Consider the following 57,063-nt stretch of genomic DNA (forward strand, 5'->3'; position numbering starts at 1 on the left):
TCGGAGATCGCCCGCACGAACGGAAAGATCCTTGAAGAGCACCTCGGAGAGATGGTCCGCTCCACAGTAGAAGAGGTCTTGAACGGACTGCTCGATGCTGAAGCGGATCACATCTGCGGCGCGGAGCACTACGAACGGAGCCCTGACAGGGTGGACAGCCGTTCCGGCCACTATCAACGAAAGCTGAAGACGAAAGCCGGAGAGGTGAAACTCAGGGTCCCCAAGCTTCGCAAGCTTTCGTTCGAATCGGCGATCATCGAACGCTACCGCCGCCGCGAGAGTTCCGTCGAGGAGTCTTTCGTCGAGATGTACCCGGCGGGCATCTCGGTGCGCCGCGTCGAAAGCATCACTGAGGCGTTGTGGGCTGAGCGCGTCAGTCCGGGGACGATCAGCAACTTGAACAAGAAGATCTACGGCCGGATTGAGGAGTCGTTCACTTCGAACGGAACGTGTTAAAAAAGGACGTTCCGAAGAACAAGGCGGAAGAAGTCGGTCGGATGCTTCGGGCGATTTACTCGCAGGAGTCCCGTGAAAGCGCTCTTGAGAAGGCGGCAAGCGTCGTGACCCGCCTCAAGGATATGAAGCTGCCGAAAGCCGTAAAAATGCTTGAACAGGGAATCGGAGAGACATTGAGCTACTACGACTTTCCTGCGGCCCACTGGAGAAAGATGCGGACTAACAACGCCTCGAGCGGTTGAACAGGGAGATCCGGAGGAGAACCAACGTGGTCGGAAGCTTTCCGGACAGCGAAGCGGCATTGATGCTTGCGGCGGCCCGACTTCGGTACGATCTCTCCCATCAATGGGGGACGAAGCGGTACATGAACATGGAGCCGTTGCTGGAAAGAGAGATTGAATCCGCTATATAGGACAAAACACATACTATGGGTAAGCTACAGCAGAACCGATTTTCAAGGTGCTATTGTCTGAATTCAACTTTTGCGAAAAACTCTTGACACTATCGAGAATCGGGTTGCTGGAGAGATGTTTCGGTACAAGGGGAAAAAGAAAACCCGTCACCCCAGAGAATATAACCCTGGAGAGACGGGTTTGTCTTTTCTAAATGGTGGAGCCGGGGGGAATCGAACCCCCGTCCGACAAGGGCCGGCCGTGGAAGCGCTACGGGCGTAGTTCCCGATTTAATGTCGGCTCAAAACTCCCGGGAACAGGATTTTCTCGCCCAAGCCCCCTTATCTTTTTTCCGGGACCGGAGACACTCCCCGAAAAGCATCCGCCATTTTGTGTCGCCTTACGCAGAAACGGCGGCTGCTGCCGCGTAAGACGTGGCTGCATTAAGCAGCCAGTGCGTAGTTATTGTTGTTGACGTTTGTTTTTGTGTCCGCGTTTAACGAGGTTCGGACAACCTCGGCCCGCTCTTCCAGACCCTCCGTCTTGCCGTCGAGACCAATCGGCCCCATTGATGGCAGCTTAATCATCTCTGTTTCTGTGCCGGACCGCCCGTTCCATGTCGCGCTTGGCGTCCCGTTCCGCTATGGAGTCACGCTTGTCGTGGAGCAGTTTCCCTTTGACGAGCGCCAGTTCCACCTTGGCCCGCTTCCCTTCCTTGAGGTACATGGAGAGGGGAACGAGGGTGAGACCTTTTTCCCGGACCTTCGAGAAGAGACGCAGGATTTCGTGCTTCTTCATAAGGAGTTTCCGGTCCCGGAGAGGTTCGTGGTTGTAGTAGCCGCCCTTTTCGTAGGGGGAGATGTGGACCCCCACGAGCCAGAGCTCGCCGTTCCGGATCAGCGCATACCCTTCCTTGAGGTTGACCTTGCCGTCCCGGACGGATTTAATCTCCGTGCCCGTGAGGACGATGCCGCATTCAAAGGTCTCAAGGATGAAGTAGTCATGCCGGGCTTTTCTATTTTGCGCTACTGTCCGGTCCGCCATCTTTATTCTCCGATGAAGATTTTAGCAAATTAGTCAGGATTAGTCAACAAGACATCTCCTGAGAAAAAGAGGCCCCGGCGTGTGCCGGAACCTCTCCTCAATTCCCAAATGGTCGGGGCGAGAGGATTTGAACCTCCGACCTCCTGGTCCCGAACCAGGCGCGCTTACCAGACTGCGCTACGCCCCGAAACACCGCACTTCCGAAGATGGTATTCCGACAACGGCGAAGATTGTAACACCCCCGGCCTACCTCGTCAAACGATCGTCCCTTTTTCTTTCGTCTTCTCCGGGCGCCGCTCCGCCCTTCCGGTTGTTCCATATTATCCTGTTGCCGGGCGTGCCGTCGGCGGCAAGGGGTATTTCCGTCCAGCCCCAGGGAGTGACCAGGAGGAACCGGAAGGCTATGCCCTGGGAGCCGAGGGCCCGGATGTGGGAGATGTACCGGTAGACGTCGCCGATGATGAAGGTGTCGCTGATCATCCAGACCCTGCGGCAGAGCTTCCTGTTGAAGAGGGATGCGTAGTCGATGGCCATGCGGAGGCTGTCCTCGAAATCAGTGGGCCCCACGTTGAGGACGACGGCATCCTCATGGCCTGATGGTTTCTTGAGGTTGGGAAGGAGATCAGCGTAGTCGTCCACCCACTCGAGCTGGGTGAAGAGTTTCTCCCCGTCCGCCTCGAGCACGCTGTCAAAGAGCGCAGAGAGGGGATCGCCGTCGTGTTCGGCAGCTTCGGAGGTGAGCGATTCCTCCATCCACTGTTGCAGCTGGGTCACTATTTTCTGGATGTACCGTGGGTGTTCCGTTCCCGCCATGGCTGAAAGAATCTCCCCTACCGTCCATTTTTCTTCATTTTCTCGTTCGAATGTCATGAAATCCTCCGGAACTTCTATTATGGGGGAAGCATAACATATACCGGTTCCCGCCACAACAAAAAAGGGGGGAAAAAAGGCTGTTTTCAGGCGGAAATTCTCTCGATTTTTCCCCGCCTCATGAGGACGCGTCTGCCGCAGACGCCGTCGAGCCACTGGATGTCGTGGGAGGCAATGAGGGAGATGGTGCCCCATTTCTCCCATGCTTCCCTGATCACCCGGGCCATGAGAAGGGCGTTTTCTTCGTCCACGTGGGCGGTGGGCTCGTCGAGGAGGAGCACTTTCGTCCGCAGGACGAGGCGGGATGCGAGGGCCACTCTCCGCGATTCTCCTCCCGAGAGCCTGAACCATTCTCTTTTGCCGAAGTCCGGGGACAGGCCGACCATTTCGAGGGCTTCGGCAACCCGGTCGGCGAGGCGATCCGTGTCTCCCCGGGCCCGAAGTCCGTAGGCCACGTTCTCGAAGACGGACCGCCGGAGGAGGTAAGGTTCCTGGAGGAGGAGGGTTACTTCCCGGCGGAGTTCCCTTTCCCGTTCTTCCGTTGAGTTTCCCAGGAAGCGGATGGTGCCGGCCGCCGGTTTCAGGAGGAAGGCGAGGGCCTTCAGGAGGGTGCTCTTGCCGCTGCCGTTGTGCCCGGCGAAGGCGGTGGGGCCGTCGGACGGGATGTCCAGCCGGTCGATGCGCAGCACGGGGTCTTCACCGTAGGAACACACGAGGTCTTGGATCTCGTAGAGAGGCAGCGTTCGGGATGTTTGGGCTTGCCTGGTCATGATGCCGTCCTCCTGCGGAGGGCCGCAAGAGACCAGTTGAGGACGAAGGAGAGGACAAGAAGCAGGACGCCGAGAGCGATGCCGGTGGAGAATTCTCCCTTGCCTGTTTCCAGTGTGATGGCGGTGGTGATGGTGCGGGTGTGCCACTTTATGTTGCCGCCGAGCATCATGGAGACGCCCACTTCGGCGGTGACCCTTCCGTAGGCGGTGACGGCGGCGAGGAGGATCTGGTGTCTGCTCTCCCAGAGGGTGGAGAGGGCGAGGCGCTTTCCTCGGGCCCCCAGAGTGAGGAGGGTAAGGCGAAGTCGGTCATCAACGCTTTCCACGGCGGATGCCGTAAGGGCGACCACGATCGGAAGGGCAAGGATGGTTTGGCCGATGGCCATGCCGGGGATGGTGAAGAGAAGCCCGTAGCCGCCGAGGGGCCCCCGGTTGGAAATGAAGGCATAGACGAAGAGTCCCACCACTACGGTGGGGAGGGAAAGGAGGGTGTCCACGGTGATCCGGAGGATTTTGCGCCCCGGGAAGGAGAAGTAGCCGAGGATGAAGCCCGAAGGAACCCCTATGGCCAAGGTAACGGCAATGGACAAACAGGAAAGCTTGAGGGTTGTGCTCACTGCCGTCCATACTTCCTCGTTCATGGTGAAGATGAGGCCGAGCCCCTGGATGAAGCCTTCCGAAAGGTAGTTCACGGAATTCCTCCTTTTCAATAAAAAAATGCCTCTCCCCATACCGCAGGAAAGGCACGCTTTGCGTCCTTCCCTCCTTGCCGTGCGGGAGGCGCTTCCGTTTCCGGGAGCACCCTGTCGGCCATGAATCCGTAGGCTGCCGCCTGTAGGTTTCATGGCTCGGAGGGACCGTCCGCGGGATATTGTACCCTGCCCCTTTCCTGAAGGCAACCGGAAGGAGCGGCCTAAATCCGCAGGCAGCGGGGAGTGTCACCAGTGCTCGCTTGGGCCGCCGGTGCAGATTGTCGTCCTTGACAACTGCACCTGAAACCGACATCCGTGTCGGTTTCTCTCCCCCGGGCGCTGTGCCCGGCGACACTCCTTCTGCCTGAAAAATTTGCGGATTTAGGGCGGTCATAGGGTACAATAACCGGAGAATACGTGCGGAGGTGGATACATGATTCCTTTCAGACTGAGGCGGGAGACCGCCTGCATGGTGATGGTGGACGTTCAGGAGCGGCTTCTTCCCGCCATTTCCGGAGCGGAGGAGATCCGCCGGAATACGGTGAAGCTGGCGACGGCAGCGAGAGTGCTTTCCGTTCCCTTCGTGTACACGGAACAGTACCCCAGGGGGCTCGGCCCCACCGATGGGGAGATCCTGGCGGCCTTGCCTGAGGGCGCCCCCCGCATGGAAAAGACGACGTTTTCCTGCTGCGACGAGGCCGCTTTTGAAGAGCTTCTTCAGGGAACGGGCCGCTCTGTGCCGGTGATATTCGGCATCGAGACCCACATCTGCATCCTTGCTACCGTTCTCGACCTCCTTGAGAAGGGCCGGAAGGTGGTGCTCGCCTCGGATGCCTGCGGGAGCAGGGACCCTCTGAAGGCCGAGCGGGCCCTCTCGGCCATGGTGTCGTCCGGTGCCCTGGCGGTACCCGTGGAGTCGGTGATCTACCACCTGATGGGCAGATCGGGAACGCCTGAGTTCAAGGAGCTTCTCCCCCTCTTCAAGGGATGATGTCCTGAAAAAAACGGAAATTCTGGAAGGAGGCAGCGCGGAACAGTGAACATCGACAGGGAAAAGGCCCTACTGCTGCACCGGAAGGCCCGGGGGAAGATCCGGATCTACCCCACGGTGAACATACGGAACGAGGAAGACCTCGGCATGGTCTACGTCCAGGGGGGCGCATACGCCGCCGCCGGGATCATGGAAGATCCGGAAGCCGTCTTCGAATATTCGGGGAAGGGAAACCGGCTCGCTCTCATCAGCGACGGTTCGGCGGTCCTGGGCATGGGCAACATCGGGCCCAGGGCGGCGCTGCCGGTGATGGAGGGCAAGTGCCTGCTCTTCAAGAACTTCGGCGACGTGAACGCCATTCCTCTCTGCATCGACGCCCGGAATGCCGACGATATCGTCGCCATGGCGAAGATGGTCGCCCCCACCTTCGGGGCGATCAACATCGAGGACGTGTCGAGCCCCAACTCCTTTACCGTGGTGGAGCGCCTCCAGTCTGAGCTGGACATCCCCGTTTTCTGCGACGACCAGCACGGCACGGCGGTGGTGGTTCTGGCCGCGCTGATGAACGCCCTGAAGCTGGTGGAAAAGGAGCTCCGGGATACTTCCACGGTCATCATGGGGGCGGGGGCTGCGGGCATCTCCGTGGCGCGGCTGCTGCTCCACGCGGGTGCGGGGCAGGTCACGGTACTGAACAAGTGCGGCATCATCGGGCCGGGCAACAGCTGCATGAATTTCGTCCAGGAAGAACTGGCGAAACGGCTCGGGGAAACCCGGGGAGGGGCCTCCCTGGATGAAGCCGTGAAGGGAGCGGATGTTTTCATCGGTCTTTCGTCGAGAGGGAAAATCAGTACATCTCACGTGCGCTCCATGAAACCGGGAAGCATTATCCTCGCCCTCTCCATGCCCGAGCCGGAGATCTCCGCGGAAGAGGCTTCCGCCGCCGGCGCCGCCGTTTTCGCCGAAGGGCTCACGGGAACGTCCAACGCCATGCCGAACCTCCACGCCTACCCGGGGATCGCACGGGGGCTTCTGGACGTCCGGGCCAAGGGGCTGAATGAAAACATCCTCATGGCGGCATCCCGGGCCGTTGCGGGAGCGGTGGACCGGAGGCGTCTTTCCCGGCGGTGCATCATCCCGGACCTGTTCTCCGATGAAGTGACCCCCAGGGTGGCCGAGGCCGTGGCCCAGACGGCCATCGCCGAGGGGCTCGCCTCCCTGCATGTTCCGCCGAAACAGGTGTACGAGGAAACCTGGCAGCGTCTCTTCGGCGGCATCATGGAAAGGGTGTAAGAAATCACAGGGGCTGCCCGGAGGAGAGCCCCTGTCGCTTTTTGCGAAGTCTACAGTGCCCGGAAGAGCAGCAATATCGTTCCGGCCAGGGTGACGAAGACCGAGTGACGTTCGCTCTTCCAGAGAACGGAAAGGTCGAAGGGGCCGTCCAGGTCTTCCTGGTTCCACCGCTTGGGGAAGTAGCGCCCGGTCCGTTCCATGTACCGCTCGTACTCCCGGCCGAACTTCCGGCGCAGGAAGGATTCCTCCCAGGGGATGATGAGCACTCCGTAGATCACGAAGAAGGCGACGACAAAGAGAAGCAGGGCCTTCCAGCCGGCGAGGAGCCCCCAGCCGGCGCCGATGAGGCCGTTGCCTATGTAGAGGGGGTTCCGGGCGAGGGCGTAGGGGCCCCAGGTGACAAGCCGCTCCGCCCCTACCTGTTCGCCCCGGTAGCGGGTGATGCACCCGGCGGCCCAAAAGCGGACTCCCTGCCCGAGGAAAACAAGAAGAAGCCCGGCGGTTACGGCGCCGGCGGAAACCGGTTCGGACAGGAAGAAAACTCCAAGAAAGAGGACGGTCCAGAGGCCGCCCCTCAGTTTGAACGCGGCCGCCCGTATATCATTCATGGTGATCACCATGATCATCGGAAAAATCGTTCTCCCCGGCTTCTTCCTCCACCGGGGGCTCATGGTCGTAGAGTTCCTCCGTGACGCCCCAGCCCAGCAGCTTCACCGCCACAACCACGCCCATGGCGATGGCGAGGTATTCGGTGAAAAACCGCCACGCGATGGCCATGACGCCCGCCATATTCCATGGCACCAGCAGCCCGAAGAGGGCGGCTCCTCCGCCTTCCGCCACGCCGCTCGCCCCAGGGGTGGGGACAAAGTACAGAAGGAACGTGAAAACGGCCTGGGCAAGCACCGCCTGAAGATAGTGGAAGGGCAGGTCGACCGACGCGATGAGGCAGGGAAGCACTGAAAAGATGAAAAGCAGGTGGAATACGGAAAGGACGATCGCCAGGAGAAAATATTTCAACCCGCAGGAAAAGAACATCTGGATGTTGAGGTTGTAGTTGTCCACCTCCAGGTTGATCCGCTTGACGATCTTGAGCACCCGTTCGGGCTTGACCACGCCGAAGTTCTTGAGCCACAGGGTGAAGACCCTGCCCCACCTCTTGATGCTCGCGGGCCTGGTAATGCTGAGAACCACGAGGACCCAGGAGATGATGATGAAGGCGAGGACGTAGGAGAACACTCCCTTGAGGAAGAGGCGACCCCTGAGGAGTTCCGGTTCGATGAAGACCGCCACGGGAACGACGATTCCCAGGATGAGGATTGTGAGCAGGGTCCGGGTGAGGGTGATGGCGATTCCCTTGCCGAGGGCGACCTTCCTCTTGTAGAGGACGTAGACCTGGAAGGGCCCCCCGCCGCTCTGCATGGGGGTGACGGCGCAGCCGAAATAGTGAAGCCACGTGAGCACCATTCCCAGCTTGAAGTCGATTTTTTCACCGGCGGCCCGGGCAAGGGCGCAGAATCGGGAGGCGTCACAGGCCCACGCCAAGAGGACAAATACAAGGGCAAGCAGCAGGAGCCGCTTATCGGCACCCAGAACGGTGGACCAGGTTTCGCCGTCCACGCTGGACAGGAGAACCACGGCGCTGACTCCGAAGGAGAGCAGCAGAAAAAGCACCAGGCCTTTACGAAGGGTCAATGAAGGGAAAGCCTCCTCTTTCGGCGGAAAAGCCGGACTACGCTTGTTCTATAATACCTGCTGCGACGCGGATGTCATCGGCTATGAATAACATTGTACCAATTGTACCAGATTTTACGTCCTCCCTGACTGCTGGGAAGGCTGAATTTTCTCTTTCTGTTTCCTTTCCGGGGCCGGTCGTGACAAGGATAAAACGACAGCCGCAGTCGGAAGTAATAGGCCGCGGGGGCGTCTCCTGTCATCCGGTTTTTTCGGAGATCAATGCCCATTTCTTCGGACGCACGGATTGCCATGCCGGGAGCAGACTTCCGGCACAGGCAGCCGGGGAAGCCTTCTTCTACGGGGCTGTAGGGGCATGATAGAAAGTGTCCATGAATGCTCCTTCCCGGGGGAGAAGCTCAGATATGCGGCACTGAATTCCCGAGAGAGCCGGTTCCTTGAACATTCCCCCGGCGGTGCCGCTCTGGTTTGCGGCCACCAGAGTCATGAACCCTATGGATCGAAGCAGCCGGAGAGCTTCCGCGCCGCCCGGCAGCAGTCTTGCCGACGGGGGGTTCGGAGAGGAAGGAAACATTTTCAATGAGGGTACTGCCGCGGTCGAGAAAAACCGCCCGGGCCATTACTGGACCGTGCTGTCGCCGATGTCCCTCAGGGCGCCGATGTATCCGCCGAGGCTCTCGATGCGGGGGAGGATTCCCAACCGGAGGGTGTAGGCCAGTTCGAGGGGTTTGCCCTCCTCCACCGAACGGGAAGCCTTCTCGAGCTCCGCGAGCAGTGCCGCCTTGACTTCACCAAGTCCGCCGCCGCCCACTTCGGAGTCGTTCACCCCGAGAAGAATCTCGCTGTGGTGGATCACCTGGAGGATCCACCCGATCCCTTCCGCCGCTTTCCCGACGAGTTCAAGCCCTTCCGTCGTCCTGTCGGCTTCGAGGTGGTCCGCGGCGCGGCCGAGCCCCGAAGCGAGACGCTGTTGGTATTCAGAAGCGTCGGTCAGCGTTGCGACAAGAAAATCGCGGACCGGCCGACTCCCGAACCGGGCTTCCGTTCCTCCGGACAGGGCAAGGAACGCTTCCTCGTCCAGTTCGGCCCCGTCAATCTCGATGGAGCGGATCAGCCTGCCCTTTTTCCCGAGGGTCTCCTTCACGATCGTAAGCACGTCCTCTTTCGACGGGGCTTCTCCCGGAAAGACGATCTCTTCACCGTCAAGATATATTTTCATGTGCAGCCCTCCCTGGGTGGAGTTTGCCTTGCAGTCCCGCTCCTCCGGAAATCCCGGATGGCGGGCATTCCCGAAAAGCCATTGTATCATGACCGGCACCTGAACAGGAAAGTTTAAGGCGACCCCCTCTTCAGCCGATAAGAAAGGGAAGCATTATACCCTTATTTTCAGGGAGATGGTTTCATGGGTGATTACCAGTCCACTTTTTCCATACCCGGCATTTCCTCCAGCATCGACTGGGGGAGCATGGCGGACAAGCTGCTCGAAAACGCCCGGAAGTCCCAGGAGCCCCTGATAGCCAAGCAGGACACCCTGGAACTGAAGATCGGGCTGTTCAACGAGTTTTCTGCCTCCATGAAAGGCGTCCGGAATACCCTGGCTCCTCTCAAGCTGGCATCCACCTTTAATGCCAAGACCGCCGAATTCTCGGTACTCTCCGGGGTGAACGCCCAGAGCGTGGTGACTGCCACCGTATCCGCCGATGCCGCCGTCAGCCGGCACGAGATCGAGGTTCTGCAGAAGGCTGTCGCCCAAAGCCGGTTCAGTGAGAAGATTGAGACTACTGTAGGGGACGCAGGGCTTGCCGCCTCGCAGAAATTTTACATCAACGTGGGCGGCCGCAGGGCGGAAATTCTGGTCAACACCACCGATTCTCTCACTACCATCGCGCAGAAAATCAACGACGCGAAGGACATCACCATCGACCCCACCACGGGAACGGCCTACGGAGAAAGCCTCGGCATCACCGCATCGGTGATCGACAACCGGCTTATCATCAAGAGCGCCAATACGGGTCTGGGAGAAACTACCGACAAGAGCACCCTCACCAGGGGCAGCGGTACCACCGACAAGCTCGGGTTCACCGTTGCCAAGGACGCGCCGTCGAACGGAACGCTCACCATCAAGACCGACTCCGTCACCTACGTGGAGGGAACCGATTTCACCGTGGACTCGGGAAGCGACGAGATCACCTGGATTGCGGGACACGGGCCCGCGACGGGAACATCCTACGAGGTATCCTACACGGTGAACTCCAACGTCTTCAGCATCGACGGCGACGCCGGGCTGCTTTCACTCCTGAAGCTGGACGATGACTCGGCGGACCACTACCTCGCAGCCCAGGATGCCGAGATCAAGATCGACGGGCTCACCGTCGCCAGGTCTTCCAACAAGATGAACGATCTCATCGAGGGCGTGGAGCTTACCGTCAACGGCCCCGGATCGGTTGTCATGGACATTACCCAGGACGCCGAACAGGCGGTGACCGGTATCCAGGACTACGTCACCTACTACAACGACCTCATGGACTGGATCAACATCCGCCTGAGCGAGTCATCTTCGGCTTCCAGTTCCGAAAAGGACGACCAGTACAAAAACGACGACTTTTACAAGAAGTTCGGCCTGCTCCACGGAAATTCCATGCTCTGGCAGACCAAGTCCCAGATAAGGCAGCTCATGACGGATCCCGTCACCGCAGCCTATACATCGAAGACGGGGCGGCCCGTGGTGGGAACCATGGCCGGTGAAGGCCTGACGGAAAACACCGCCTTCACGCTGACGGTGGGCGTCCGGACGGCCACTATCGAAGTGACCCCCGAGGACACGCTGCAGACCATCGCGAGCAAGATCAACAGCTCTTACGAAATGACCCACGACCCCCAGGGACGGACGTACCCCATCCCCATGGCCAGCGCCAAGGTAGTGAACAACCAGCTCGTTATCGAGGCATCGCCGAACCGGAAGTTCTCCCTGGCTGCATCGGACGGCGTTCTGGACACCCTGGGGCTCGGTACGCCCTTCACCCTTCTTTCCCAGATCGGCATCTCCACGGAGAGCACCGACTACGGCAAAAGCGGGAAGCTGGAATTCGACTCGGACAAGTTCATGGAAGCGCTGCGGAACGACCCCGAAGGCGTGGCGGCCATCATGAATACGGTCATGACCAAGATGGATGAATACATCGGCAACATGGTGGACACGACCCAGATCGAGGTCGGATACACCACGGCGCCCAAAGGCCGGATTGCCAGCCAGATCACCACCTGGCAGACCGAAATCGCCACCATCGACAAGAGAATCGCCGAATCGGAAGCCCGTCTCGAGATCCGGGCACGGGGGCTCTATGAACAGTTCGCCCAGGCCGAGGTGAACCTGGCGAAGCTGCAGCAGCAGGCTTCCTGGCTGGCCTCGGTGGTGAGCCAGCTTTCAGGAACGGGGTCAAGCTCCTCCTCCTGATTCCTGCGCACCAGCAAAAGGCCGGAGGACCTTTCAGGTCCTCCGGCCTTTTTTCTTTTTTCCCGCCGGAACTAATGCTCCGCGCTTTCCAGTATATGGGACAGGGTTTCCGGAGAAAGCTGGGCGAAGCCGATGCGCCAAGCCAGTATGGCCGCCTGGGTCCGGTCCCGGCGATCGAGCTTCTTGAGCACGTGGCTCACGTGGTTTTTCACCGTCTTCTCGGAGAGGACCATCCGGTCGGCCACTTCTGTGTTGCTCAGCCCCTGGGCGAGCCAGTAGAGTATTTCCTTCTCCCTGGGGGTGAGCTCGTAGAGTTGGTCGTTCTCCTCTTTTCTCCTGGAGAAGGAGGTGAGGAGTTTTCCCGCGACCCTGGGATCCACGTAGGGCTGTCCCCTCGCCGCCGACCGGATGGCGGAAAGCAGCTCCACCTTTCCGGAAGCCTTGAGGACGAACCCGAGAACCCCCGCCGCCGAGAGGGCTGAGAGACAGTCCTCGTCGTCGTAGGCGCTGATGGCCACATACCGTGTTTTGTGGGGAATGTTGTTCAGTTCCCTGACAAGCTGAATGCCGTCCATCCGGGGCATGTTGATGTCAAAAAGAAGGATGTCAGGCTCTTTTTCCCTGATGAGCGAGAAGGCTTCTTCGCCGTCACCCGCTTCACCGACGACGGCGATATCCGATTCCAGTTCCAGAAGCTTTTTTAGCCCGTCACGGAAAAGCTTGTGATCGTCCGCAATGAGCACCCTGATTAGTTCCATTTCCACACCCCCGTCACGCGGGCCGAAGACGGCCGCAACTCCTTTGATGATACGACTGTGCTATAGTGGACGCTGACCCTGAATGTACGGTAAAGGAATTTCCGCCGGCATCATAGGTCTTAAGAACTATTTTATCACAGATTCCCTGATTTTCAGAGGAGGAGCGCTCTTTGACCCGATCCGCCATACCCGCCCTTTCCCTGTCCCTCAGAAAAAAAGTCGGCCTCGCTGCGGGCCGATTCAAGATGATCTCCCCGGGAGACCGGATCATGATCGGCCTCTCCGGAGGAAAGGACAGCCTTGTCCTGACGCTGGCCCTCGCGGGACTCCGCAGAAGGAGCCCCGTCCCCTTTTCCCTCGCCGCATGCTTCGTTGACATTACCGGCGGAGAGACGGACGTCTCGTCCCTGCGGGAATTCTGCGATTCCCTGGACATTCCCTTTTTCGTCCGCCCCCATCCTATCGTGGGAATCATCGAGGCGCGGAATGAGCGGTCTCCATGCAGCCTGTGCGCCAATATCCGGCGCGGTATCCTGAACACGGCGGCAAAGGAGGAGGGGTGCAATCTCCTGGCCCTGGGGCACAACCTGGACGACGTGGTTGAGACGGCGCTGATGAACCTTTTCAACACGGGCAGGTTCAGGGCCTTCCAGCCGAAGTTCCGGCAGAGCAGGTCAGGCATGACGGTTATCCGTCCCCTGGTGTTCGCGGAAGAGAAGAAGATCCTGAAGGAAGCCCGCAGGCTCGGGATGCCCGTTCTGCCCTATGTCTGCCCCTTTTCCCTCGATACGGAACGGGTGAAGGCAAAAAGTATACTTGACAGACTGAGTGCCGGGAACCCGAAAATAAAGTACAATATACTACACGCACTTCAGTACCTGGACGAACGGGACAAATGGTCCCAGGGAGAAGCGGAGGCTACAGCCCCCACCATTCCGGGGACGAGCCTGAAGGAGAGATGACATGGGGAAAAACGACGGACTGTCTTTAGGGCCCACGCCCTCCGCAAACGGACGGACGTTTCCCGAGAACCCCGACTATCCCGGAGCAAACAGCACCGTAACTGAAAACTACTTCCGCTGGGATCCCCTTGACGATCCCGATTTTGCCCACCTCATCGTGGGAAAGGGCAGCATCGGCGGCAAGGGGCGTTCCCTGCTCTTTGCCATGGCAAAACTGCGGGACAGTAAGGAGGAGACGTTGAAACGGGTGATCTTTCCGCCGTCTCTTTTCATCGCCACCGACTCCTTTGATTACGTGCTCCGCCAGATTCCCGACCTGGAAGAACTGAAGAAGGAGGAACCGGAGGTGATCGAGTACGCCTTCCTCCGGACAAAACTCCCGACGGAAGTGAGCGAAAGAGTTCTGCGCTTCCTCGAGAAGATCACCGATCCCATCGTGGTCCGCAGCAGCAGCGTCCTCGAGGATTCGCTGAAATACTCCTTCGCGGGGAAATACCTTTCAACATTCGAGTTCAACGACGGAGAGACGTCCCTGGAGGAACGGGCCGCCCAGGTGGAGCGGGACATCAAGAAAATTTACGCCAGGACGTTCTTCCCATTAGCGGTGGCCTACCGGTCGAAACACGGCCTGGGGGACGACCGCATGGGGATCATTCTCATGAGAGTCGCCGGAAAGTGGCGGGGACGGTACTACTACCCCACCATCGCCGGCGTGGGGTTTTCACGCTATTACAGGAGGTGGACCACCCGGATCCGGTCCGAGGACGGGATCATCCGCCTGGTCTTCGGCATGGGCACCACGAGCACCAAGCGGGGGTACGCCCGAACCTTCGCCCTGACACTGCCGAGTCTCCGCCCCGAGGGTCAGAACCCCTTCAACATCATGCGCCATGCCCAGGAGCATTTCCAGGTAATCGACCGGGAGCAGAAATCCCTGGTGACGGTGGACGTGAAGCGCATCTGGAAGGACATTTTCCCCTACCACAGCTGTTTCCCCGACTATGCCCAGATTTACAGGCCCGACGACGACGGCGGGTATTTCACCCCCATGTCCCGCCACGGTTCCACCATCAGGGCCGGTGAAAAGGTCTGCTTCACTTTTGAGGAGTTCGCCTGCCGTTCGAAGCACTTCTTCGAGCGGATGAAAAAGCTCCTCGCCCTCCTCGACCGGGAGATGGGCGTGCCGGCGGACGTGGAGTTCGCCTACCACCCCAGCGAAGACCTGGTGGAGATCGTCCAGGCCCGTCCCCTGTGGCTCAGTGATCAGAGCCAACCAGTGTCCATCCCGGACCTGGAGAACCGGAGGGTGATACTGAAGGCGGACAGGATGGTGACCCACGGCGTAAAGGAGAACATCCCCTACCTCGTGTACGTGGACCATCGCATTTACGCTCAGGAGACCAGGTTCCACGACGTGGCCCGGGCGATAGGCACGGTGAACGAGGCACTGAAGGGCTCCCGGTTCATTCTCGTGGCTCCGGGCAGGGTGGGTTCCAGCAATCCCCTTCTCGGCGTACCGGTGCAGTACAACGAGATTACGAGGTGCTCCTGCATCGTGGAGGTGGGTTTTCCCAAGGAGGGGTACATGCCGGAACTTTCCTTCGGTACCCACTTCTTTACGGACCTGGAGATCGACGGAATCCTCTACATGCCCGTCTACGAAGGGGCGAAGAACAACATCTTCGACGAGAGCTTCTTCGACTCCGCTCCGTACGCCCTGGGGTCCCACGCGGGTGTCCGCATCTACTCAGGATCCTTCTCGGTGTACACCGATGGAGACAAAAATTTCGGCGTCGTGGTGGCGGACAGGGTGGACGAACCGGAGAACGGATGGGACTGAAACCCGACATCGTATAAAAACACGCCGGCCGCAGGAGATACAATCCTGCGGCCGGCGTGTTTTTCCCGCCTGTTCTAGACGGAGACTTCCCTGAGGAAGAGCTTTTCCGCCAGTTCGGTCACCTCGAGGGCCTGGGCGCTGTAATCGGGGCGCCCCATGAGACCGTAGGTATAGTTCTTTCCCTGCTCCACCCCCGGCTGGTCGAAGGGGTTCACGTCCAGGATGTACCCGGCCAGGGCCGTCACATACTCGTAGAACTGGATCATGGCTCCCATGCGGCGCTCGTCGAGCTTCGGGATCTCGATGGAGACCACCGGTTTTCCTGACTTCGCGATGGCTGCCGCCGTCGAGATGGCCTCATACCGCCGCAGAGAGTTCATGGATTGCCCGAAGAGGTAGGACAGGGACACCAGGGTCTTTTCCTCCGTCTCGGGAATGATGATTTCCTCCGTCGGGTCGGCCACCGTCATCACGGTAAAAAGCTTGTCGTCGGGGCCTTCGGTGTAGAGCTGGATCTGGGAGTGCTGGTCGATAGCGCCGAGGGCCCGCACGGGGGTCGATCCCGTTCCGTTCTTCCCCAGGCTTTCGCCCCAGAGCTGGGCAAACCATTCGCAGAACCTCTCCAGGGCGTCCTCGTAGGGCATGAGGACCGTCATGTTCCTCCCCTGTCTGTAATGGGCCACCGAGAGTGCGGCCAGAAGCCAGGCGGGGTTTTCGACGATGGTGTTCCTCGCCGCGAGCTTTCCGTCCATCTCGGCCGCTCCCTCGAGCAGCTTGTCGGCCTGTATACCCAGGGCGACGGCGGAGAGAAGCCCGACGGGGGAGAGCACGGAGAAGCGCCCGCCCACATCGGCGGGCAGAACGAGGCGCCGGCAGCCGATCTCGTCGGCGAAGGGCCGGAGAACCCCCTTCTCTTCATCGGTGATGACCACCACGTGCTCCGCCGCTTTTTTCGGGCCGAGATCCACCTTGAGCCGGTCCCAAAAGAAAAGGAAATTCGCCATGGTCTCGGCGGTGCTTCCCGATTTGCTGATGACGGTGAACACTGTCTGCCCGGGATCGATGAGGTTCCAGATCGCCCGGTTGTCGGCCGGGTCCACGTTGTCCGACATGTAGAACCTCGGACCCTGCCGTTTCGCACGGGGCAGCTCGTTCCAGTACGGAGGAAGCAACGCCCCATGGAGCATGAGATTGCCGAGGGCCGAGCCGCCGATGCCCACCTGGACCATGGCGTCGAAGCCGGAAATCCACTTCCCCGTCTTCTCCACATCGGCGATGTCCCGGGAAGGGAGGTTGATCCAGCCCACGCCGTCCTGACCTTCGGAAGCTGCCTCCCGAAGCCGGGCATCCCCTTTCCGGAGTATCTCCTCATACCCGGCGACGGTCTCCATGCCTACCGCGCCGTCTACAGCCATTCCATAGGACAGAGTGAGCAGTTCCGATACCGTTCCCGATCTTCGAAGCACGACGTCAACCCCTTCCTCTCAGGCTACTGTTCCTGGTTCGCCAGCTCCGCGTCAATAGCCTCCGGGTTGTACCCGACGATATACTTCTCGCCGATCTGCGTGACGGGTACTCCCATCTGGCCCGTCTTCCGGACCATTTCCATGGCAGCCTCCCGGTTCGCCTGAACATCCACGCTCTCGAAAGCGACACCCTTTCCGTCAAGATACTCCTTCACTTTGGCGCACCACGGGCACGTCTTCGTCGAATAAACTTTTATCATCAATCGGCACCTCCTTGAAATATATACCCATAAAGGGTATATAAGAAAATACCCTTTCAGTCAAGTTCATTATATACCGAATTTCACCGGGAGAGAAAAATTCGGTCATTGGGAGTATAATGCATACCATATCCGGGGTATTTCACCGAAAATATGCAAGGAGGAAATGGAATGACCATATCTGCGGCAACCCTCGCGCGTTCAGATCTGGAGACCCGTCTCCTCCCTCTCGCAGACCGCTACAGAGGGAAAAAGGGCATTACGATTCCCCTGCTGGCCGATATGCAGAGGGAAATGGGCTACATCGGCCCCGAAGCGGTGGATTTCATGGCGAAAGAGCTGGACATCCCCGCAGCGGAGATGTTCGGCGTCGCCACCTTCTATGCCATGTTCCGGCTCCAGCCGGAGGGCAGATACGTGGTTCGGCTCTGCCGGGGAACGGCCTGCCACGTCCAGGGCTCGGCCCGCATCGGAGAGCAGATCCAGCGTCATCTCGGGGTGCAGGAGGGAGAGACCACGAAAGACGGTCTGTTCACCCTGCAGTACGTGGCCTGCCTCGGCTGCTGCAGTCTCGCTCCCGTGATGATGGTGGGAGAAGAGGTTCACGGAAGACTGACGCCGGAAAAAGCCGTGGACGTGCTTGAAGCCGTCAGGGCTTCCCAGCGGGAATAGGGAGGTACGCACAATGCCCAAGACTATCGTGAAGGTCGGACTGGCGAGCTGCGGTGTGGCAGCGGGAGCGGTCCCCATTTATGAAACCCTCACGGGAATCCTTGCAGGTCGGGACGACGTGGAAATCAAGAAGGTCGGCTGCATCGGCCTCTGCTACATGGAGCCCATCGTGGAAGTGGAGCGGGACGGCAAATCCATCACCTACGGCAAGGTGGACACAGCCATGGCCAAAGAGATCGCCGAATCCCACGTGAACCGGGGGGAGATCGTCCTTCGGGGCGTCATCCTCGACCCGGAGAGCACGGCCTGCGAGAACGAGCGCATGGACAGCCAGGTCCGCATTGTCCTCCGGAACAGCGGCCTCATCGATCCTGAGAAAATTGAAGAGTACATTGCCCGCGACGGCTACAAGGCACTGGAAAAAGCCTTCTCCATGAGCCCCCTCCAGGTCATCGACGAAGTCCTCGCCAGCGGCCTCCGCGGCCGTGGCGGAGCAGGCTTTCCCACGGGGCTGAAATGGAAGTTCGCCAACGGGGCGAAGGGGGACAAGAAGTACTTCGTCTGCAACGCCGACGAGGGCGACCCCGGCGCCTTCATGGACCGCTCTGTCCTCGAGAGCGACCCCCACAGCATCATCGAGGGAATGGCCATCGGCGCCTACGCCATCGGGTCCGACGAGGGCATCATCTACTGCCGGGCGGAATACCCCCTGGCCATAAAGCACCTGAACGTGGCCCTGGACCAAGCCCGGGAGAAGGGTTTCCTCGGGAAGAATATCCTTGGGTCCGGCTTCTCCTTCGACATCCATATAAAGGAAGGGGCGGGCGCCTTCGTCTGCGGCGAGGAAACCGCCATGATCGCCTCCATCGAGGGACGGAGGGGCATGCCCCGGCCGCGGCCTCCCTTCCCGGCCAACAGCGGCGTCTTCGGCAAGCCCACGAACATCAACAACGTGGAGACCATCGCCAACATCCCCTGGATTCTGATGAACGGGGCGGCGAAGTTTGCCGAATACGGCATCGGCAAGAGCCGGGGCACCAAGGTCTTCGCCCTGGCGGGAAAGATCAAGAAAGGCGGTCTCGCCGAGGTCCCCATGGGAATGCCCCTGCGGGAGGTCATCTTCAAGGTGGCAGGCGGCATCGCCGAGAACAAGAAGTTCAAGGCGGTCCAGCTCGGCGGCCCCTCGGGAGGGTGCATCCCCGAATCGCTGCTGGACACACCGGTGGACTATGAATCCATCAACGCCACGGGGGCCATCATGGGCTCCGGCGGCATGGTAGTCATGGACGAGACCACCTGCATCGTGGACGTGGCCAAGTTCTTCCTGGCCTTCGTCCAAAAGGAGTCCTGCGGCAAATGCCCCTTCTGCCGCATCGGCACCAAGAGAATGCTCGAGATCCTGGAGCGGATCACCGAAGGCAAAGGGGCCATGGAGGACCTGGACACCCTGCTCTACCTGGCCCACCAGGTGAAGGAGGGTTCCCTCTGCGGCCTCGGCCAGACTGCGCCGAACCCGGTGATGACCACGCTGAAATATTTCCGGGAGGAGTACGAGGCCCATATCCGGGACAAAAAGTGCCCCGCCAAGGTATGCACCGGTCTCATTCATTACGTCGTCGACCCGGCCGTATGCATCGGCTGCACGAAATGCGCCCGGAACTGCCCCGTCTCCTGCATCGCTGGAGAAGTGAAGAAACCCCACGTCATCGACGACGAGAAGTGCATCCGCTGCGGACAGTGCAAGAAGGTCTGCCCCGTGGGCGCCATCTCGGTGGAATAACCTTTCGGGAGGATTTCGAGCTGCCATGAAGAAAAACATAAAGGTCACACTCAACGGAAAAACAGTCTACGGGTACGAGGGGCAGAGAATACTCGATCTCTGCGCCGACTGCGGCGTGGAAATACCCACCCTCTGCTACGACCGCCACCTGAGCCTCCACGGGGGCTGCTCCGTCTGCCTCGTGGAAGTGGAGGGTGCAAAAACCCTGCTCCGGGCGTGCGCCAACACCATCGTCCAGAACATGGTCATCAGGACCGAGACAGAGAAGGCCGTGAGCGCCCGCCGGACCGCCCTGGAACTGCTGCTCTCCGACCACGTGGGCGACTGCCGCCCCCCCTGCACCCTCACCTGTCCGGCCAACGGAAACGTCCAGGCTTACATCAATCTGGCCGCCCAGGGGAAATACCAGGAATCCCTCGACACGCTCCACCATCACGTCACCCTCCCTGCGTGCATCGGCCGGGTCTGCCCCGCCCCCTGCGAGAAGAAGTGCCGCAGGAATTTCGTGGACGACGCGCCCGTGTCAATTAAGGAGATCAAGCGGTTCGTCGGCGACTGGGCATTGAAGAACGACTATCTCGGCGTCATCCCCGAGACCGGGGACAACGGAAAGACCGTCGCCGTCGTGGGGGGCGGCCCCGCCGGCATCTCCGCGGCCTACTACCTGCGCCTGAAAGGCTACCGACCGGTCATCTTCGAGAAGGAAGCCCTTCTCGGCGGTATGATGCGCTACGGCATTCCCGACTACCGCCTTCCCCAGGCCATTCTCCAGAAGGAGATCGACTGGCTCCTCGCCCACGGCGTGGAGGTGCGCACCGGCATGACCCTGGGAAAGAACATCACCCTCGACGAACTCCGCAGGAATTTCGACGGCGTCATCCTCGCCATGGGCTGCTGGAAGTCCTCCCCCATGCGGGTGCCCGGAGAGGACCTGGACGGAGTCCTGGGTGGGATCAACTTCCTCTACGACGTGAAGACCAACCCCGACGCAAGAATCGGCAGAAGGGTGGCCGTGGTGGGAGGAGGCAACACCGCCATGGACGCCTGCCGCTCGGCCCGCCGCCTCGGCGCCGAGGAAGTGTCGGTGCTCTACAGGAGGAGCCGGGAGGAGATGCCCGCCGACGATCTCGAGATCGAAGAGGCCACCGAAGAAGGGGTGAACTTCATCTTCCTGGCGGCCCCAAAATCAATCGAGGGGAACGGCAAGGTGGAACGGGTGGTCTGCGAGCGGATGGAGCTCGGGGAACCGGATGCCTCCGGGCGGCGGAGCCCCGTGCCTACGGGGGAGACCTTCGTCCTCGAGGTTGATACGGTCATCGCCGCCGTGGGGCAGGCCATCGACTTCTCAGGGGTGCCCTCGGAACTGCATGACGGCCGGAAGATGAAGGTCGGTCCCGACTACGACACTCCCCTCCCGGGAGTATTCGTGTGCGGCGACCAGCAGACGGGGCCGAAGATCGCCATCGAGGCCATCGGCAACGGCCACTGGGCCGCCGACTCCCTGGATCACTACCTGACCCGGGGAACGCCGAAAAAACCCTTCTTCTACGATATCGTCCGGACGGACCTCGGCCCCGAGGACTTCAGTCACGTGGAGAAAACCGTCCAGGAACACGTGCCCATCGTGAGCGGAGAGACACGGCTCGCAAAGCCCTTCGAGGAGTACAGCCCCGGACTGACGGAGGAGCAGACCCTCCGGGACGCGAAGAGGTGCATGGAGTGCGGCTGCGCCGACGTCTTCGAGTGCAGGCTCCGGAAATACGCCACCACCCACGAGGTACAGCCGGAGAAGCTTGCCGGTGAGCACATTGCCAAGTTTGAGGATGCGAACCAGTACTATATCCGGAACCTGGACAAGTGCATCCTCTGTTCCAAGTGCGTTCGAGCCTGCGACGAGATCTCCGGCTTCCACGCCATCGACTTTGCGAAGCGGGGCTTCGATTCGGTGCTGACGCCCCAGTTCTACAACGACATGGAACACTCCGACTGCACCTTCTGCGGACTCTGCACCCAGGTCTGCCCCGTGGGAGCCCTCATGGAGAAGCGGGCCGAGCGGTGGCCTCACCTGGAGGTGCCGGAGATAATCAAGACCACCTGCCGGATGTGCTCCGTGGGCTGCGAACTCGACCTCAACCTGGACCGCAGGCGCTCCCGTATCGTCCGAGTCACCACCGACCCGGACAATCCGACGGCCCCCACCTTCGGGTCGTGCTGCTTCATGGGACGGTACGGTTTCAGGGACGTGAAGGACTCGGGGAACTTTGACCCGGCAGTGAACGGCGAGTCCGTGTCCCTTGACGAAGCCGCGGCCGCCTTCGACAACCTTGCCTCCAGGAAGGGCGCAATCTACGTGGCGGGGACGAACCTCACTCTGCAGGAGGCGAAAGCTCTCCGCGACTACGCTGCTCTCCGCACACCGGAGGCTGTCATTTCCGCGGCGGAAGGAGCGGAATTCCTGCCCTACCTCGCCGAGGCGGGGAAGAGAAAGGATGCCGTCCGGGCTTCCTACGCCTCCTTCAACGAAGGCGACGCCTTCCTGCTCCTGGGGGCGAACACCGACGAAGACCAGCCCGTGCTGACATCGTGGCTGCGGAGGGCCATGCGGCACCGGAAAGCATCAGTGGTCTGTCTCGGCGGCACCCCGGGCATACTCGACAGGGGAGACACCGTGATCCTCGCCCCCGAAGAGGGCAAACAGGAGGAAGCGATCCGGTCCCTCACCGCTGCCGTTCAGGCAACCAGGGAGAAGGCCCCTGTCGATTTCGCGGCCCTGGCAGGGAAGGCAGGCCTGTGCCCCGGAACCTTCGAAAAGGCTGCCGCTCTCCTTGCCGCCGCGAAGCACCCTGTCACCCTCATGGGAGCGGGACTGCCGGCGAGTGCCTCTTTCGACCTCTCTTCGGCCCTTCAGGGAGGCCGGTACCTTCTTCTCTTCAAAGGAGCGGGAACGGCGGGACTGCTCTCCGTATTCCCGGAGGTTCTCTCCGTCGCCGAAGCAAAGAAGAACCGGCCGTCGCCGGTACTCTTCCTCGGGATCACCCCGGAGGAGGCTGGATTCACGGAAGGCGACCTCAACGGAACGGAATATGCCGTTCTCGCCGCTGATTCCTCTCCTCTTTCGGAGAAGGCGTCCGTTCTTCTGCCCCTTCGTCCGTGGCCGGAAAAGGAAGGCACCACGGTGAACCTGGAGGGCAGGGAGCTCCCCGTCCGGAAGGGACCCCTTGCGAAAAAGACGGGAAGGAACATCTGTGACGTTCTTTCAAGGGCGGCTCTTCCCTGGGGAGGAAAAATTCCCTCGAACCCCGTTGTGCGCTGAGACTGCGGCGAAACATGGTTATACCAATTCAGGGGGCGGCACAAGCCGCCTCCTGAATTTTTGTTGATTTTTTGTCAATCTATTGACACGAAGGGCAGCCGCCTTTAGACTAAGCGGAAAATTTGCAGGGAGGCGAAAAAATGAAACGATACGGTCTGTTTTTTGCAGTCGCGATACTCCTCGCCTTCGGCGCTGCGGCCTGTGCAGCTCCGTCGGGCGAACCCATCAAGATCGGCTACCTCGCCACGCTCACCGGCGACGGTTCCACATGGGGACAGCATGAACGGGACGGCGCCCTTCTCGCCGTGAAGGAGCTGAACGAGGCGGGCGGAGTGCTCGGACGCCCCCTGGAACTGGTGTACTACGACGTTCGCGGACGGCAGGAGGACGCCATCCAGGCAGCGCGGAGGCTTGTCCACGAAGACAAGGTGGTGGCCATCGGCGGTACCAACTACAGCGGGCTGAACATCGCCACCGCCTCGGTGGTCACCGCCGCCGGTGTTCCCCAGATCGGCACTGCGAGCACCAACCCCGCCGTGACGGTGGACCCGAAGACGGGCAAGGTACGGCCGTTCACGTTCCGGATGAGCTACACCGACCCCTACCAGGGGAAGGTCATGGCGGACTACCTTATCAACAAGCTTGGGGTCAAGAGCGCTGCGGTCATCACCGACGTGGGCAGCGACTACTCCGAAGGCCTGAAGGAATTTTTCACTATCCGGTTCGCGGAGTTGAAGGGCGATCTGAAGGGTGTCTGGGGATTCCGGGGCGGCGACGTGGACTTCCGGGCCCAGCTCACGGAAATGAAGGCAACCGGCGCCGAGGCGGTCGCACTTCCCATTCTCTACAAGGAGATGGGGCTGATTATGAAGCAGGCGGCAGAACTTGACTGGAAGCCTATTTTCATAGGCGGCGACGGTTTCAGCCCGAGTATGCAGGAGATCGCCGGAGACTCGATGGAGGGAAGTTACTGGGTCTATAGCATGGACCTCGGCAATCCGCAGATGATATACCTTCTCTCCCGTTTCGAGAAAGAATACGGCGTCCCTGCGGCCGAACCGGGAAATGTTGCGTACGCATACGATCTGGTCACGTGGGTCGCCGACGCGATCAAGAGGGCTGGGAAAGCCGACCCCGTGGCGGTCAGGGATGCCATGGAAAACACGAAAGACCTCCGTCTCGTCCATTTCACCCTCACGGTGGACAAGGAGACCCACAACCCGCTGAACAAGCCCGCCGCTATGATGCTCTGGAAGAATAAACAGCTGAACTTCCTTGAGATGTGGGCCCCCCAGGACACATTCTAGCGCATACTCAGCACGGCAGGCGGAGCGGGGGAAATCAAATCCCCCGCTCCGCCTTTTTCGCCTTCCGCCCTACCCTTCCCTCGCGGCGGCGATCTTCCCCTTTTCAGCGGAGACCAGAATCCGGGACATCCATTCCTCCCGCTCCTCCGGAAAGTCATCCCGGTAGTGAACACCCCGGCTCTCCTCCCGGAGGAGAGCCGCCCGTGCCACCGCTTCGGCGGTGAAGGCGAGCCCCTTCATCTCCAGGGCATGGAGGAGGTCCACGGAATCTCCCACCTTCAGGGGCGGACATGAGACCTTCCATTCCTCCAGGGCCGCCGCGCACCGGCGGAGACCGTCACCGCTCCTGCAGGGGCCGAGCCCTTCCTGGACAACGGCCCGGAGACGATCCCCGGCATCCCGGGGACGGATTCCCCCTTCGGGGGCGAGGAAGGACAGGTCTGCCGGGATTTCCGTAACGTCCCCAATGCCGCCTTCCCCTGCTTCTTCGGCGGAGAACCGGCCGGCCCGGAGGCCGAAGGTGACGATGTTCGTCAGGGCGTTGCCTCCCATGCGGCTGGCTCCGTCCACCCCTCCGGTCACCTCACCGCAGGCGTAGAGCCCCGGAAGGGCGGTTCGTCCCTCGGTGTCGATGGGAATTCCCCCCGTGAAATAGTGCTGGATGGGGGAAAGCTCTACCGGCCCGGTCCGTCGTTCCGGCGGAAGGTCCAGCATGAGGGACACCCGTACATCAGGGATAGTCAGCATCTCTTCCCCCAGGTTTTCCAGGTGAAGCAGGGTCTTTCCTCCCTGCCTCTCGTGGCGGGAGAGGAAAATGGCACTCTTGTCCCTGGCAAAGTAGTTCGCCTCTTTCCCCGAGGTGAGCCCCCAGGAGAGAATGGCCTCCCGGAGGAATTCCCGGCCGTTTTCATCGGTGACGGGAATGTAGTCCACGATGGCAAGCCCCACCATCCACAGAGGGAAGGCGGGATCCTTCCAGCCCAGGGGGTAGAACTGGACGTACTCCATGTCCGCGAGATCCAGACCGGCCTCGAGGGCGAGGGCGTATCCGTCGCCGGTCATCCGTGCGGGGTTGTCCGTCCTGGAGTAGATTCTGCCTCCCCCGCCGGAGGCGAGAATGACGGCGGAGGCTGGGGAGCGGTATTTCCGCCCCGTCTTCCAGTTCACCCACTCCAGCCCTTCCGCCCCTCTCTCCCCGGCGAGAATTTTCGTTGCGACACAGTTTTCGAGGATGGAGACTCCTTCCGCCCTCGCAATGGCGGCGAGTTCCCTGGTCAGGCCTCTCCCTCCCATGATCTCGGAAGGGGCTGATTCCCGCACGGTGGCACGCCCCGAGTCGGTGATCTTCAGCGTGACGCCCCAGTCAGCCAGCGTCCGGAGGGTTTTCTCCGATTCTTCGGCCAGCGTCCGGACGAGCTTCCGGTCGTTCACTCCCCGGCCGATCTCCACGACGCGCCGGAAGTGATCTTCGGGGGTCACCGTTCCGGACGAGAGGGAAAACAGCCCCCCCGAATAGGCTGTACAGTTCGCGTCGCCGCAGGCTGTCTTGGAGAGCAGCAGGACCTCCGCTCCTTTTTTTGCCGCCGCGACCGCTGCGGTAAGACCTGCCCCGCCCGCCCCGACGACGATGATTTTTTTCTTCATGGTTCTCCTCCTCCCTATGAGCGGAGCCCCGCGGCGTTCGCGGGGCTCCGTGGTCGTTCCGTGTTTCAGGGGACCCTATTCCTCTTCGTCCTCCTGTTTGTGGGCTGCGATAACCTTCTTCGCGATCTCGGCGGGGACCTCCTCATAATGGTCGTATTCCATGGTGAAGGTTCCTCTGCCGGAGGTCATGGAGCGGAGGATGATGGCGTACCGGAACATCTCCGCGAGGGGGCACTGGGCCTTGACCACCTGCTGGTGTCCCTTGCTGTCGATGCCGAGGATCCTTCCCCTCCGTCCGTTGAAGTCGCCCATGACATCGCCCAGGTACTCCTCGGGGACGGTGACTTCCACGTTCATGATGGGCTCCAGGAGCACGGGGTTCGCCTCGAGAATACCCTTCTTAAAGGAAAGCCGCGCTGCGAGCTTGAAGGCCATTTCAGAGCTGTCCACGTCGTGGTAGGAGCCGAAGTAGAGGGTGGCCTTGAAGTCCACCACGGGGAAGCCGGCAAGGGGCCCCTTGACGAGGGCTTCCCGGAGGCCCTTCTCGACCGCGGGAATGAATCCCTTGGGGATGGCGCCGCCGACAATTTTATCCTCAAAAACGAAGCCCTCTCCCCGCTCGAGAGGAGTGTACCGGATATGGACATCGCCGTACTGACCGTGGCCGCCCGTCTGTTTCTTGTGCTTGCCCTGGGCCTCGGCGGTCTTCCGGATAGTCTCCCGGTAGGGGACCTGGGGGGTCTTGGTGTCCAGTTCCACGCCGTACCGCTCCTTTATACGTGAAAGGACGATGTCGATGTGCATGTCGCCCATTCCGGAGAGGACGCTGTCGTTGGTCTCGGCGTTCTTTTCGAAGGTGAGGGTGGGATCTTCCTCGAGGATCTTGTGGATGGCATTGCCCAGCTTGTCTTCGTCGGCCCGGCTCTTGGCGACGATGGCCACGCTGTAGACGGGCTTCGGGAAGTCGATGGGCGGGAAGGTGATCGTGGAGCCCTTCACGGAAAGGCTGTCTCCCACCTGGGTGCTGTGAAGCTTAGGAATGGCGAGGATGTCGCCCACGGTGATCTCCTTGACGTCCTTGCCCTCTTTGCCGGTCATGAATTTGAAGGCGCTGATCCGTTCCTCTTCGCCCTTGTTCACGTTGAAAATGGTGTTGTCTGTCGTGAGGCTTCCGGAGTTGACCCGGATGAAGGAAAGCTTGCCCACGTAAGGGTCAACCATGATCTTGAAGCAGATGGCGGAGAACTGCCCTTCGGGATCGGGGGCGATCTCGATGCTTTCCTGCCCCTTCAGGGCGGGACGGCTCCTGGAGTCCAGAGGAGAGGGGAAGAAGTCGGCGATAAAGTCAAGGATCTGATGAACGCCCACGTTCATGGCGGAAGAACCTGGGAAGACAGGCATAACTATGCGGGAAGCGATGGCCTTCCTGAGAGCGGGAAGAAGCTCATCCACGGAGATGCTCTCGCCGTCGAGGTAGCGCATCATGAGTTCGTCGTCCGCCTCGACGATGGCCTCCACGAGGGATTCCCTTGCCTGGGCGGCCTCGTCGGCCATCTCGGCGGGGATGTCGCCCTCGGTGAACTTACCGCTGCCGTCGGCTTCATACATATATGCCTTGTTCCCGAGGAGGTCCACCACTCCTTTGAAGGAGGCTTCAGCACCTATGGGCAGGAAGACCGCCACGGCCTTGTCGCTGTAGTCCGACCGGATGTCGGTCAGCACCTTGGCGAAGTCGGCGTTTTCCCGGTCGAGCTTGGAAATGTAGAAAGCCGTGGGAAGATTGAACTCGCTTCCCATCTCCCAGACCTTGTCGGTCTGGACTTCGATGCCGCTGACGCCGCTCACGGCAATGAGCAGCGAGTCGGCCACCCGGATGGCGGACCGCATTTCTCCCACGAAGTCGGCGAATCCCGGGGTGTCGAGGACAAAGAGCTGCCTGCCCTTGCGCTCCATGGTGATAAGGGAAGTATTGATCGAGATTTGCCGTTTCTGTTCTTCCTGGCTGAAATCGCTGACGGTATTGCCGTCCTCGACCTTCCCCAGTCTGGACGTGATGCCGTTATCGAAAAGCATAGCCTCGACGAGGGACGTCTTTCCTGCCCCTCCATGGGCCGCAATTGCGATACTGCGTGTGTTCTCAGGCTGACGGGTTCCCATTCCAACTACCTCCTCCGGCGTCTCGTGCTTTGCCCCGGACCGTTTTTACGTCCATTGAGGGCAATTTCAATATCTTACGCATAATGTTTCCGTTCGTCAATAAATGTCGCCCTACCTAAATCCGCTAATTTTTCAGGCAGAGGGAGTATCGCCGGGGACCGTTTCGGCCGCCGGATCCAGGGTAAAAACGGATCGCATCTACCGGTCCTCTTTCAGCCGGCGTTCAAGGATACCGGAGATGGCGGCGACGTCTGCCTGGCCCCTTGCCTCCCTCATGACAAGGCCCGCGAGAAATTTGATCTTCTTTCCCTTGGGGTCCCTGCCCGAGCGGATTTCTTCCACCACGTCGCCGTTGGCCCTAAGGACCCGCTCCACCATTTTTTCCACGTCTTCGGAGGACAGACCTCCGGGAGAAGCCCCGGCCGCCTCGAGGGCATCCTTGAAAGATCGCCCTTCCGCCAGGCGGGCGAAGACCTCTCGGGCCACCGTGGTGGAAAGCTTTCCGCCGTCCACAAGGGAGACCAGTTCCGCCAGAGCGGAGGGCTTCACCGGGAAGGAGTCCATGGAAAAACCCTTCTCGTTCATCACCCGGAAGACTTCGGTGCGGATCCAGTTGGCCGCCCGTAAAGGAGAAGCGCCGCTTTTGACGCATTCCTCGAAGTACAGGGCCACGGGAAGGCTCTCCGCCATGAAGGCGGCATCGGTCTCAGGAAGGCCGTACTTCTCCGCGAACCGCCCCTCTTTGGTCCAGGGCAGTTCGGGCAGGGCGTTTCGGGTGCTTTCCAGAAGCTCTTCCGTCACCACGATGGGAGGGATGTCGGGGTCCGGGAAGTAACGGTAGTCGTCGGCGGCCTCCTTGCTTCTCATGGAGGTGGTGACACCCTCGCCGTCGTTCCAATGGCGGGTCTCCCTCTCCAGGCTGCCTCCTTCGGCAAGGACCGCCGTCTGGCGGCGGATTTCATACTGCAGCGCCCGCTCCACGGCCCGCAGGGAGTTCATGTTCTTGATTTCCGTCCGCTCGCCCCAGCACAGCACCTCCCCGGTGGCTTCGTCGGTCTTCTTCACCGACACGTTGGCGTCCACCCGGAGAGACCCCCGCTCCATGTCGCCGTCGGAGACGCCGAGGTAGCGCATCGTTTGGCGAATGCGGGCGACATACTCCCGGGCCTCCCCGGGGGAGGTGATGTCGGGCTCGGAGACGATCTCCGCCAGGGGGACACCGCCCCGGTTGTAGTCCACGAAGGAAAAGGCGGCCCCTTCCAGGCGCCCGTCGGCGGCCGAGTGAACCAGTTTTCCGGCATCCTCCTCGAGGTGGAGCCTGGTGATGCGGATCCGACGTGGCCGGCCGTCGTCGCCGGGAATGAAGATCTCTCCTCCCTCGGCGAGGGGAAGGTCGTACTGGCTTATCTGGTATGCCTTGGGCAGGTCGGGGTAGAAATAGTTTTTCCGGTGGAAGACCGAGTGGTTCTTGATGGTGCAGGACAGGGCCAGCCCGGCCCGGACACCCAGTTCCACCGCCTTTTTGTTCAGGACGGGAAGGCTCCCGGGGAGGCCGAGACACACGGGGCAGACGTTGGTGTTCGGCTCGGCCCCAATGTAGTCCGTGGAGCACGGGCAGAAGATTTTCGTGGCCGTGGAAAGCTGCACGTGGATTTCCAGGCCGATGACGGGGATGTACCGGAAAGTCATCGGACGTTCCCTCCTTCCGTCGCTGCACTCCTGGGCGCCATGCGCGCCTTTCCGAGGTGCCGCTCCAGGACGGCCGCGGCGTTCAGCAGTTCGGGCTCGCCCCACTGGGGCGCGATGAACTGGACGCCCACGGGCAGGGGTTTTTCTCCGCCGGTGAATCCGCCGTTGAGGGACAGGGCCGGCAGTTCGGCGAGGTTCACAGGAAGGGTGAACACGTCGGCCAGGTACATCCGGATGGGGTCGTCCACCAGCTCGCCCTTTTTGAAGGGGGGCGCTGGGGCCGTGGGCAGGGCGATGAGGTCGCACTCTTCGAAGGCCTTCCGGAACTCGGCCTTCATGAGAGAGCGGACCTTCTGGGCTGTGAGGTAGTAGGCATCGTAGTACCCCGAGCTGAGCACGTAGGTCCCGGTGAGGATCCTCCGCTTCACCTCGGTGCCGAAGCCGGCCCCCCGGGTTGTGAGGTAGAGGTCGAGCAGGGTGTCCTCCCTGCAGGAAAGACCGTACCGGACTCCGTCGAACCGGGCCAGGTTCGAGCCGGCCTCGGCGGGGGCGAGGATGTAGTAGCAGGGCAGGCCGAACTCGAGGGAGACGGGAAGGGAGACCTCCACGATCTCCGCCCCCTCCTCCCGGCAGAGGTTCAGGGTATTTTCCAGGACCCGGCGTACCTCCGGGTCCACGGAGGACTGCATGGCGTCAAGCTCCTTCACCACGGCTATTCTCTTTCCCCTGAGGGAGACGGCAGCGAGATGCGCCGTGTAGTCCGGGCGCTCCCTGCGGCTGCACGTTCCGTCCCTGGCGTCGGGAGCGGCGATGACCGAAAGCAGGAGGGCGAGATCCTCCACGGTGCGGGCGAAGGGGCCGATCTGGTCGAGGGACGAGGCGAAGGCCACGAGGCCCCACCGGCTCACGAGGCCGTAGGTGGGCTTGAGGCCGTAAATCCCGCAGTAGGAGGCCGGCTGGCGGATGGACCCTCCCGTGTCGCTCCCGAGAGCCAGGGGGGCATACCCGGCGGCCACAGCCGCGGCGCTTCCCCCGGAGCTGCCTCCCGGCACCCTGCCGGTATCCCAGGGGTTGGACGTCGGGTGAAAGGCGGAGAACTCCGTGGAGCTTCCCATGGCGAACTCGTCCATGTTGGCCTTTCCGGCGAAGACGGCCCCGGCCCCGGCGAGCAGTTCCGCGACTCTCGCGTCGTAGGGAGGGATCCACCCCTCGAGGATCCTGCTGGCGCAGGTTGCCGGAACTCCCCGGAGGCACATGTTGTCCTTCAAGACAACGGGCACGCCCGCGAGAGGACCGGGGTCCATACGGCGGGCGATCATTCCGTCGATCCGGGCAGCTTCTTCCCGTCCCCTGTCGGCGGTGAGGGCCAGCATAGCGGACAGTTCCGGTTCGAGGTCTTCGATCCGGGAAATACAGGAGGCGAACACCTCCGACGCTGAGAAATCCTTAGCTTTTATGCCGCGGACCATCTCCGCGGCGGAGAGGGCAAAGAGCTCCATACCCTATTCCTCCTCCAGGATCCGGGGAACGACGAAGAAGCTGCCCTTCCTCTCCGGTGCGGCTGCCAGCACGTCATCCCGGACGGTGGACCGGACAGGCTCGTCCTCCCGGAGAGGAGGGGCTTCCCTCTCGGAAAAGAGAAAGGGATCCACCCCGTCGAGATTCAGCCGCCCTTCTTCCCGGGCCCGGGAAAGGGTGGCGAAATGGCCCAGGATGGCTTCAAAATGGCGCACGAGAGGTTCTATCTCTTTCTCCTCCACGCGCAGCCTGGCGAGATCGGCCACGTGCCGAACGTCCTTTTCGCTGATCGTCATTGGCTTTGCCTCCTGTTCGACGAAACGACCGGTGGGGTATTTCTTGAAGAGACCTTCAGGAAGTCCTTCCGCTGCGGATCATTTCGAGAAATTCTTCTTCTCCCACGATGGGCACTCCGAGGGCGGCGGCCTTCGCGAGCTTGCTCCCCGCTTCTTTGCCGGCCACCACCAGGGAGGTTCTGCTGCTCACGCTGGAGGAACACGCCGCGCCTGCTGCCTTCGCGAGGGCCTCGGCTTCGCTCCGGGTCAGGGAATCCAGCTCCCCGGTGAAAACGATGCGCATGCCCTCGAGGAACCGGGATCCCTGCTCACCGGGCTGTTCTTCCGGGGCTGGAAGGGCGCCCCTGAGGCCGAGCTCCGCCAGTTCCTCCAGCAGTTTCCTGTTCTGTTCCCTGGCGAAAAAGGACCGGATGGACGCCGCCATGACGGGTCCGATGCCCTCCACCGATGCCAGGGCTTCTTCCGGAGCCTTGCTGAGGGTCTGCACATCCCGGAAGGCCTCTGCCAGGATCTCCGCCCCCCGGGCCCCCACGAACCGAATGCCGAGGGCGGCGAGGAGGCGGGAGAAGGGCCGTTCCTTCGAAGTCCTGACGGCTTCCAGCAGGTTTTCCGCCGACTTCGGCCCCATCCGGTCCAGGCCGGCCACCGAGTCGATCGAAAGACGGTACAGATCGGACACCGTGCGGACAATCCCCTTGTCCACGAGCTGCTCAACCAGCCTGTCGCCCAGGCCGCGGATGTCCATGCCGCCCCGGGAGGCGAAATGGCGGATGCCCTCCTTGAGCTGGGCGGGACAGGAAGCCCTGTTCATACACCGGAGGGCAGCCTCGCCTTTGAGACGCACCACCGGGGATCCGCAGGACGGGCAGGCTTCAGGCATGACAAACTCCCGCTCGGTTCCGTTCCTGAGCTCCTTCACGGCCCCGAGCACCTCCGGGATGATCTCCCCCGCCTTCCGGACCCGGACCATATCCCCGATCCGGAGGTCTTTTCGGCGGAGTTCGTCCTCGTTGTGGAGGCTCGCCCGCCGGACCACCGTCCCGGAAAGGGTCACCGGCTCGAGGACGGCCACGGGGGTGAGTACCCCGGTCCTACCCACGGAGACGATGATATCGGAAAGGCGGGTGGTCTTTTCCTCCGGGGGATACTTGAAGGCTATGGCCCACCGGGGGGCGTGGGAGGTGGATCCCATTTCGCTCCAGGCGCGAAGGGAGTCGAGCTTCACCACCACCCCGTCGGTGGCATAGGGAAGGGAGAATCGTCTCTTTTCCCAGGCGGCGACGAACTCCTTCACTGCATCTCCGTCGGGGCAGAACTGCCAGGCTTTCTGGACGGGAAACCCGACCCGGGAGAGCCATTCCAGGATCTCCCTCTGGGAGGCGAGACCAAGATGTTCGGGGAAGACCACCGAGTACAGGTAGATGGAAAGCCTTCTTCCGGCGGTGACCGCCGGGTCGAGCTGCCGGAGGCTTCCTGCGGCGGCGTTCCTGGGGTTGGCGAAGAGGGGCTCTCCCCGCTCTTCCCGTTCTTCGTTGAGGCGCGCGAAGTATTTTCTCTCAAGAAACACTTCGCCCCGGACCTCCACCCGCCCCCGGGGAAAGTCTGAAAGGGTGAGGGGAAGGGTGCGGATAGTCCTGAGGTTGGCGGTGATATCCTCCCCCACCCGCCCGTCTCCCCGGGTCGTTCCCCTGACGAAGGCGCCGTCCTCATAGGTGAGGGAAACGGCGAGGCCGTCGATCTTCATCTCGCAGACATACCCTCCCGCCGCCCAGGGGGCGGTTCGGTTCAGGAAGCCGTCCAAATCCTCCCCGTTCAGGGCGTTGTCCAGGCTAAGCATGGGGACCGAGAGGGTGACTTTCTCGAACCGTTCACTCGCCTTCGCGCCGACCCGCTTCGTGGGCGAATCGGGGGAGGCGAGCTCCGGCCATGTGGCCTCGAGATCGACAAGCTCCCGGTAAAGGGCGTCGTATTCGTCATCGGGAATTTCGGGAGCGTCCTCCACGTAATAGAGGCGCCCGTGGCGGGCGAGCTCCCTTTGCAGGAAAGCCGCCCGCCGCCGGACCTCTTCAGGTATCTCCAACGCTCGTTCCTCGTCCCGGGGCACGGGGGGTCAGCCTCCTACTCCCCTGCGGCCTCACCGCCGTCCTCCCTGGTGCGGGAAGGCAGGGGCTTCATGGTCGGGAAAAGAATGACATCCCGGATGGACCTGGAGTCGGTGAGGAACATGACAAGCCGGTCCACGCCGATGCCCAGTCCTCCCGTGGGGGGAAGGCCCGTCTCGATGGCGTTTATGAAGTCCTCATCGAAATCATGAGCCTCGTCATCGCCGGCCTCCTTCTTTTTGAGCTGGTCCTCGAACCGGCCCCGCTGGTCCAGCGGATCGTTCAGCTCGCTGAAAGCGTTGGCCACTTCCTTGCCGCAGATAAAGAGCTCGAACCTGCGGGTGTAGTCCGGGTTCTCCGGGTCTCTCTTGGCGAGAGGGGAGATCTCGGTGGGATGGCCGGTGACGAAGGTGGGCTGGATCAGCTTCTCTTCCACAAAGGTCTCGAACATGAGATTGAGGACCGTGAACCGGCTCTCGGTTCCCTTGATCTCCACGCCCCGGTCCTTGGCTATCCTCCGGGCCTCGTCGTCTTCGGCTATGCCGCGGAAATCGATGCCCGTGTATTCCGCCACCAGGTCGAGCATGCTCCCCCGCTTGAAGGGCCTGTCGAAGTCGAGATCCACGTCCTGGAAACGGACCTTCCTAGGATTGCCGGGCCCGCAGACCACGTCGGCGGCGTTCCGGATGATCTCCTCGGTGAGGTCCATCATGTCGTGGTAATCCGCATAGGCCCAGTAGACCTCCATGGCTGTGAACTCCGGGTTGTGCATGGTGTCGAGCCCCTCGTTGCGGAAGTTCTTTCCCATCTCGTAGACCCGGCCGAACATGCCCACCACGAGACGCTTCAGGTAGAGCTCCGTGGCGATGCGGAGGTACATCTCCATGCCGAGGGCGTTGTGGAAGGTCTTGAAGGGGCGGGCGTTGGCGCCTCCGGCAAGGACCGACAAAATCGGGGTCTCCACCTCGATGGTACCATGGTCCTCCAGGGTTTTCCGAATGGAGGAGATGATCTTCGACCGTTTCCGGAAGGTCTCACGCACCTCGGGGTTGGCTATGAGGTCGGTGTACCGTCGGCGGTACCGTACTTCAGTATCCTTCAGGCCGTGCCACTTCTCTGGCAGAGGACGGAGGGCCTTGCAGAGGAGCACGCACTCCCGGACGTGGATGGTGAGTTCCCCCCGCTGGGTACGGAAGGGGTGGCCGATGATGCCGACCCAGTCGCCCGAGTCGACCCATTTTTTCGCGAAGGTGTACTTCTCCTCGCCCATGGCGTTGAACTGGAAATAAAGCTGCAGGCTGTCCGTCTCGTCGGCCAGGTTGGCGAAAGCGGCCTTCCCGTGCTTGCGGAGGGCCATCACCCTGCCGGCGGTGACGATGGTCACCGACTCGTCAATCTCGTCCTCGGCCAGGTGGCTGAAGTTCTCCCGCACGTAGGCGAGGGAGTGCTTCCGGTCCCACTTCTCCACGAGGTAGGGGTTGTAGCCCTCCTCGGCAATCAGCCGCTCAAGTTTGTCCTTCCGCTGACGAACAATCTCGTCCTCTCCGTCGTTCCCCTGGGGGATACGGTTCGGGGCGTCCTTTTCATATTGTACATCCACTGCATTCTTCTCTCCTTTCGAAGTACGCGTCACAACGTTCAAGTATCCCCCGGAGTTCCGTCCAGCAAAGTACGCGGGCCGCCGCCCTGCGGAGCCCGCCTATACCCCGGACGCCCCTGAACATGCCGGAAAGAAGGCGCTTTACGAAAAGCACCGCCATCCGTGGGCCGCAATAGCCGCACACCGAGTCGCCGAAGTGCAGCAACAGAGACATCTGGAAATCCGGGGACGGATTTCTGTAACTATTATGCACGTCATACCCGAGAAACGCCAGAGTGCGGGCAAAGAGGAAGGGGTCAGCCAAGGCGCCCCTCGCCATCAGGACAGTCCGGCACCCCCGCCGGAGATAGTCCGCCGCCTGCTCCGGGGTGTAGACGTCACCGCTGGCGCAAATTTTTTCCGGGAATTTCGCCGCCATGGCCCCCACGATCTCCCGGTCAGCCTCTCCTGAATACCGCTGGGCGGGAGTGCGGCCATGAAGGCAGACCAGGGAGGCACCGGCATCCAGAAGCCCCCGACAGAACTCCTCCGTCGTCAGGGGGTAACCGGGAGGGCATTTTCGGATCTTCGGCCATACGGGCAGTCCCAGGCCCGACAGAGAGGAAACCATCGAAAATGCCGTGCCCGGGTTTTCGAGGAGCCGGGCCCCCGCTCCCTTTTTGAGTACCTTGGGCATGGGACAGGCCATGTTGATCCCTACCGCCCGGAAGGACGTCCCCTCCAGGGCGGTCTCGGCGCCCCGCAGCATGGTCTCCGTGTCGCCCGCGAAGAGCTGGACAATGACCGGCGCTTCACCGGGCAGGATGTCGAGCATGGCCGCCGTTTTCCTGTTGGCCCGCCGGAGCCCAGCGCAGCTGATCATCTCCGTGTGGACAGCCGCGGCACCGAGGAGCGAATAGAAGAGCCGCAGGGGGGGAATGGTCACCCCGGCGAGGGGGGCCAGCAGGAGGGGGGATTCGAGAGCCAGCCCACCCGCTTCTGTGCGGTGCGGTGCGACCACGGAAAAGACCGGAGGAAAGGCGCTCACAGCGGGCGGTTCCGCTCGTGGATGAGCCGGAGCCCTTCCAGGGTGAGCCACGGGTCCACTGTGGTGATGGTTTCCGAGATGGCGCCGATAACCGCCGCGTGGCCTCCCGTGGCCGCCACGGGCGTTCTGCCGCCCAGTTCGTCCCAGGTCTTCCGGACGAGAAAATCCACGAGCCCCGCGTTGCCGAAGAGAATTCCCGCCTGGATGGAGCCGATGGTATTGTTCCCGATGACGGTCTTCGGGGGTTCCAGGGAGACCTGGGGCAGCTTCGCCGTGCGCCCGAAGAGAGATTCCATGCCCGTCACCAGGCCGGGGGAGATGGTCCCCCCAAGGTAGGCCCCCTCGTAGTTCAGGATGTCGAGGGTGATGGCCGTGCCGAAGTCCACCACGATGAGGGGCGCGCCGTACTTGGCCTTCCCCGCCACGGAGTTCACAAGCCGGTCGGCCCCCACTTCATGCTTGGGCGAATAGGCGATGTCGATGCCAAGGTCCAGGGCGGACGTCACCTTCACTGGTTCCACCGCGAGGTATTCCCTCAGGCCCTCGGAGAGAGCCATGTCGAGGGAGGGTACGACGCTCGAGTAGATGGCCCCGTCGATGGACGCCCGGGGGATGCCGCAGATGTCCAGCAGGTTCAGCAGGAATATGCCCAGCTCGTCGGAGGTGCGCCTCTCCGACATGAGTCTCCAGTGCTTCACCAGGGTCTCACCGTCGTAGATGCCGATGACCGTGGTGGTGTTTCCGACGTCAAGGACCAGCAGCATAGTACCGTCCTCCTCTTTTGAAGGATTTCAACATCAGGACATTATACCCTGTCGGGAGGGAAATTTCGTCCCCCAAGTCCTAACCTAAATCCGCAGGCAGAGGGAGATAATGCCGGCAGCACAGGGCGGAACCTCAGAAAAAGATCATCCCGGCGAGGAGCGCAAGCAGGGCTCCCCCGAAGGTTCGGAGCCCCGGCCTGAAGAGGCCGAAGGCGAGGGAGACGATAAAGGCGGCGCTGCCCGCAACGGCGAACGCCGGCGACCAGGAGGCAGACCACGGTATGAATGACGTGAGAGTATCCGCCGCCCACTGCCAGAGGAGAAAGAGCCCCTCGGCGGCGGCGGCGATATAATACCCCCCGGGTATCCCCGCAAGGGCAGGTATTGAGAGCACGGCGGCGAAGGGGTAGAGAAAGGCAAAGACCGGGAGGGCCGCCATGTTGACCAGGATGCCGGACAGTGGGACAGCGCCGAAGACGGCGGCTGTCTGGGGGTAGGTGGCGAGCCAGACCAGAGGGCTTGCGGCAAGGGCTGCCCTCCAGCCCGTTCCCCGTTCGGCAAGAGCGGACAGCAGAAGGGCTGCCGTAACGGACAGCCTCCATCCGAGGTCGGCGTACCACTCGGGCCTCCAGAGAAGGAGAAGAAGCCCCGCCAGGGATACGGCGTTGAGGGGGCTCCCCTTCCGTCCAAGGGCATAGCCGAGGAGTACGGACTGCACCATCAGGGCGGCCCGGAGGGCGCTTGGCGCTCCCCCCGCCAGAAGGGCGTAGCCCCAGAGAAGGCCGCTTGTCGCGAGAATCCGTCCGCGGAAGGACAGCCTCCGGCGAAGAATGCCGAGGGAGAGAATCTTCCAGACAGCCGCAGCGGCGAGGCCCACGTGGAAGCCGGAGACGGCGAGAAGGTGGGCGGTTCCCCAGGTCCTGTGGCCGTCTGCGAGGGAGGGGTCCCGAACGCCGAGAAAGGCGGCGAGAAGATAGCCCCTGGTGGCCGGAGGAAGGTTGAGGAGTATGTTCCTGCGAAGGGCCGTTCTGAGGGCGGGCAGGCCGAAACGCCTCTCCCGCCGGGGCAGCAGTTCGTCGGGGAAAACCTCGGCGGACACGCCCCTGGCCCGCCAGTACAGGTCTTCCCTGAAGGATGAATTTTCCCTGATCCTGAAAGGTACTGCCTCGCCGGCGAATGTGAGGGTCTCCCCTTCCATGACGGACCGGTCCGGCCGGAGCCTGAGAAGGTACCGTCCCGTCGCGCCGTCCACCACCACGACCCTTGAGGAACCCCACGGGCGTTCGAGGATCACCACGCCGCCGTCGAGAACCCGTCCCCGGAGCGGGGAAAAGTTCTGCACCCTCCAGGTTGAGAGGAAGGAACACAGGAAGGCCAGAAGGGCCAGAGCGAGGCAGTAAGAAAGAAACCGGGCGGGACGGCGGCCGGAAAGAAGGAGAAGGAGCCCGAGGCATACAAGTGATGCGGCGGCTCCGGCCGCAGAAGGGGGCATTCCCCTATCGCCGAGGACGAGGGCCGTAAAGACCGCTCCGAGGAGGAAGAGAAGAGGGGCCCGGGCGATGCCTTCGTCATATCCCGGAAGGGGGATCATCGCAGGTCGACGTGGTTCCTGATGCTCTCCAGCTTTTTTGGGCCTATACCCTTCACCTTCAGGAGATCCTGCAGGGATGAGAACTTGCCTTTCTGCGCCCGGTATTCGAGGATGGCCCGAGCAATCGTCGGACCGATCCCGGGGATACGCTGGAGTTCTTCCAGGGATGCGGTGTTCACCCTCACGGCTCCGCCGACATTGCCGCCAGGAATTGCGGGCGGCCGGAGGAAACCGCTGTCCGGCGGGGCGCCGGAAGCTGAGGCATCGTTCTTTCCGCCGTCCTCCCCCGCCAGGGGGACATGGACATGCACCCCGTCCGCCAGGGGAGCGGCCAGGTTGACCTTCACGGGATCAGCGTTGGGAAGCAGTCCCCCCGCAGCGTCCACCAGGTTGTGAACTCTGCTTCCAGGAGGGAGGGAATAGACTCCCGGCGAAGCCACGCCGCCGGTGATGTAGAGCACCCACTCCTTCGCCTCCGGAGGCTCCTGAGCGGGCATGGAAACTTCCGGCGGTGCGGAGGGTCTGTCTGCGGGCACGGTTATGGAGAGGGCGGGGCCGGCCTTCGCTCCCGAGGGACGGTCCACGAAACGGCCCGAGAAAAGGAACACCACTATTCCCGCCAGGACAAAACACCCGATTCCCAGGGCGAAGAAGGCGAGCCCCTGGTATTTCGGATCGGAAAAAATACCTTTCTTCACTGCCCGTCCCCCCTATTTTCCGTTTTCGACGATCCGGCCGGAGAGGCACCAGTTGTCCGCCCGGGTGATCTCCACTCGGACAAACCGGCCGAGCATCTCCTCCCCCGCCTCCACGAGCACCACCTTGTCGGAAGGGGTCCGCCCCTGCAGGAGTCCATCTCCCCGGGGGGCGAAGTCGTCCAGAAGCACGGGGAAAAAGCTCCCCACGAGGGATTCGTTGATCTCACGGGCGATTCTCGACTGGAGGATATTCACCCCATTCAGCCGTGCCATTTTTTCCCGGTGGGGAACCTGATCCTCCCGGCGTGCCGCCCCGGTACCCTCCCGGGGAGAGTAGGCGGCGGAGTGAACGAGGTCGAACCGGAATTCCTCCAGCACCTTCAGAGATTCCCGGTAATCCTCCTCCGTTTCCCCGGGGTGCCCCACGATGAGATCCGTGGTGAGGCCGACTCCCGGCAGTCGGCTCCGGATTGCGGAGACCACGGCCCGGTACTGCTCCACCGTGTATCCCCTGTTCATGAGGGCGAGGACGCGGTCGCTCCCTGACTGGATGGGCAGGTTGATGGAGGGGCAGATCACCGAAGAATGCTCCGCCATTACCTCCACAATGTCGGGAGTGAAGTCCCGGGGATGGGAGGTAGCGAACCGGAGAAGCCGGACTCCCGTCTTCAGGGCGCCGTCCCTCAGGAGGTCGGCGAAGGTGTAGCCGTTGGTGAAATCCTTTCCGTAACTGTTCACGTTCTGCCCAAGCAGGGTGATCTCCAGGACGCCGTCGGCCGCAAGGGTTCTCATTTCCTCGAGGATATCCTCGGGGGGACGGGAGACGAAGCGCCCCCGGACGTAGGGGACGATGCAGTAGGAGCAGAAGTTGTCGCAGCCGTGGGATATGGTAACGAAGGCTTTCCAGGGGTTGACCCGCTCCACGGGGGCGCCGGGGAGTTCGATGAATGCTCTTGGGTCGTCGTCAAGGAACAGGAAGATTTCACCGGGAGATGCCATGAGCTTCTCCAGGCCGTCAGGCACGGCGCCGATGTGCCTGGGGCCGGAGACGAAGCGGACCCAGGGGAACCGGGCGGCCATTTTGCGGCCCACGTTCTGGGCCACGCAGCCCGTCACGGCAACGAAGGGCTTCCGCTCTCTCTCCCAGCGGGGGGCGAACCTGCCAAGGTCGCTCCAGACTTTCTGCTCGGCTTTGTCGCGGATGCTGCATCCGTTGAGGATGACCACGTCGGCCTCCTCCTCGTGAACCTCGGTCCATCCCCGTTCTTTCAGCGCTGTTTTCATTTTGTCGCCGTCATAGACATTCATCTGACAGCCGTAAACTTTCAGGGCATATCGGTACACGGAAGAACTCCTCCCGGCGGTTTTGAATTGAAGACACTCGGTCAGAAATTGATTATACCCCGTAACGGGAAGAATGAAAAATTCGGTTCGCCCACCTAAATCCGCAGGTTTTTCAGGCAGAGGGAGTGTCGCCGGGCACAGCGCCCGGGCCGAGAAACCGACACGGATGTCGGTTTCAGGTGCAGTTGTCAAGGACGACAATCTGCACCCCCCGCCCAAGCGTTCCCCGGTGACACTCCCCGCTGCCTGCGGATTTAGGACACTCCCCGCTGCCTGCGGATTTAGGACACTCCCCGCTGCCTGCGGATTTAGGGCCCATGTAGTAGAATAGAGAAAAACGGCCGAGGGGGTATTGAAAGTGAAACATTTTCGTTTTTTCTTGCCGGCTCTTCCGGCTCTCCTGATAATCCTGGCCTTTCCGGGCACTGCCCCGGCATGGACTCTTCCCGACATTCCCGGCTTCACCGGAGAGGAAGTACAGCGGACTCCGCTGGAGGCTCCATCGGGTAATTTCGGTGAATGGCTTGTTCGGGTCTACACCGCCGGCGGGGGGCGGACACTGAAGGCCACCCTGATGGCCGGCCCCGGAGCCGGAGAGCTTCGTACTCCCCCTGAAGGCTTCTCGGCCGATGACCGGCCTCTGGGATTCGGTTCTTCCTACGAGGGACTCACCGTCGAAGGGAAACGGGCTCTCCTGGAGGAAGTCCCCTCGGTGGGGCAGGCCCTGGCGGTTGCCCTGACCGACGAAGCCACTCTCACTCTCGAATCGTCTTCCCTGTCCCGGGAGGACATGGTTTCGGCAGCCTCATACATCGTGAAGTCCCTGCAATAAAAAGGAGGCCTTTCGGCCTCCTTTTTTTATTGCGTTTTACTCCTCGGGCTCGAACATATCCTTGCCCACGGCACAGACCGGGCAAACCCAATCGTCGGGAATGTCTTTAAAAGCTGTTCCGGGAGCCACCCCCGAATCGGGATCGCCCTCGGCGGGGTCGTAGACATAGCCGCACACGGTGCACACATACTTTTTCATGAGATATCCCCCTTCTGGTGTTCTTCGTGATTGTGTTTCCTGAAGATCATTATATCTATTTCCGGCAAGAAAAGGCAACCGGAGAAACAGATTCCGCTGATTCTCCCCCGGCACGTCACAGCGCGGGGGCTTCCCTTCCCTCCCCGCCGGAGAGGCAAACCGCGCCGCCGGCGGTGACGAGGTAGTCGTCCTCGATCCTCATGCCGCCCCAGCCCTCGATATAGATGCCCGGCTCAACGGTGACCACGTCCCCTTCCTCCAGGACGTCCCTGGAGTGGGGAGAGAGCCGCGGCACTTCGTGAACCTCCATCCCGAGGCCGTGCCCGAGGCCGTGGGGGAAATGCTTTCCCCATCCCCGGCGGGTGATCACGTCCCTGGCGACGGCATCCACAGCCTTGCCTTCCACACCGGGGCGGAGGGCCTCCACGGCCCGCTGATGGGCTTCCAGGAGGGTGTCCTGGATATCCCTGCTCTGGGGGGAGAGAGGGCCGATGGTAAAGTTTCTGGTCAGGTCGGACATGTACCCCTCCACTGTGGCGCCGAAATCCACGGTGACGATGTCCCCCTTCCGGAAGGCCCGGTCGGTGGGTACGCCGTGGGGCAGGGCGCTCCGCTCGCCGGAGGCGACGATGAATTCGTTGTTCCTCCATCCCCCTTCGGCGCCGTTTTTCCTCAGGGTGTATTCAAGCAGGGCGTTGAACTCCTTCTCCGTCATGCCCTCCCGGACCTCAAGGTAGGCATGATAGGCCAGGGCGGCCGCCTTCCGGATGAGGGCCGCCTCGCCCTCTTCCTTCCTCCGCCGCAGGGAGGGTAGAAGCCCGGAGCAATCTTTCCAGACAGAGACCGATGGTTCGAGGGCGCTGAAAATGGAAACGGAGAGCCGCTCCGCCTCGAATCCGGCGGTTTCCCACCGTCCCTGCCGCAGAATGTCCGCCGTCTTTCCCTGGAGGGATCCGCCATCCACAATGACGATGTCGAAAGGCGACTCTGCCCGGGCCTGGAGAGCATAGCGACCGTCAGTAAGGAGATAGTTCCTGTCCTCCGACACGACGAGGGCGCCGCTGCTTCCCCGGAAGCCGCTCAGGTAGGTCATGGACTCGCTGTTGTACCGCTCCGCCACCACAAGGACGAAAACATCCGCTCCTTCCTGCCCGAGGCGTTCCCGGAGACGGGCAACCCGTCCGGAAATTCCTTCCCTGTTCATGGAGTCATTCTCCCTTCGACCGGCCGAGCAGGCCCCATAATTCCTCGGCGACGTTGTCGGGACAGTTTCCCCGGCCCCCGACGAACCGTCCTGCCGAAGCGGCGGGAATCCCCTTCTTCGCCAGCCTCGCCAAGGCTTCCTCCTCGTGTTCGGGAGCCACCACCGCCAGGAGGACTCCGGAGGAGATGAGATGGAAGGGATCGAATCCCAGGCCCTGACGCGCCCGTTCAGTAAGAGGTGAGAGGGGGATTTTCCCGTAGTCCAGCTCGACGCCGAGACTGCTGAGCCGCATGATCTCCGCTATGCCCCCCCCGATGCCCCCCTCGGTGGGGTCGTGAAGGAACCGGGCGATGTCCCGGAGGCACTTCGCTTCCTCAAGGACCGAGATGTCCTCCAGCCAGCCGGCGGCCTCCCGGACGCCATCGGGACCGATGACAGGTTCCAGGAGGTCGGGCCTGTCCGAGGCAAGGATGGCCATACCCTCGAGGCCGGCATGTTTCGTGAGAATCAGCCTGTCCCCGGGACGAATGTCCGTGGCCCGGTGGGCGTATTCCGTCGGGCCCATCATTGTTCCCACGAGAACGGGCTGGTCGTAGCGGTCCGTAAGTTCCGTATGGCCTCCCACCACTGCCGCCCCTATGGAGAGGCAGGCCTCGTGGATTTCCCTCATGAGGCCTTCCACCATGGGAATGCCCTGCCTGGAGGGGATGAGGAGGGTGACCACGAAAAATGAAGGGTCTCCTCCTTTGCAGGCGATGTCGTTGGCATTGATGTGGACGAGAAATTTCCCCGCTCCTGCGGACGCCCCGACTATGGGGTCGGAGGCCACTGCCACGTATTTTCCATCCGGCCACCGGATGAGCGCGGCATCTTCCCCTATGCCGGGACCGATAATCACCTCGGGCCGGGATGCCCCGCAGAACCGGAAAATGCTTCCTTCAAGCTGACCCGGGGGAAGTTTCCCCACCGGAGACTGATTCATGTGCTTCACCTCTTCGCAGGCTGAAAATGCAGCCGCAGTAGGACTGCCTGTAGAGACCGAGCTCCTTCGACATGGCGACGGAGCGGACAAAACCGTTGTTCTTCCGGAAGATCCTTGACAGCCACCGTAGGCCGAAAGCCCGAGCCGTTTCCTCCCCGATGGCGTTGATGAGCGCCCCGTCCTTGTGGGGACTGATGGTCAGGGTGGTGGAGAGCAAAGGGATACCCTCGCGGAGGGCCGCCCGTGCCGCCCCCTCGAGCCGAAGCCTGAAGCAGAGGGCGCACCGCCTGCCGCCCTCCGGCTCCCCCGCCAGGGGCGAGGCCGCCTCCATCCACGAAGGAGTGCAGGTATCCTCCACGATGACGGGAACTCTTCCCGCCGCGAGGAAGACGAGGGCCTCCCTTCGTTTTTCTTCCTCTTCCGCAGGGTGGATATTGGCGCCGTACCAGTAGAGAGTCACGGCATACCCCTCCGCCGAAAGATCGGCGAGGGGCACCGTGGCGTCAGGAGCACAGCATGCGTGGAGAAGAAGCCGTTGTCCCACGGGTCCGGCTATTTTCCCGAAAGGGACTCGAAGGCTTTCGCCAGGGAGACCTCGTCGAGGCCCATGGCTGCGATGACGTCGGGGGAGCTGCCGGACTCTCCGTAGGTGTGCACCCCCACGGCCCTGAAGGATGCGCTGAGCCCCAGCTCCGTCATCCGGGCGGCGAGGATGGACCCCATGCCGCTGTTCACCGAGTGGTCCTCGCAGGTGAGAATACGGCCCGTGGCCGCCGCTTCCTGCAGGGCCCCGTCGTCGGGGGCGAGAGGACTGGACACGCAGTACACAGACACCTCCATGCCGTGTTTCTCTCGGAGAATGTCCCGGGCTTTCACAGCCCGCTCCGTCATGGCGCCGAGGGCGAAGATGGCGCCGTCCTTCCCGGGGCGCACTTGTACCGCTTCCCCGTAGCGAAAACGGTAGTCGCCTCCGAAGAGAGGGTGTGCTTTTTCATCCGTCAGGACGTCGAGCTTGCTCCGGCCCATGGCGATGCAGACGCACCCCGCCTCGCCGAGGGCCCAGCGGGTGGCCCTGTCCGTCTGGTTGGGGTCTCCGGGCACCACGAGCTTCCAGCCGAAGGTGTTCCGGAGCAGCCCCACGTAGTCGATGGCCTGGTGGGTTTTGCCGTCCTCGCCCACGTCGAGGCCCACGTGGGTAAGCACCGTCTTGAGGTTGGCGGAATTGATGTCGTTCAGCCGCTGCTGGTTGTACACCTCGCACAGGCCGAAGACGCCGAAATCGGCCCACAGGGAGACCACGCCGGCAGTGGAAGCGGCCCCGGCGGCGGTAGCGGTGGAATGTTCCTGGATGCCCGCCTGGATGAACCAGTCGGGGCATTTTTTCGCGAAGTCCCCCGTCTTCACCGAGCCGGCAAGGTCGCAGTCGAAGACGAGAAGGGGCGTTCCGCCTTCCTTCCCGTAGTTTTTTTCGCCCACGTCGGCGAGGGCGGTACCGAAGGCGGAGCGGTTGTCCGTCTTCTTGTCCGCTCCGTAGGTGACGGGGTCTCCAAGATCGAGGTCCGCCTTCGCGGGCGCCACGTGTCTTCCTGCGGGGACCGGTGCCGACTCGCGAATTTTCCTTGCCTCGTCGAGAAGGGACGGGTCGCCGCCGAGCTCCTTCATGGCCTGGACGTACAGTTCCGTTCGGGGAGCCTTGCCGTGGAATTCAGGCGTGTTTTCCATGAAGGACACTCCCCTGCCCATGACGGTCCGGCACAGGATGACCGTGGGCCTGCCACAGGACACGCTCAGGCGGAGGGCGGTGTAGAGTTCCCGGAAGGAGTGGCCGTCGCATTCCATCACGTTCCATCCGTCGGCCTTCCAGAGGGCGGGGATGTCCGCGGGCATGACCGATTCGATGGTTCCCGAGATCTGGATGTTGTTCCAGTCCACCAGCGCGGTGATATTGGCGAGATTCTCCTTGACGGCGATCCGCCGGGCCTCGGCACTCTGGCCCTTGGTCTGCTCGCCGTCCCCCATGAGAACGTAAGTTCGCTTGCCGTTGTTCCTTGCTTTCTGGGCGAGGGCGAAGCCGACTCCTGCGGAAAGGCCTTGGCCGAGGTTGCCGCTTCCCCAGTCGATGCCCGGCACGTCCCGCTCCACGTGACCCTGGAATGGGGAACCACACTGGCGGAAATGGGCAACTGCGTCCATGGGCGGGAAGAATCCCCACTCCGCGAGGGCGGCGTAAGCTCCCGGCGAGGTGTGGCCGTGGCTGACGGAAACATAGTCCCGGTCAAGTCCCGAACAATTCTCCGGCGTCAGGTCCGCAACGCCGTAGACGGTCAGATACATTTCCGTGCTCGAAAGGGAACCGGCAGGGTGGCCGCTCTCCGCGAGGGTGACCATGGTGACTGCGTTTCGTCTGCAGCGTGCGGCGGCTTCCTCGAGGGCACGGACCATGGCATCATCGAGGGAGCCGACGGAAAAATTCTTTAGTGCGGGAAGGTTCATTTTCGTATCGCCTCCTTGAATTGTGACGATACCCATTATACCCAAGTCGGGGGAAAAAATCAGAAAAGGGCGGCCCCCTAAATCCGCAGGCTTTTCAGGCGGAGGGAGTGTCGTCGGGCATACGGTAAATTCGCCCTCCCCGGGGGCGAAGAGATCCCGCTCCGCGCTCTTTTTGCGGAGATATCCCCTGGAGGGGGGTGCATGAGGTGAGAGAAACAGGCACGGACGTCGGTTTTACAGGCAGGCAACCGGCGAACGAAGGCCTAAATCCGCAGGCAGCGGGGAGTGTCACCGGTGCTCGCTTGGGCCGCCGGTGAGGCTCCCCGCCGGGGTGGCTTCGGGCGGTCCTGCCGGACCGCCCGAAGGTGTCTTTCACATCGGCACGCAGCAGGAATTCCGCAGCCATCAGGAGATGTAGATTCTCGGAACCCTCCTGAGGAACATGACGGGCACTTCATAGTTGATGGTGTTTCTCGCGGCGGCGATTTCCTCGGGGGAAATATGTTCGCTTCCCTGCCGGCCGATAAGGACTACCTCGTCGCCTACCTTTACTTCCATTCCCGTGACGTTCACCATCATCTGGTCCATGCAGATGTTCCCCGCATGGGGGACCCGTTTTCCACCAATGAGGACGTCCACCTTCATGGAGAGGGCCCGAGAATATCCGTCGGCATACCCCACGGGAAGCACAGCCATGGTTTCCGTCCCCCGGGTCATGTACTTCAGGCCATAGCCCACGCCGCTTCCCCGGGGGAGTTCCTTCACGAGGGCCACTTCCGTTTTCACCTCGAAGGTGGGAAGGAGCTCCACGGACCGGACACATTCCGACGAGGGGTACATGCCGTAGAGGATAACTCCGGGACGGACGCCGTCGAGATACTTGTCCGGGCATGCGAGAATCCCGGCGCTGTTGCAGGCGTGGCGTAAGGGAACGGAAAGTCCCCTGGCTTCCGCGGCAGCCAGGGCCTCCTTCAGCCCCGAGAACTGGTACTCAGTGAAATCGAGGCGCCGCTCGTCCGCCGTGGCGAAGTGGGTGTACATCCCCTCCAGGAAGAGCCCAGGCAGGGTTCCCAGCTCGTCGAGAACGGCGGGGATCTCTTTCGGAGTAAACCCGATGCGGCTCATGCCGGTATCCACCTTCACGTGGACCGGCGTCTTTTTCCCCTGCCTGACCGCCTCGGCGCTGAGGGCGCGGGCGAAGGAAAGATCGGTGATCGTCGCCGTGACATCCTGCCTGACATATTCCGCCGCCGACCGGGCGGGAGCGGGCCCGAGGACGAGAAGGGGCGCGGTGACGCCTCCTTCCCGCAGCTCGAAGGCCTCGTCGGGAATGGCCACGGCAAACCGCCTGCACCCCGCTTCCGAAAGGGCTTTGCAGACCTGGTGAATACCGTGCCCGTAGGCATCGGCTTTAATGACTCCGAAAATTTCCGGTCCCGGCCCCACATGGCGCCGTACGGCCAGAAAATTGGCTTTCACGTTCGCAAGATTGACTTCCATTCGCGTGGCGCGGTGCATAAGGATCCCCCTTCCTTCCGGAAAAAAGGGGACGGGATCCCGTCCCCTTTTTCCGAAACTGCCGTCGTTTCGTTAGACCTTCAGGGTACCGTTCCGGCGCTTTTCGTCGAAGTCCTTCACAAGCTTCCTCATCTCGCCGGAGAGGATGAGGAGGGCCACAAGGTTCGGTACCGCCATGAGGCCGTTCAGGGTGTCGGCCATATCCCACAGGTTGTCGAGGAAGACTTTGGCATTGCCGAGGAACACGCCGCCTGCCGCGCCGAGAACGATGAGGACGACCCAGAGAACCTTCAGAACGGGGATGACCTTCGTTCCGAAGATGTAGGTGCCGCAGGTCTCGCTGTACCAGTACCAGCCGAGGATGGTGGAGAAAGCGAAGAGGCCCAGCCCCACGGAGAGAATCATGGTGCCCGTGCCGCCGAGGACGACTTCAAAGGCGGACAGGGAGAGCTTCGCGCCGGAGAGTTCGGGATTTCCCGTCAGCACTCCGCTGGTGAGGATTGCAAGAGCGGTAAGGGTGCAGATGATGATGGTGTCGGTGAAAACTTCAAAGAGACCGTACATGCCCTGGCGGACAGGATGATCCACCACTGCGGTGGCATGAACCATGGGAGCGGATCCGAGGCCGGCTTCGTTGGAAAAAACGCCCCTGGCGATGCCCCGGGTGATGGCCGCCCTGACCGCCCATCCCGCGATGGCTCCGGGCATGGCCATGGGATCGCTGAAGGCATACTTCACGGCGTTGCTGAAAGCCGGTACGATCTGGTCGCTGTGGGCGGCAACCACGATTATGGCGCCGACGATGTAAAAGATGGCCATGAAGGGAACGAGGTAGGTGGTGACGTCGGCGATACGCTTCAGGCCGCCCACGATGACAAGAGCGGTAAGCACGGCGATGGCGATTCCGGTGTAGATGTTGGGGATGCCGAAGCCGAGATTGAAGCCTTCAGCGGTGGAGTTGGCCTGGACAGCGCAGCCGATGCCGAAGGAGGCGAGGAACCCGAAGAGGGCGAAGAGCCAGGCGAGCCATTTCTGACCGGCGGCCTTGTCGAGGATGTACATGGTACCGCCCCGCCAGTTGCCCAGTTCGTCCTTTTCACGGAACCGGACCGCCAGGGTGACTTCCGCCATCTTTGTTGTCATGCCGAATACGGCGGAGACGAGCATCCAGAAAAGGGCCCCGGGGCCGCCGAGGTGAAGAGCCGTGGCGACACCCGCGATGTTGCCCGTTCCCACCGTGGAGGCGAGAGCGGTGGAGAGGGCTGCGAAGGAGGAGATGGCACCTTCGCCTTCCTTCTTCTTGCCGAGGTTGCCGAATACTTCCTTGAACATAAGACAAAAATAGCGAAGCTGGGGCACACCGAGAACGATGGTGAGGTAGACACCTGTGCCTACCAGGAGGGCCAGCATCCAGGGCCCCCATACGATACTGTTGATAACCCCGTTGATCCTCATTACTTCCTGCATAATTTGCGATTCCCCCTCTCATGTTATTCAGCGCGCAAATTTCTCCCCTCCGGGCTCTCCCGGAACGGGGGTGCCTCCAAAACAAAAAAAACGGCGGAATCCGGAACAAGCTGCAGATTGGAGTCTCTCTTTCCCCCCTTTAATGTTCGAATAGGTTCATTCTTTCAGAAAAATTATAGCATAGATCATTCCTCTGAAAAGAGAACAGGGAAGGCAGAATCAGCCTTCCCAACTAATGTCAAATATATCCGCCGGCTCTGAGAATGTCTTCAGCCCTGCCGAGATGTTTCCCGGGAACCTTGATTACGGGACCGGTGCATCCCATGGAAGATTCGGCATAAATCCCCTCTTTCCAGAGAACCTTGACGCCGTCTTCGATGGACAGGACGTCCACGCCGTGGATTTCCTCGTCGGTCGGTTCAGCTGGAGGAGCGGTCACCTGGTCCGCGGAGGAGGCTTTCCGGGCGAGCCCTTCGAGCACGGCGTCCAGGCCTGCCTTCCGGGCAGCGGCAAGCTCCGCCGCCACCTTTTCCGGCAAATTGCCCGCCGCGGCCCTGGCGGTATATTCCAGGGCGCCCGCGATGACCGGGGCTCCGGAAGCCCTCGAGATGATGGAGATAACTCTGTTCCACCCCTCTCCCGCCGAGGGACCGTAGCCCCACCCGAGGGATTCGTAGGATCCCCCAGTGGTGAAGGAGGAGAACATCTTCATCAGCACGTTCCCCGTGAGGGTGTCGGTGACGCAGATATCCACGGCTCCGGCAAGAATGTCGTTCCCCCTGAGGACAGCGCCTCCGTCTTTCCTTATGCTGGCGCCGAAAGAAATGGGGTATCCCTTCTCCTTCAGGGAATTGAGGGTTTTATAGGCAAGCTGGGCACCGTCCACGTTGAGGATTCCCACCGAAGGATTGTCCAGGCCGATGGCCTTTGCGGCCGCGATGCCGTACAGGGCGTTCCTGACCATTGCCTCCACCCTGCCCGCCGCGGAGGTACCGGTGGACGAGGCTAGGATCATGGGTCTGCCTCTGCCTGGAGTCAGAACCCTTCCGATGGTGGTGACACCAAGGGGGAAGGGATAATGGAGCGCCACGGCGCCGGCGATCCGCCCATCGGAAAGGGCTTCTTCCATGGCCTTCGCCACGTCCTCCTCGCAGTCCGGGGTCTCGATCCATGCCAGGTCCTCGAAGCCGGGGATCCTAGGACCGATCATGACCACCCCTATCCGGGCCGAATTTTCCTGGGCCAGCCTGGCGCCCCGGGCGAGTTCTTCCGCCCCGAGCTCGCTGCCCGCGGCCATGAGACCCACGGATATCCGGGGTCCTCCCGATCGGGCATCGGATACGATTTCCGCCAGGGCTTCGCCTATGAGCTTCCTGATATCAGACATGGTCTTTCCTCCCGTCTACAGCTTTCCTGACAGTTCCGAGAGAACCTCCAGGAGAAGGGCCTTGATGTCGTCTTTGGAAACAGCTGCTCCCGTTTCCGCTTTTCCGGAAGGAGGCTCAAGAAGGAAGGAGGCGCCGTCGGCAAGGTTCGTGAGCCTTGCGAGGAAGAGGCTTCCCTTCCCGATGATCATGGCCCGTTTCATGGTTCCCGCCTTCAGCGCCTCGCAGGCGTGCCCCACGAAGGGCACTCCCGAGGGGATGTGCCCCTGGGTGTGGGCGAAGCCGGTAACACCCCGCTCCTTGACGAAGGTCATCATGTCGGCCTTCTCGATGGCTTTCTTTGTAACGGCAAGAGCGGCGGTCATCTTGATGTTCGCCAGGGGGACATCCCCCGCGCCCGCAGGAAGGGTGATTTCGTTGATGTGGAGCTCGGCGGCGTACTTGTCAACGTCCATGAAGGAAAGCCCCGCCTTCTCCAGGGGATCGAGGATGAGAGCCGTGGTCACCGCCTGGGGGGACGATCCGGCGCCAACGGTGTGCTTGCCGAGGACGTCGAGCCTCATGACGGGGTACGTTCCGTCGTCGGGAACGAGGAGCACGGCAAAGTTCCCGAGGCAGTCCTCCAGGGCCGGCATCTTCTTCTTTACGTGGTCGCGGCCGTTCATGTAGAGTTTTGGTACGGCGCCGCCCGCGAGCACGACGCAGTTCTTCCGTGCGCCGGAGGCCACCTGGGCCGCACCGGCGATCATGGCGTTGACAGGACCGGCACAGAAGCTCCGGACGTCGCAGCCGCTGGCGTTGACGCACCCGGCGATCTCGGCGATGGCCTTTGCGAAGTTGCCTCCGGCTCGCTGATTCATGTCGCCTGCGCCTTCCTCGGAGCACTCGATGACGAAATCCACCTCTTCGGGGGCCATGCCCGTATTCTTCAGCAGGTGCAGGAGGGAGAGCACTCCCCCGGCCTTGCAGGCGATGTTCTCGAGCAGCACGTAGGCGAAGAGGCAGTCGTCCACCTCGTGGCCGTTTCTGGCGCAGCCCACGACCTTTCCGTTGAAGTACAGGGGAAGGGCTTTTTTGTGAGCGGTCTCGTGGGCAATCTCGTCGGCGGAATGGCCTGCCTCGAGGCGGGCGAGCAATTTGTCGTTCATCACCGGGCTTGCGGCGAGCTTTTCCCTGACCGAGGCGGCGAAGGAGGCATCCAGCCAGATGATGTCGAAGACGTCGCATATATCCATAAGGCCGAGGAACTCATCCTCGGGCATGATCTCACCATAGGTCCCGTAGCGGTTTGAACCGGCCATCCTGTTGACGTACCAGGGCTGCGGGGTGTTTTCCAGGGCCTCGAGGCCGATGCCGCCGATGTAGGCCTGGTTGGGGGCATAGTCCCGGGCTTCCTCGTATTTCTGCATGAAGGACGGCAATTCCCGAAGGAACTCGGTCTCACCCTTCGTCTCTCGTTCGATGAACGGCGTGTTTCCGTAATGGAATCCTGTTTCGGGAGCGTGGTTCAGGCAGTAGGCGTATCCTTTGATTCCTGCGGTGGCCATGGGGGTCCAACCTCCTTGTGCTTTTCTCTCTTGAGCTTCGGGGCCCGGAGATTCTCCGGGCCCGTGCATGAACATCCGTCAGTCGGCAAACACCGTCTGCTCGGAAATCTCCGTCTGAAGCGCCTTCAGGGATTTCTCCACCAGGCGGCGCCGGATTTCCTTCTCTTCCTCCATGGTCCTGGTGGGGTCGCCGAGAGGATGGGGGATGGCAATGGCGGGAACGATCCTGTTGGCTCCCACGGTGAGGGAGATGGGAACTATGGTGCACACGTGAACCACGGGCAGGCCTGCACGCTCGATTTCCTTGACCATCGTTGCGCCGCAACGAGTGCAGGTTCCTCAGGTGGATGTGAGGATGACGGCGGTCACTCCGTCGGCGATGAGCCTCCGGGCTATCTCGGCGCCGAACTTCTTGGCGCTCGCCACCGCCGTGCCGTTGCCCACGGTGGTGTAGAACTTGTTGTGGAGTTTCTTGAAAACGCCTTCCTTCTCCATGTCGCGAAGAACGTCCACGGGGAGGACCCTGTCGGCGTCCTGATCGGCGTAGGTGGCGTCGTAGCCGCCGTGGGCCGTGCAGTAGCGGTCGGCGGTGAGGTCCATAACGCCGGTGATGTCGTACTCGCCGAACTTGCTGGCGCTGGATGCCTCGATGTGGTCGGGGTTGCCCTTGGGGCAAATGCCGCCGGAGGTGACCAGGGCGATGACCGCGTTCTTCATGTCCTTGATCGCCGGATTGGGGGCCACCCTGTCGAATACGGGCATGGGATACTCGGTGACGAAGGGCTCTCCCTTCAGTTTGGCGGTGAACATGTCCACCGCCCGCTCGGCGGCGAGCTTGTCGTAGAACTTGTTCTTCCTGACGCCCCGTTCGATATAACCTTCCTCCGCGGGGGTGCCGAGCTTCTCGCCCTTCAGGAGCTTCAGGACGAGGGCCGCCATGGCGGGTATCGCTTTCCTCATGCCTGCGGCGCTGTCCGGAGTTTCCACGATGTAAAAGCTCTTTTTGTACATCTCCACGCCGGGATTCTCGGGATACATTCCGGAGACCGCAGGAATGCGGAGCTGCTTCACCGCTGCCTCGCACACGGCGCCGCAGGCGGTTCCGTAGCGGCCGGCGTTGAAGGCGGGCCCTGCCACCACGGCGTCGGGCTTGTACTTCTTCATCATGTCGATGATCTCGGCGCCTGCCTTCTCCATGTTGGAGGCGAAGTAGGAGTCGCCGCAGATCACGGTGGCCACTATTTCAGCATCGGCTCCGAGAGCCGCCTTCAGAGCCGTTCCGGGCCCGACTATTCCCTCGCGGATCTCGGGAGCGATGTCCGCTTTCTCTTCGCCTCCGATGCCGGCGTAGAACTGGTTTATATAATGAATGATCCGGTATGACACAATTACTCCCTCCCCTCTTATAGGGCGTACTTGCTGAACTGTGCCCGAATGCCGCTCACGGCTTCAGACAGTTTCTCGGGGTCGAGCACCATTTCCATCATGCTGATCTGCTCTTCCCAGGCGTTTGCATCGCATTCGTCCCGAATCTCCTGTTCAAAGACATGGTATACGGCGAGTCCAGACTGGACTCCGGCCAGGGGACCTGCAAAGGTGGGGTCTCCGTTGCTTACCGTTTCGGCGTAAATTTCCGCGCCTTCGGCATCGGAGGAACCCAGAATGACGACCACGTTTTCCGGGCCGTACTTCTCAGCGGCATCCTTGATGCGCTGCTGGTTCTGCAGATCCATGGCTCCTGCGGCGGTTCAGACGAAGCATTCGGTCACCGAGAAGACGATATCGGCGCCGCTGTCCTTCAGGCATGCTTCCATGGCGGGGCCGGGAACGCCGTCGCGCTCACCGAGCAGCAGAACTTTTTTACCTGCCAGTTTGGCCATGCTGTGACACCTCCTTGTCGTTGTGCGGTTCGTCGGATCAGATGGTGTAGGCTCCGAGTTTCGTGAAGCCGAGCTCGCTGGTGGCTCCGAGAATGGCCTGGAGCTCCACGGTGATGGTGCCGTCGGCGGCGAGGGATCCCTGCCAGCCTCCGGCAATGACGTTGGCTTCCTCGGGAACGCCGATGACCTTCTTCATGGGAGGAAGAACGATCACTTCATTGGCGTTTCCGGCGGTAACGCAGGCATCGCCCTCGGGGCAGGAGTCGGCGAGGGACTGGCTCGCACCGTCCTGGCCGGCGTATTCGTCGGTAAGAAGGGTGGTCTTGATTCCGGCCCGCTCGGCTTTCCAGCAGTTCATGATCAGGTCGGCGTCAGGGTTGCCGAAGCCTTCCTCGGAGATGAGGAGGCCGTCCACGCCGAGGGTCTTCGCCAGCTTGACGGAGTAGGAGGAGCTTCTCTTCTTGTCGGCGAGGGTCACGTTTTCGTTGGTGACGATGCAGCCGAGGAAGTTGAAGTCCTTGCCGTGGCGCCTGAACATGTGGTGGATCACCGGGTTGTTCTGGTGGGAGTAGGTGTTGTTCTTGTCGCAGGCTGACACGCAGTTGCCCGAGACGATGGCTCCGTCCATGACTTCCGTGGGGTTGAGGAAGGTGGGAAGGATTTTTTTCACGTCCACGCCGTAGAGGTAGGTGTCGTGAAGAAGCCCCTGGGACTGGAGCATGTAGAGATAGGCGACTTTCGGCAGTCCGGGGTGAGCCGCCATGGCGTCCCTGAGGCAGGGCGTCTCGTAGGTCTCAACCTCGTCGGCGGGCGTGCCGAGGCACTTCTCGGCAAGGTACGCCGCAGCCTTCAGCCCCGCCATTCTGCAGGCGGTCTCGTAATCGTGCTTGTCGATCCCCTCGACGTTTTCGAGGATAATCACCACGTTGCAGGTCCGGGAGTACGGCGTATAGTCGGCCCCTGGGCCGCTCATGTCGATGATGCCTTCCTGGAAGCGGACGATCTTTCCTGTGGTCACGACGGCGGCTCCGGAAAGGACGAGGGTCTTGCCCTCACCGACGGATTCCACGTCGGACACCATGCCCGGGAACACTCCGCCGGGGCCTTCCATCTTGAAGCGGGGCTCTACTACGTCCTTCACGGGAAGAATGCGGACGCTTTCGCCGGGTAGAGCAAGGTCCACATCCACCTTCGCAAGCCGTTCATCGCCGGCGAGAACGGAAAGGAGTTCCTCCCTGTTCACAGTCAGCACGCCGCCCCGGACGAAAGTCTTTTCTCCCCAGGCCAGCTTGTTGATCTTCACTTTGTGCAGCTCGAGTCTCATGGTTGTCTGTTTCCCCCCTTTTGGGCGTGAAAAACTACTTCAGAAGAGCCTCCACGTTTTCCCTGATCTTTTCCAGGGTCACATCTCCGCCGCTGATCCTGGCGACTTCCGCGCCGTCCTTCCAGAACAGGAACGTGGGAAGCCCCATGACCTTGTTCGCGATGGCAACTCTCCGGTTCCCGGAAACATCCACGGAACAGAACTTCACTTTGCCTTCGTACTCCTCCGCCATCTTGTGGACGTTTGGGAGCAGCGCCATGCAGGGACCGCACTTGGGGCCCCAGAAGTCAACGAGCACGGGAAGAGCGCTCTCCTTGACCTCGGCGTCAAAATTCTCCTTCGTCAATTCAACCATTATCCTTCACCTCCTTTCAATGACCGTTCTTCAAAGATTCTCCCGGCCACAGGCCGTACCGGGAAAGGCTTTCCTTCATGAGCTCGGCGTCTATATAGGCGAAATCGTCCCGGACGGCGCCGGGCATTCCCCTGTCGGTGAGAATCCGCTCCTTCTCGGCGGAATACACACCGAGGGCGTTTTCAACGTATTCCAGGGACTGGAGGTCGAGAGGCGGCCTTGATTCACCGGCGGGACGCTCCAGGAGGACGGAGCGGTACGGGTGCTGGTGGGGGCGGAGATTGCCGTAAAGGGGGTGGGACAGTAGAATCCAGCCCATGTGGACAAAATCTCTCGACCGCAGGAGAACAGCGAGAGAATCGCCCTCGACAAAATCGCAGGACGGGACGGTGTTCCGCAAAAGGGGATTGTTGGTGACAAGAAGCCTGCGACAGGACATTCAACTGCCTCCCTATGCCTATAGGTAAGACACTCTCTGTCGCATAGCCCCGGAGAGGAGGGGAAACCGCATCGGGGGAGCTATTCATTTCAGAGATCCGTCCGGCCGCAATCCTTTCGCCTGAGAGTTTCCGACCGCCCTGCCGGGCCGGCCTTGCCCCTTCGGCGCTTTCCTGTGTGCTGGAAAGTCTCTCTTGCGGCGTTCATCCGGAGATCACGTTTATTTTACACAATGAGAAAAAGGAGTCAAGCTTTTTGTGAACGAAACAACAAAATGAATTTCAGGGCCGGGCAGAGGAAGAAAAAAGGGCCCCTGAAGGGGCCCTCCAAAAAAAACGGCTTCCGTCACCACTTGAGGCCGGTGATGAAAATGTACAGAATCCCGAGAGGAGCGACGATCCGGCAGACCCAGATCCACAGCTCCATGAGCCCGAAGGAAACGGTTCCTTCGTTGGTGACTTCCTTCCGTGCGTCCGCCGTCCAGATCCAGCCCACGAAGAGAGCGATGAACGCGCCGCCGAGAGGCAGAAGAACGTTGTTTGAAATGAAGTCCATGGCGTCGAGGAAGTCTTTGCCTGCGATCTTCGGCGCTCCGGCCAGGGACATGGCGGAGGGTACGCCGAGGGCGAAGATGAGGAGTCCCATGATGACCGCCGCCTTGGGCCTGCCCCACCCCTTGTCGATGACGTACGACGCCACGACTTCGAGAAGTGAGATGGCCGACGTCAGTGCGGCGATGAAGAGAAGCAGGAAGAACAGGGCGGACCAGATCGACCCGCCGGCCATCTTCGCGAAGACCGAGGGAAGGGTGACGAACGTCAGTCCGGGGCCGGCTCCCGCGTCCACTCCGAAGGCGAAGACAGCCGGGAAGATGGCGAGTCCCGCAAGGATGGCCACCAAGGTATCGATGACGCAGACCTGGATCGCCGCTCCGGGAAGAGCGGTCTGTTTGTCCACGTAGCTGCCGTAGGTGATCATGCACCCCATTCCCAGGGAGAGGG

At 61.5% G+C, this 57,063-nt stretch carries 48 protein-coding genes, 1 tRNA gene, 1 other RNA gene, 1 pseudogene and 2 riboswitches; of the genes and pseudogenes, 11 read left to right on the plus strand and 40 right to left on the minus strand.

Going from position 1 to position 57,063, the window contains the following annotated elements; genetic code table 11:
* Window positions 1-868: pseudogene (locus JMJ95_RS11660) on the plus strand (transposase); the annotation flags it as partial.
* A 195-nt stretch (window positions 869-1,063) separates the two neighbouring features.
* On the opposite strand, the gene ssrA reads toward JMJ95_RS11660, so the two are convergent.
* From ssrA to JMJ95_RS11690, 6 genes are all read right to left on the minus strand, one after another.
* Window positions 1,064-1,415, minus strand: a transfer-messenger RNA (tmRNA) gene (gene ssrA / locus JMJ95_RS11665).
* A gap of 12 nt (window positions 1,416-1,427) precedes the next feature.
* Window positions 1,428-1,892, minus strand: a complete 465-nt coding sequence (gene smpB, locus JMJ95_RS11670) for an SsrA-binding protein SmpB (RefSeq protein ID WP_290685488.1) — start codon at window positions 1,890-1,892, stop codon at window positions 1,428-1,430.
* Window positions 1,893-2,001: 109 nt separating this feature from the next.
* Window positions 2,002-2,079, minus strand: a tRNA-Pro gene (locus tag JMJ95_RS11675).
* 59 nt (window positions 2,080-2,138) lie between these two features.
* Window positions 2,139-2,762: a hypothetical protein gene (locus tag JMJ95_RS11680; RefSeq protein WP_290685490.1), complete on the minus strand. Its 624-nt coding sequence runs from the start codon at window positions 2,760-2,762 to the stop codon at window positions 2,139-2,141.
* Window positions 2,763-2,848: 86 nt separating this feature from the next.
* On the minus strand, window positions 2,849-3,532 hold the full coding sequence (locus JMJ95_RS11685; protein ID WP_290685492.1) for an energy-coupling factor ABC transporter ATP-binding protein: 684 nt from the start codon (window positions 3,530-3,532) through the stop codon (window positions 2,849-2,851).
* The gene (locus JMJ95_RS11690) at window positions 3,529-4,224 is read right to left on the minus strand and encodes an ABC transporter permease (RefSeq protein WP_290685495.1); all 696 of its coding nucleotides are present in this window, start codon (window positions 4,222-4,224) and stop codon (window positions 3,529-3,531) included. The genes JMJ95_RS11685 and JMJ95_RS11690 overlap by 4 nt, the downstream gene beginning before the upstream one ends.
* Before the next feature lie 55 nt (window positions 4,225-4,279).
* Window positions 4,280-4,398: riboswitch (molybdenum cofactor riboswitch) on the minus strand.
* A gap of 259 nt (window positions 4,399-4,657) precedes the next feature.
* On the opposite strand from JMJ95_RS11690, the gene JMJ95_RS11695 reads away from it, so the two are divergent.
* Window positions 4,658-5,215, plus strand: a complete 558-nt coding sequence (locus JMJ95_RS11695; protein ID WP_290685498.1) for an isochorismatase family protein — start codon at window positions 4,658-4,660, stop codon at window positions 5,213-5,215.
* A gap of 45 nt (window positions 5,216-5,260) precedes the next feature.
* Window positions 5,261-6,505: a malic enzyme-like NAD(P)-binding protein gene (locus tag JMJ95_RS11700; RefSeq protein ID WP_290685501.1), complete on the plus strand. Its 1,245-nt coding sequence runs from the start codon at window positions 5,261-5,263 to the stop codon at window positions 6,503-6,505.
* A 50-nt stretch (window positions 6,506-6,555) separates the two neighbouring features.
* Here the strand turns inward: JMJ95_RS11700 and JMJ95_RS11705 are convergent, their stop codons facing one another.
* The 4 genes from JMJ95_RS11705 to JMJ95_RS11720 all read right to left on the minus strand — a co-directional run bounded on the left by JMJ95_RS11705 (window position 6,556) and on the right by JMJ95_RS11720 (window position 9,416).
* Window positions 6,556-7,131 carry an isoprenylcysteine carboxylmethyltransferase family protein gene (locus JMJ95_RS11705; protein WP_290685504.1) on the minus strand — a complete coding sequence of 192 codons (576 nt, stop codon included), beginning with the start codon at window positions 7,129-7,131 and terminating at the stop codon, window positions 6,556-6,558.
* Window positions 7,106-8,197 (minus strand): flippase-like domain-containing protein, encoded by a 1,092-nt coding sequence (locus JMJ95_RS11710; protein WP_290685507.1) that lies wholly within the window; start codon window positions 8,195-8,197, stop codon window positions 7,106-7,108. Before JMJ95_RS11710 ends, JMJ95_RS11705 begins: the two co-directional genes overlap by 26 nt.
* Window positions 8,198-8,534: 337 nt before the next feature.
* Window positions 8,535-8,777: a hypothetical protein gene (locus JMJ95_RS11715; RefSeq protein WP_290685510.1), complete on the minus strand. Its 243-nt coding sequence runs from the start codon at window positions 8,775-8,777 to the stop codon at window positions 8,535-8,537.
* A 39-nt stretch (window positions 8,778-8,816) separates the two neighbouring features.
* Window positions 8,817-9,416: a hypothetical protein gene (locus JMJ95_RS11720; RefSeq protein ID WP_290685513.1), complete on the minus strand. Its 600-nt coding sequence runs from the start codon at window positions 9,414-9,416 to the stop codon at window positions 8,817-8,819.
* Between the two features lie 183 nt (window positions 9,417-9,599).
* Here JMJ95_RS11720 and fliD point away from each other — a divergent pair, with 183 nt between their 5' ends.
* A complete protein-coding gene (gene fliD, locus JMJ95_RS11725) occupies window positions 9,600-11,651 on the plus strand; it encodes a flagellar filament capping protein FliD (protein ID WP_290685515.1) in 2,052 nt (683 codons plus the stop codon).
* Window positions 11,652-11,722: 71 nt separating this feature from the next.
* On the opposite strand, the gene JMJ95_RS11730 is transcribed toward fliD, so the two are convergent.
* Complete coding sequence (locus tag JMJ95_RS11730) at window positions 11,723-12,409, minus strand: response regulator transcription factor (protein ID WP_290685518.1); 687 nt, start codon at window positions 12,407-12,409, stop codon at window positions 11,723-11,725.
* A gap of 170 nt (window positions 12,410-12,579) precedes the next feature.
* Here JMJ95_RS11730 and JMJ95_RS11735 point away from each other — a divergent pair, with 170 nt between their 5' ends.
* Complete coding sequence (locus JMJ95_RS11735) at window positions 12,580-13,371, plus strand: ATP-binding protein (RefSeq protein ID WP_290685520.1); 792 nt, start codon at window positions 12,580-12,582, stop codon at window positions 13,369-13,371.
* A gap of 1 nt (window position 13,372) precedes the next feature.
* Entirely contained in the window at window positions 13,373-15,211 is a 1,839-nt protein-coding gene (locus JMJ95_RS11740; RefSeq protein ID WP_290685521.1) for a PEP/pyruvate-binding domain-containing protein, read from the plus strand.
* A 74-nt stretch (window positions 15,212-15,285) separates the two neighbouring features.
* Here JMJ95_RS11740 and JMJ95_RS11745 read toward each other — a convergent pair whose 3' ends face one another.
* Together JMJ95_RS11745 and JMJ95_RS11750 are read right to left on the minus strand one after the other, a co-directional pair.
* Window positions 15,286-16,677 carry a glucose-6-phosphate isomerase gene (locus tag JMJ95_RS11745; protein ID WP_290685523.1) on the minus strand — a complete coding sequence of 464 codons (1,392 nt, stop codon included), beginning with the start codon at window positions 16,675-16,677 and terminating at the stop codon, window positions 15,286-15,288.
* 23 nt (window positions 16,678-16,700) lie between these two features.
* Entirely contained in the window at window positions 16,701-16,940 is a 240-nt protein-coding gene (locus JMJ95_RS11750; RefSeq protein WP_290685525.1) for a glutaredoxin domain-containing protein, read from the minus strand.
* A 168-nt stretch (window positions 16,941-17,108) separates the two neighbouring features.
* Between JMJ95_RS11750 and nuoE the strand changes: the two genes are divergently transcribed.
* From nuoE to JMJ95_RS11770, 4 genes are all read left to right on the plus strand, one after another.
* Complete coding sequence (gene nuoE, locus JMJ95_RS11755; protein ID WP_290685528.1) at window positions 17,109-17,609, plus strand: NADH-quinone oxidoreductase subunit NuoE; 501 nt, start codon at window positions 17,109-17,111, stop codon at window positions 17,607-17,609.
* A gap of 13 nt (window positions 17,610-17,622) precedes the next feature.
* Window positions 17,623-19,389 (plus strand): NADH-ubiquinone oxidoreductase-F iron-sulfur binding region domain-containing protein, encoded by a 1,767-nt coding sequence (locus JMJ95_RS11760; RefSeq protein WP_290685530.1) that lies wholly within the window; start codon window positions 17,623-17,625, stop codon window positions 19,387-19,389.
* A 25-nt stretch (window positions 19,390-19,414) separates the two neighbouring features.
* Window positions 19,415-22,702 carry an FAD-dependent oxidoreductase gene (locus JMJ95_RS11765; RefSeq protein ID WP_290685532.1) on the plus strand — a complete coding sequence of 1,096 codons (3,288 nt, stop codon included), beginning with the start codon at window positions 19,415-19,417 and terminating at the stop codon, window positions 22,700-22,702.
* A 140-nt stretch (window positions 22,703-22,842) separates the two neighbouring features.
* Entirely contained in the window at window positions 22,843-24,009 is a 1,167-nt protein-coding gene (locus JMJ95_RS11770) for an ABC transporter substrate-binding protein (RefSeq protein ID WP_290685534.1), read from the plus strand.
* A gap of 69 nt (window positions 24,010-24,078) precedes the next feature.
* On the opposite strand, the gene JMJ95_RS11775 is transcribed toward JMJ95_RS11770, so the two are convergent.
* The 12 genes from JMJ95_RS11775 to miaB form a co-directional block, all read right to left on the minus strand.
* The gene (locus JMJ95_RS11775; protein WP_290685536.1) at window positions 24,079-25,653 is read right to left on the minus strand and encodes an FAD-binding protein; all 1,575 of its coding nucleotides are present in this window, start codon (window positions 25,651-25,653) and stop codon (window positions 24,079-24,081) included.
* A gap of 75 nt (window positions 25,654-25,728) precedes the next feature.
* Complete coding sequence (gene fusA / locus JMJ95_RS11780; RefSeq protein WP_290685538.1) at window positions 25,729-27,810, minus strand: elongation factor G; 2,082 nt, start codon at window positions 27,808-27,810, stop codon at window positions 25,729-25,731.
* Window positions 27,811-28,008: 198 nt separating this feature from the next.
* A complete protein-coding gene (gatB, locus tag JMJ95_RS11785; protein WP_290685540.1) occupies window positions 28,009-29,499 on the minus strand; it encodes an Asp-tRNA(Asn)/Glu-tRNA(Gln) amidotransferase subunit GatB in 1,491 nt (496 codons plus the stop codon).
* On the minus strand, window positions 29,496-30,998 hold the full coding sequence (gatA, locus tag JMJ95_RS11790; protein ID WP_290685542.1) for an Asp-tRNA(Asn)/Glu-tRNA(Gln) amidotransferase subunit GatA: 1,503 nt from the start codon (window positions 30,996-30,998) through the stop codon (window positions 29,496-29,498). Before gatA ends, gatB begins: the two co-directional genes overlap by 4 nt.
* A gap of 3 nt (window positions 30,999-31,001) precedes the next feature.
* Window positions 31,002-31,313 carry an Asp-tRNA(Asn)/Glu-tRNA(Gln) amidotransferase subunit GatC gene (gatC, locus tag JMJ95_RS11795; protein ID WP_290685544.1) on the minus strand — a complete coding sequence of 104 codons (312 nt, stop codon included), beginning with the start codon at window positions 31,311-31,313 and terminating at the stop codon, window positions 31,002-31,004.
* A 55-nt stretch (window positions 31,314-31,368) separates the two neighbouring features.
* On the minus strand, window positions 31,369-33,417 hold the full coding sequence (gene ligA / locus JMJ95_RS11800; RefSeq protein WP_290685546.1) for an NAD-dependent DNA ligase LigA: 2,049 nt from the start codon (window positions 33,415-33,417) through the stop codon (window positions 31,369-31,371).
* Between the two features lie 14 nt (window positions 33,418-33,431).
* Entirely contained in the window at window positions 33,432-35,015 is a 1,584-nt protein-coding gene (gene lysS, locus JMJ95_RS11805; protein WP_290685548.1) for a lysine--tRNA ligase, read from the minus strand.
* Entirely contained in the window at window positions 34,999-36,042 is a 1,044-nt protein-coding gene (locus tag JMJ95_RS11810; RefSeq protein WP_290685550.1) for a tRNA-dihydrouridine synthase family protein, read from the minus strand. The genes lysS and JMJ95_RS11810 overlap by 17 nt, the downstream gene beginning before the upstream one ends.
* Window positions 36,039-36,806: a type III pantothenate kinase gene (locus tag JMJ95_RS11815; protein WP_290685552.1), complete on the minus strand. Its 768-nt coding sequence runs from the start codon at window positions 36,804-36,806 to the stop codon at window positions 36,039-36,041. Before JMJ95_RS11815 ends, JMJ95_RS11810 begins: the two co-directional genes overlap by 4 nt.
* Before the next feature lie 133 nt (window positions 36,807-36,939).
* Complete coding sequence (locus JMJ95_RS11820) at window positions 36,940-38,397, minus strand: ComEC/Rec2 family competence protein (RefSeq protein WP_290685554.1); 1,458 nt, start codon at window positions 38,395-38,397, stop codon at window positions 36,940-36,942.
* Window positions 38,394-39,095 (minus strand): ComEA family DNA-binding protein, encoded by a 702-nt coding sequence (locus JMJ95_RS11825; RefSeq protein ID WP_290685556.1) that lies wholly within the window; start codon window positions 39,093-39,095, stop codon window positions 38,394-38,396. The genes JMJ95_RS11820 and JMJ95_RS11825 overlap by 4 nt, the downstream gene beginning before the upstream one ends.
* Window positions 39,096-39,107: 12 nt before the next feature.
* The gene (miaB, locus tag JMJ95_RS11830) at window positions 39,108-40,439 is read right to left on the minus strand and encodes a tRNA (N6-isopentenyl adenosine(37)-C2)-methylthiotransferase MiaB (RefSeq protein ID WP_290685559.1); all 1,332 of its coding nucleotides are present in this window, start codon (window positions 40,437-40,439) and stop codon (window positions 39,108-39,110) included.
* A 358-nt stretch (window positions 40,440-40,797) separates the two neighbouring features.
* Between miaB and JMJ95_RS11835 the strand changes: the two genes are divergently transcribed.
* Window positions 40,798-41,271: a hypothetical protein gene (locus tag JMJ95_RS11835; protein ID WP_290685561.1), complete on the plus strand. Its 474-nt coding sequence runs from the start codon at window positions 40,798-40,800 to the stop codon at window positions 41,269-41,271.
* A 36-nt stretch (window positions 41,272-41,307) separates the two neighbouring features.
* Here JMJ95_RS11835 and rd read toward each other — a convergent pair whose 3' ends face one another.
* The 15 genes from rd to JMJ95_RS11910 all read right to left on the minus strand — a co-directional run.
* The gene (gene rd / locus JMJ95_RS11840; RefSeq protein ID WP_290685563.1) at window positions 41,308-41,469 is read right to left on the minus strand and encodes a rubredoxin; all 162 of its coding nucleotides are present in this window, start codon (window positions 41,467-41,469) and stop codon (window positions 41,308-41,310) included.
* Between the two features lie 115 nt (window positions 41,470-41,584).
* Window positions 41,585-42,673, minus strand: coding sequence for a Xaa-Pro peptidase family protein (locus tag JMJ95_RS11845; RefSeq protein WP_290685566.1), 1,089 nt, complete (start codon window positions 42,671-42,673; stop codon window positions 41,585-41,587).
* Between the two features lie 4 nt (window positions 42,674-42,677).
* The gene (locus JMJ95_RS11850; RefSeq protein WP_290685570.1) at window positions 42,678-43,655 is read right to left on the minus strand and encodes an AIR synthase related protein; all 978 of its coding nucleotides are present in this window, start codon (window positions 43,653-43,655) and stop codon (window positions 42,678-42,680) included.
* Window positions 43,612-44,199, minus strand: a complete 588-nt coding sequence (locus tag JMJ95_RS11855) for an epoxyqueuosine reductase QueH (protein ID WP_290685573.1) — start codon at window positions 44,197-44,199, stop codon at window positions 43,612-43,614. The genes JMJ95_RS11850 and JMJ95_RS11855 overlap by 44 nt, the downstream gene beginning before the upstream one ends.
* A gap of 8 nt (window positions 44,200-44,207) precedes the next feature.
* Window positions 44,208-46,148 carry a transketolase gene (locus JMJ95_RS11860; protein WP_290685574.1) on the minus strand — a complete coding sequence of 647 codons (1,941 nt, stop codon included), beginning with the start codon at window positions 46,146-46,148 and terminating at the stop codon, window positions 44,208-44,210.
* Window positions 46,149-46,553: 405 nt separating this feature from the next.
* On the minus strand, window positions 46,554-47,666 hold the full coding sequence (gene alr, locus JMJ95_RS11865) for an alanine racemase (protein WP_290685576.1): 1,113 nt from the start codon (window positions 47,664-47,666) through the stop codon (window positions 46,554-46,556).
* A 72-nt stretch (window positions 47,667-47,738) separates the two neighbouring features.
* Window positions 47,739-49,133 (minus strand): sodium:alanine symporter family protein, encoded by a 1,395-nt coding sequence (locus JMJ95_RS11870; protein WP_290685578.1) that lies wholly within the window; start codon window positions 49,131-49,133, stop codon window positions 47,739-47,741.
* Between the two features lie 238 nt (window positions 49,134-49,371).
* Complete coding sequence (gene grdD, locus JMJ95_RS11875) at window positions 49,372-50,520, minus strand: glycine/sarcosine/betaine reductase complex component C subunit alpha (RefSeq protein WP_290685580.1); 1,149 nt, start codon at window positions 50,518-50,520, stop codon at window positions 49,372-49,374.
* Window positions 50,521-50,535: 15 nt separating this feature from the next.
* Entirely contained in the window at window positions 50,536-52,065 is a 1,530-nt protein-coding gene (grdC, locus tag JMJ95_RS11880) for a glycine/sarcosine/betaine reductase complex component C subunit beta (protein WP_290685583.1), read from the minus strand.
* Between the two features lie 78 nt (window positions 52,066-52,143).
* On the minus strand, window positions 52,144-53,454 hold the full coding sequence (gene grdB, locus JMJ95_RS11885; RefSeq protein ID WP_290685597.1) for a glycine reductase complex selenoprotein B: 1,311 nt from the start codon (window positions 53,452-53,454) through the stop codon (window positions 52,144-52,146).
* A 14-nt stretch (window positions 53,455-53,468) separates the two neighbouring features.
* Window positions 53,469-53,945 carry a glycine/sarcosine/betaine reductase complex selenoprotein A gene (gene grdA, locus JMJ95_RS11890; RefSeq protein WP_290685585.1) on the minus strand — a complete coding sequence of 159 codons (477 nt, stop codon included), beginning with the start codon at window positions 53,943-53,945 and terminating at the stop codon, window positions 53,469-53,471.
* Between the two features lie 37 nt (window positions 53,946-53,982).
* Complete coding sequence (locus JMJ95_RS11895; protein WP_290685587.1) at window positions 53,983-55,269, minus strand: glycine/sarcosine/betaine reductase component B subunit; 1,287 nt, start codon at window positions 55,267-55,269, stop codon at window positions 53,983-53,985.
* Window positions 55,270-55,303: 34 nt separating this feature from the next.
* Window positions 55,304-55,624, minus strand: a complete 321-nt coding sequence (locus JMJ95_RS11900) for a thioredoxin domain-containing protein (RefSeq protein WP_290685589.1) — start codon at window positions 55,622-55,624, stop codon at window positions 55,304-55,306.
* Between the two features lie 16 nt (window positions 55,625-55,640).
* Complete coding sequence (locus JMJ95_RS11905; RefSeq protein ID WP_290685592.1) at window positions 55,641-56,063, minus strand: GrdX family protein; 423 nt, start codon at window positions 56,061-56,063, stop codon at window positions 55,641-55,643.
* Window positions 56,064-56,161: 98 nt separating this feature from the next.
* A riboswitch (glycine riboswitch) is annotated at window positions 56,162-56,269 on the minus strand.
* Between the two features lie 138 nt (window positions 56,270-56,407).
* The coding region (locus tag JMJ95_RS11910) for a sodium-dependent transporter (protein WP_290685594.1) at window positions 56,408-57,063 on the minus strand (656 nt) is incomplete at its 5' end.

The sequence above is a fragment of the Aminivibrio sp. genome, assembly GCF_016756745.1.
Taxonomy (GTDB): domain Bacteria; phylum Synergistota; class Synergistia; order Synergistales; family Aminobacteriaceae; genus Aminivibrio.

What these genes read in the sequence shown, in the direction of transcription:
- smpB (WP_290685488.1), bottom strand. Translation starts at nt 1,892, where the DNA reads ATGGCGGACCGGACAGTAGCGCAAAATAGAAAAGCCCGGCATGACTAC.
- JMJ95_RS11680 (WP_290685490.1), bottom strand. Translation starts at nt 2,762, where the DNA reads ATGACATTCGAACGAGAAAATGAAGAAAAATGGACGGTAGGGGAGATT.
- JMJ95_RS11685 (WP_290685492.1), bottom strand. Translation starts at nt 3,532, where the DNA reads ATGACCAGGCAAGCCCAAACATCCCGAACGCTGCCTCTCTACGAGATC.
- JMJ95_RS11695 (WP_290685498.1), top strand. Translation starts at nt 4,658, where the DNA reads ATGATTCCTTTCAGACTGAGGCGGGAGACCGCCTGCATGGTGATGGTG.
- JMJ95_RS11705 (WP_290685504.1), bottom strand. Translation starts at nt 7,131, where the DNA reads ATGATCATGGTGATCACCATGAATGATATACGGGCGGCCGCGTTCAAA.
- JMJ95_RS11720 (WP_290685513.1), bottom strand. Translation starts at nt 9,416, where the DNA reads ATGAAAATATATCTTGACGGTGAAGAGATCGTCTTTCCGGGAGAAGCC.
- fliD (WP_290685515.1), top strand. Translation starts at nt 9,600, where the DNA reads ATGGGTGATTACCAGTCCACTTTTTCCATACCCGGCATTTCCTCCAGC.
- JMJ95_RS11730 (WP_290685518.1), bottom strand. Translation starts at nt 12,409, where the DNA reads ATGGAACTAATCAGGGTGCTCATTGCGGACGATCACAAGCTTTTCCGT.
- JMJ95_RS11740 (WP_290685521.1), top strand. Translation starts at nt 13,373, where the DNA reads ATGGGGAAAAACGACGGACTGTCTTTAGGGCCCACGCCCTCCGCAAAC.
- nuoE (WP_290685528.1), top strand. Translation starts at nt 17,109, where the DNA reads ATGACCATATCTGCGGCAACCCTCGCGCGTTCAGATCTGGAGACCCGT.
- JMJ95_RS11760 (WP_290685530.1), top strand. Translation starts at nt 17,623, where the DNA reads ATGCCCAAGACTATCGTGAAGGTCGGACTGGCGAGCTGCGGTGTGGCA.
- JMJ95_RS11765 (WP_290685532.1), top strand. Translation starts at nt 19,415, where the DNA reads ATGAAGAAAAACATAAAGGTCACACTCAACGGAAAAACAGTCTACGGG.
- JMJ95_RS11770 (WP_290685534.1), top strand. Translation starts at nt 22,843, where the DNA reads ATGAAACGATACGGTCTGTTTTTTGCAGTCGCGATACTCCTCGCCTTC.
- JMJ95_RS11775 (WP_290685536.1), bottom strand. Translation starts at nt 25,653, where the DNA reads ATGAAGAAAAAAATCATCGTCGTCGGGGCGGGCGGGGCAGGTCTTACC.
- fusA (WP_290685538.1), bottom strand. Translation starts at nt 27,810, where the DNA reads ATGGGAACCCGTCAGCCTGAGAACACACGCAGTATCGCAATTGCGGCC.
- gatB (WP_290685540.1), bottom strand. Translation starts at nt 29,499, where the DNA reads ATGACTTTCCGGTACATCCCCGTCATCGGCCTGGAAATCCACGTGCAG.
- gatA (WP_290685542.1), bottom strand. Translation starts at nt 30,998, where the DNA reads ATGGAGCTCTTTGCCCTCTCCGCCGCGGAGATGGTCCGCGGCATAAAA.
- gatC (WP_290685544.1), bottom strand. Translation starts at nt 31,313, where the DNA reads ATGACGATCAGCGAAAAGGACGTTCGGCACGTGGCCGATCTCGCCAGG.
- JMJ95_RS11815 (WP_290685552.1), bottom strand. Translation starts at nt 36,806, where the DNA reads ATGCTGCTGGTCCTTGACGTCGGAAACACCACCACGGTCATCGGCATC.
- JMJ95_RS11820 (WP_290685554.1), bottom strand. Translation starts at nt 38,397, where the DNA reads ATGATCCCCCTTCCGGGATATGACGAAGGCATCGCCCGGGCCCCTCTT.
- rd (WP_290685563.1), bottom strand. Translation starts at nt 41,469, where the DNA reads ATGAAAAAGTATGTGTGCACCGTGTGCGGCTATGTCTACGACCCCGCC.
- JMJ95_RS11845 (WP_290685566.1), bottom strand. Translation starts at nt 42,673, where the DNA reads ATGAACAGGGAAGGAATTTCCGGACGGGTTGCCCGTCTCCGGGAACGC.
- JMJ95_RS11850 (WP_290685570.1), bottom strand. Translation starts at nt 43,655, where the DNA reads ATGAATCAGTCTCCGGTGGGGAAACTTCCCCCGGGTCAGCTTGAAGGA.
- JMJ95_RS11860 (WP_290685574.1), bottom strand. Translation starts at nt 46,148, where the DNA reads ATGAACCTTCCCGCACTAAAGAATTTTTCCGTCGGCTCCCTCGATGAT.
- alr (WP_290685576.1), bottom strand. Translation starts at nt 47,666, where the DNA reads ATGCACCGCGCCACGCGAATGGAAGTCAATCTTGCGAACGTGAAAGCC.
- JMJ95_RS11870 (WP_290685578.1), bottom strand. Translation starts at nt 49,133, where the DNA reads ATGCAGGAAGTAATGAGGATCAACGGGGTTATCAACAGTATCGTATGG.
- grdD (WP_290685580.1), bottom strand. Translation starts at nt 50,520, where the DNA reads ATGTCTGATATCAGGAAGCTCATAGGCGAAGCCCTGGCGGAAATCGTA.
- grdC (WP_290685583.1), bottom strand. Translation starts at nt 52,065, where the DNA reads ATGGCCACCGCAGGAATCAAAGGATACGCCTACTGCCTGAACCACGCT.
- JMJ95_RS11895 (WP_290685587.1), bottom strand. Translation starts at nt 55,269, where the DNA reads ATGAGACTCGAGCTGCACAAAGTGAAGATCAACAAGCTGGCCTGGGGA.
- JMJ95_RS11900 (WP_290685589.1), bottom strand. Translation starts at nt 55,624, where the DNA reads ATGGTTGAATTGACGAAGGAGAATTTTGACGCCGAGGTCAAGGAGAGC.
- JMJ95_RS11905 (WP_290685592.1), bottom strand. Translation starts at nt 56,063, where the DNA reads ATGTCCTGTCGCAGGCTTCTTGTCACCAACAATCCCCTTTTGCGGAAC.